This window comes from Devosia naphthalenivorans (assembly GCF_003056355.1).
Classification (GTDB): Bacteria; Pseudomonadota; Alphaproteobacteria; order Rhizobiales; family Devosiaceae; genus Devosia; species Devosia naphthalenivorans.
This window is the reverse complement of the sequence record NZ_PYVW01000013.1, coordinates 57672-113183: the sequence shown is the minus strand read 5'-3', so window position 1 is coordinate 113183 and position 55512 is coordinate 57672. Positions and strand designations below refer to the sequence as shown.

61 protein-coding genes (2 of these 61 running past the window's edge) are annotated in these 55512 nt (G+C 62.2%); 29 read left to right on the top strand and 32 right to left on the bottom strand.

Annotated features, from left to right (window positions below):
* From C8264_RS15730 to C8264_RS15710, 5 genes are all read right to left on the bottom strand, one after another.
* Positions 1–997 carry the 5' portion of a helix-turn-helix transcriptional regulator gene (locus C8264_RS15730; protein WP_162783689.1) on the bottom strand. 152 nt of this gene lie to the left of the window's left edge, so only the first 997 of its 1149 coding nucleotides appear in the window; it begins with the start codon at positions 995–997; its stop codon lies beyond the left edge, outside the window.
* 1144 nt (positions 998–2141) lie between these two features.
* The gene (gene ggt / locus C8264_RS15725; RefSeq protein WP_108461961.1) at positions 2142–3875 is read right to left on the bottom strand and encodes a gamma-glutamyltransferase; all 1734 of its coding nucleotides are present in this window, start codon (positions 3873–3875) and stop codon (positions 2142–2144) included.
* A 183-nt stretch (positions 3876–4058) separates the two neighbouring features.
* On the bottom strand, positions 4059–5714 hold the full coding sequence (locus C8264_RS15720) for a metal-dependent hydrolase family protein (protein WP_108461921.1): 1656 nt from the start codon (positions 5712–5714) through the stop codon (positions 4059–4061).
* A gap of 159 nt (positions 5715–5873) precedes the next feature.
* Positions 5874–6353: an SRPBCC family protein gene (locus C8264_RS15715; protein ID WP_108461920.1), complete on the bottom strand. Its 480-nt coding sequence runs from the start codon at positions 6351–6353 to the stop codon at positions 5874–5876.
* Entirely contained in the window at positions 6350–6724 is a 375-nt protein-coding gene (locus tag C8264_RS15710) for an ArsR/SmtB family transcription factor (protein WP_108461919.1), read from the bottom strand. Before C8264_RS15710 ends, C8264_RS15715 begins: the two co-directional genes overlap by 4 nt.
* A gap of 166 nt (positions 6725–6890) precedes the next feature.
* Between C8264_RS15710 and C8264_RS15705 the strand changes: the two genes are divergently transcribed.
* Genes C8264_RS15705 through C8264_RS22400 form a run of 3 tightly spaced genes read left to right on the top strand, consistent with a single transcriptional unit; the run spans position 6891 to position 8757 of the window.
* A complete protein-coding gene (locus C8264_RS15705; RefSeq protein ID WP_108461918.1) occupies positions 6891–7556 on the top strand; it encodes a helix-turn-helix domain-containing protein in 666 nt (221 codons plus the stop codon).
* A gap of 47 nt (positions 7557–7603) precedes the next feature.
* Entirely contained in the window at positions 7604–8470 is an 867-nt protein-coding gene (locus C8264_RS15700; RefSeq protein WP_205245699.1) for an epoxide hydrolase family protein, read from the top strand.
* A complete protein-coding gene (locus C8264_RS22400; protein ID WP_205245698.1) occupies positions 8416–8757 on the top strand; it encodes a hypothetical protein in 342 nt (113 codons plus the stop codon). Before C8264_RS15700 ends, C8264_RS22400 begins: the two co-directional genes overlap by 55 nt.
* 95 nt (positions 8758–8852) lie before the next feature.
* On the opposite strand, the gene C8264_RS15695 is transcribed toward C8264_RS22400, so the two are convergent.
* Positions 8853–9962, bottom strand: coding sequence for a hypothetical protein (locus C8264_RS15695; RefSeq protein ID WP_108461917.1), 1110 nt, complete (start codon positions 9960–9962; stop codon positions 8853–8855).
* A gap of 297 nt (positions 9963–10259) precedes the next feature.
* Between C8264_RS15695 and C8264_RS15690 the strand changes: the two genes are divergently transcribed.
* The 5 genes from C8264_RS15690 to C8264_RS15670 are packed head-to-tail and all read left to right on the top strand — an operon-like array spanning position 10260 to position 14332.
* A complete protein-coding gene (locus C8264_RS15690; protein ID WP_108461916.1) occupies positions 10260–11324 on the top strand; it encodes a LacI family DNA-binding transcriptional regulator in 1065 nt (354 codons plus the stop codon).
* Between the two features lie 44 nt (positions 11325–11368).
* Positions 11369–12040, top strand: coding sequence for an amino acid ABC transporter permease (locus C8264_RS15685; protein ID WP_108461915.1), 672 nt, complete (start codon positions 11369–11371; stop codon positions 12038–12040).
* A 9-nt stretch (positions 12041–12049) separates the two neighbouring features.
* Positions 12050–12706 carry an amino acid ABC transporter permease gene (locus C8264_RS15680; protein ID WP_108461914.1) on the top strand — a complete coding sequence of 219 codons (657 nt, stop codon included), beginning with the start codon at positions 12050–12052 and terminating at the stop codon, positions 12704–12706.
* A 34-nt stretch (positions 12707–12740) separates the two neighbouring features.
* Entirely contained in the window at positions 12741–13541 is an 801-nt protein-coding gene (locus tag C8264_RS15675; RefSeq protein WP_108461913.1) for a transporter substrate-binding domain-containing protein, read from the top strand.
* A gap of 32 nt (positions 13542–13573) precedes the next feature.
* Positions 13574–14332 (top strand): amino acid ABC transporter ATP-binding protein, encoded by a 759-nt coding sequence (locus C8264_RS15670; RefSeq protein ID WP_108461912.1) that lies wholly within the window; start codon positions 13574–13576, stop codon positions 14330–14332.
* A gap of 49 nt (positions 14333–14381) precedes the next feature.
* Here the strand turns inward: C8264_RS15670 and C8264_RS15665 are convergent, their stop codons facing one another.
* Positions 14382–14849 carry a hypothetical protein gene (locus C8264_RS15665; RefSeq protein WP_108461911.1) on the bottom strand — a complete coding sequence of 156 codons (468 nt, stop codon included), beginning with the start codon at positions 14847–14849 and terminating at the stop codon, positions 14382–14384.
* A gap of 150 nt (positions 14850–14999) precedes the next feature.
* On the opposite strand from C8264_RS15665, the gene C8264_RS22395 reads away from it, so the two are divergent.
* Together C8264_RS22395 and rsgA are read left to right on the top strand one after the other, a co-directional pair.
* Entirely contained in the window at positions 15000–15149 is a 150-nt protein-coding gene (locus tag C8264_RS22395) for a hypothetical protein (protein WP_205245697.1), read from the top strand.
* Positions 15150–15208: 59 nt separating this feature from the next.
* The gene (gene rsgA / locus C8264_RS15660) at positions 15209–16186 is read left to right on the top strand and encodes a ribosome small subunit-dependent GTPase A (protein ID WP_108461910.1); all 978 of its coding nucleotides are present in this window, start codon (positions 15209–15211) and stop codon (positions 16184–16186) included.
* A 166-nt stretch (positions 16187–16352) separates the two neighbouring features.
* On the opposite strand, the gene C8264_RS15655 is transcribed toward rsgA, so the two are convergent.
* The 4 genes from C8264_RS15655 to C8264_RS15640 all read right to left on the bottom strand — a co-directional run bounded on the left by C8264_RS15655 (position 16353) and on the right by C8264_RS15640 (position 18819).
* Positions 16353–16577 (bottom strand): hypothetical protein, encoded by a 225-nt coding sequence (locus C8264_RS15655; RefSeq protein WP_108461909.1) that lies wholly within the window; start codon positions 16575–16577, stop codon positions 16353–16355.
* 82 nt (positions 16578–16659) lie between these two features.
* A complete protein-coding gene (locus C8264_RS15650; protein WP_108461908.1) occupies positions 16660–17547 on the bottom strand; it encodes a hypothetical protein in 888 nt (295 codons plus the stop codon).
* On the bottom strand, positions 17544–18452 hold the full coding sequence (locus C8264_RS15645; protein ID WP_108461907.1) for an ABC transporter ATP-binding protein: 909 nt from the start codon (positions 18450–18452) through the stop codon (positions 17544–17546). The genes C8264_RS15650 and C8264_RS15645 overlap by 4 nt, the downstream gene beginning before the upstream one ends.
* Positions 18445–18819, bottom strand: coding sequence for a GntR family transcriptional regulator (locus tag C8264_RS15640; protein WP_108461906.1), 375 nt, complete (start codon positions 18817–18819; stop codon positions 18445–18447). The genes C8264_RS15645 and C8264_RS15640 overlap by 8 nt, the downstream gene beginning before the upstream one ends.
* A 122-nt stretch (positions 18820–18941) precedes the next feature.
* On the opposite strand from C8264_RS15640, the gene C8264_RS15635 reads away from it, so the two are divergent.
* Entirely contained in the window at positions 18942–19697 is a 756-nt protein-coding gene (locus C8264_RS15635; RefSeq protein ID WP_108461905.1) for a copper homeostasis protein CutC, read from the top strand.
* Positions 19698–19749: 52 nt separating this feature from the next.
* Positions 19750–20535, top strand: coding sequence for a siderophore ferric iron reductase (locus C8264_RS15630; protein WP_108461904.1), 786 nt, complete (start codon positions 19750–19752; stop codon positions 20533–20535).
* A gap of 438 nt (positions 20536–20973) precedes the next feature.
* On the opposite strand, the gene C8264_RS15625 is transcribed toward C8264_RS15630, so the two are convergent.
* Positions 20974–21513, bottom strand: coding sequence for an SH3 domain-containing protein (locus C8264_RS15625; protein WP_162783688.1), 540 nt, complete (start codon positions 21511–21513; stop codon positions 20974–20976).
* 140 nt (positions 21514–21653) lie between these two features.
* Between C8264_RS15625 and C8264_RS15620 the strand changes: the two genes are divergently transcribed.
* The 4 genes from C8264_RS15620 to truB all read left to right on the top strand — a co-directional run bounded on the left by C8264_RS15620 (position 21654) and on the right by truB (position 24814).
* Positions 21654–22679, top strand: a complete 1026-nt coding sequence (locus C8264_RS15620) for a 2-hydroxyacid dehydrogenase (protein ID WP_425430685.1) — start codon at positions 21654–21656, stop codon at positions 22677–22679.
* A gap of 125 nt (positions 22680–22804) precedes the next feature.
* Positions 22805–23470, top strand: coding sequence for a hypothetical protein (locus tag C8264_RS15615; protein WP_162783687.1), 666 nt, complete (start codon positions 22805–22807; stop codon positions 23468–23470).
* Positions 23471–23501: 31 nt separating this feature from the next.
* Positions 23502–23909, top strand: a complete 408-nt coding sequence (gene rbfA / locus C8264_RS15610) for a 30S ribosome-binding factor RbfA (RefSeq protein WP_108461901.1) — start codon at positions 23502–23504, stop codon at positions 23907–23909.
* Positions 23906–24814, top strand: coding sequence for a tRNA pseudouridine(55) synthase TruB (gene truB / locus C8264_RS15605; protein WP_108461900.1), 909 nt, complete (start codon positions 23906–23908; stop codon positions 24812–24814). Before rbfA ends, truB begins: the two co-directional genes overlap by 4 nt.
* Before the next feature lie 171 nt (positions 24815–24985).
* Here truB and C8264_RS15600 read toward each other — a convergent pair whose 3' ends face one another.
* The 10 genes from C8264_RS15600 to aptA form a co-directional block, all read right to left on the bottom strand.
* Positions 24986–25879 (bottom strand): 6TM ABC transporter family protein, encoded by an 894-nt coding sequence (locus C8264_RS15600; RefSeq protein WP_108461899.1) that lies wholly within the window; start codon positions 25877–25879, stop codon positions 24986–24988.
* Positions 25880–25926: 47 nt separating this feature from the next.
* Positions 25927–26049: a hypothetical protein gene (locus tag C8264_RS22760; RefSeq protein ID WP_281261457.1), complete on the bottom strand. Its 123-nt coding sequence runs from the start codon at positions 26047–26049 to the stop codon at positions 25927–25929.
* 225 nt (positions 26050–26274) lie between these two features.
* Positions 26275–27270 (bottom strand): ABC transporter substrate-binding protein, encoded by a 996-nt coding sequence (locus C8264_RS15595; RefSeq protein ID WP_108461898.1) that lies wholly within the window; start codon positions 27268–27270, stop codon positions 26275–26277.
* 32 nt (positions 27271–27302) lie between these two features.
* The gene (locus C8264_RS15590; RefSeq protein ID WP_108461897.1) at positions 27303–28397 is read right to left on the bottom strand and encodes an ABC transporter permease; all 1095 of its coding nucleotides are present in this window, start codon (positions 28395–28397) and stop codon (positions 27303–27305) included.
* Entirely contained in the window at positions 28394–29290 is an 897-nt protein-coding gene (locus C8264_RS15585) for an ABC transporter permease (protein WP_108461896.1), read from the bottom strand. The genes C8264_RS15590 and C8264_RS15585 overlap by 4 nt, the downstream gene beginning before the upstream one ends.
* A gap of 208 nt (positions 29291–29498) precedes the next feature.
* Entirely contained in the window at positions 29499–30290 is a 792-nt protein-coding gene (locus C8264_RS15580) for an ABC transporter ATP-binding protein (RefSeq protein WP_205245696.1), read from the bottom strand.
* Entirely contained in the window at positions 30290–31744 is a 1455-nt protein-coding gene (gene hydA, locus C8264_RS15575; RefSeq protein ID WP_108461894.1) for a dihydropyrimidinase, read from the bottom strand. Before hydA ends, C8264_RS15580 begins: the two co-directional genes overlap by 1 nt.
* Positions 31745–31912: 168 nt before the next feature.
* A complete protein-coding gene (locus tag C8264_RS15570) occupies positions 31913–33163 on the bottom strand; it encodes a Zn-dependent hydrolase (protein ID WP_108461893.1) in 1251 nt (416 codons plus the stop codon).
* A gap of 153 nt (positions 33164–33316) precedes the next feature.
* Positions 33317–34810: a CoA-acylating methylmalonate-semialdehyde dehydrogenase gene (locus tag C8264_RS15565; protein WP_108461892.1), complete on the bottom strand. Its 1494-nt coding sequence runs from the start codon at positions 34808–34810 to the stop codon at positions 33317–33319.
* 63 nt (positions 34811–34873) lie between these two features.
* Positions 34874–36181, bottom strand: a complete 1308-nt coding sequence (gene aptA, locus C8264_RS15560; RefSeq protein ID WP_108461959.1) for an omega-aminotransferase AptA — start codon at positions 36179–36181, stop codon at positions 34874–34876.
* Between the two features lie 147 nt (positions 36182–36328).
* Here aptA and C8264_RS15555 point away from each other — a divergent pair, with 147 nt between their 5' ends.
* The 7 genes from C8264_RS15555 (at position 36329) to C8264_RS15525 (ending at position 42845) form a co-directional block, all read left to right on the top strand.
* On the top strand, positions 36329–37054 hold the full coding sequence (locus C8264_RS15555; RefSeq protein WP_108461891.1) for a TetR family transcriptional regulator C-terminal domain-containing protein: 726 nt from the start codon (positions 36329–36331) through the stop codon (positions 37052–37054).
* A 635-nt stretch (positions 37055–37689) separates the two neighbouring features.
* Positions 37690–38043 carry a septal ring lytic transglycosylase RlpA family protein gene (locus tag C8264_RS15550; protein WP_108461890.1) on the top strand — a complete coding sequence of 118 codons (354 nt, stop codon included), beginning with the start codon at positions 37690–37692 and terminating at the stop codon, positions 38041–38043.
* Positions 38044–38167: 124 nt separating this feature from the next.
* Positions 38168–38722, top strand: coding sequence for a hypothetical protein (locus C8264_RS15545; protein WP_108461889.1), 555 nt, complete (start codon positions 38168–38170; stop codon positions 38720–38722).
* Positions 38723–38847: 125 nt separating this feature from the next.
* Positions 38848–40023, top strand: coding sequence for an MFS transporter (locus tag C8264_RS15540; RefSeq protein WP_108461888.1), 1176 nt, complete (start codon positions 38848–38850; stop codon positions 40021–40023).
* Positions 40020–41210, top strand: a complete 1191-nt coding sequence (locus C8264_RS15535) for an MFS transporter (RefSeq protein WP_108461887.1) — start codon at positions 40020–40022, stop codon at positions 41208–41210. The genes C8264_RS15540 and C8264_RS15535 overlap by 4 nt, the downstream gene beginning before the upstream one ends.
* Entirely contained in the window at positions 41203–41664 is a 462-nt protein-coding gene (locus C8264_RS15530) for an MmcB family DNA repair protein (protein WP_108461886.1), read from the top strand. The genes C8264_RS15535 and C8264_RS15530 overlap by 8 nt, the downstream gene beginning before the upstream one ends.
* Positions 41665–41672: 8 nt before the next feature.
* The gene (locus tag C8264_RS15525) at positions 41673–42845 is read left to right on the top strand and encodes an MFS transporter (RefSeq protein WP_108461885.1); all 1173 of its coding nucleotides are present in this window, start codon (positions 41673–41675) and stop codon (positions 42843–42845) included.
* A gap of 120 nt (positions 42846–42965) precedes the next feature.
* Here C8264_RS15525 and infC read toward each other — a convergent pair whose 3' ends face one another.
* Positions 42966–43502, bottom strand: a complete 537-nt coding sequence (gene infC / locus C8264_RS15520; protein WP_205245700.1) for a translation initiation factor IF-3 — start codon at positions 43500–43502, stop codon at positions 42966–42968.
* Between the two features lie 110 nt (positions 43503–43612).
* Between infC and C8264_RS15515 the strand changes: the two genes are divergently transcribed.
* Positions 43613–44386 (top strand): alpha/beta hydrolase, encoded by a 774-nt coding sequence (locus C8264_RS15515; protein WP_108461884.1) that lies wholly within the window; start codon positions 43613–43615, stop codon positions 44384–44386.
* Here C8264_RS15515 and C8264_RS15510 read toward each other — a convergent pair.
* The 3 genes from C8264_RS15510 to fabA all read right to left on the bottom strand — a co-directional run bounded on the left by C8264_RS15510 (position 44383) and on the right by fabA (position 47216).
* Complete coding sequence (locus C8264_RS15510) at positions 44383–45120, bottom strand: M48 family metallopeptidase (RefSeq protein ID WP_162783686.1); 738 nt, start codon at positions 45118–45120, stop codon at positions 44383–44385. The two genes, C8264_RS15515 and C8264_RS15510, sit on opposite strands and share 4 nt — an antisense overlap.
* A gap of 271 nt (positions 45121–45391) precedes the next feature.
* Complete coding sequence (gene fabB, locus C8264_RS15505; protein ID WP_108461882.1) at positions 45392–46618, bottom strand: beta-ketoacyl-ACP synthase I; 1227 nt, start codon at positions 46616–46618, stop codon at positions 45392–45394.
* Between the two features lie 64 nt (positions 46619–46682).
* Positions 46683–47216, bottom strand: coding sequence for a 3-hydroxyacyl-[acyl-carrier-protein] dehydratase FabA (fabA, locus tag C8264_RS15500; protein ID WP_108461881.1), 534 nt, complete (start codon positions 47214–47216; stop codon positions 46683–46685).
* A 184-nt stretch (positions 47217–47400) separates the two neighbouring features.
* Here fabA and irrA point away from each other — a divergent pair, with 184 nt between their 5' ends.
* The 4 genes from irrA (at position 47401) to C8264_RS15480 (ending at position 50309) form a co-directional block, all read left to right on the top strand.
* Positions 47401–47844 carry an iron response transcriptional regulator IrrA gene (gene irrA, locus C8264_RS15495; protein WP_108461880.1) on the top strand — a complete coding sequence of 148 codons (444 nt, stop codon included), beginning with the start codon at positions 47401–47403 and terminating at the stop codon, positions 47842–47844.
* Positions 47845–47953: 109 nt separating this feature from the next.
* Positions 47954–48790, top strand: a complete 837-nt coding sequence (locus C8264_RS15490) for an arylamine N-acetyltransferase family protein (protein ID WP_108461879.1) — start codon at positions 47954–47956, stop codon at positions 48788–48790.
* Positions 48791–49387 carry a YdeI/OmpD-associated family protein gene (locus C8264_RS15485; protein WP_108461878.1) on the top strand — a complete coding sequence of 199 codons (597 nt, stop codon included), beginning with the start codon at positions 48791–48793 and terminating at the stop codon, positions 49385–49387.
* Positions 49388–49421: 34 nt separating this feature from the next.
* Complete coding sequence (locus C8264_RS15480; protein WP_108461877.1) at positions 49422–50309, top strand: ribokinase; 888 nt, start codon at positions 49422–49424, stop codon at positions 50307–50309.
* A 29-nt stretch (positions 50310–50338) separates the two neighbouring features.
* On the opposite strand, the gene C8264_RS15475 is transcribed toward C8264_RS15480, so the two are convergent.
* Entirely contained in the window at positions 50339–50890 is a 552-nt protein-coding gene (locus C8264_RS15475; protein ID WP_108461876.1) for an ActR/PrrA/RegA family redox response regulator transcription factor, read from the bottom strand.
* Between the two features lie 67 nt (positions 50891–50957).
* A complete protein-coding gene (locus tag C8264_RS15470; protein ID WP_108461875.1) occupies positions 50958–52271 on the bottom strand; it encodes an ActS/PrrB/RegB family redox-sensitive histidine kinase in 1314 nt (437 codons plus the stop codon).
* 145 nt (positions 52272–52416) lie between these two features.
* On the opposite strand from C8264_RS15470, the gene C8264_RS15465 reads away from it, so the two are divergent.
* Positions 52417–52887: a DUF2852 domain-containing protein gene (locus tag C8264_RS15465; RefSeq protein WP_108461874.1), complete on the top strand. Its 471-nt coding sequence runs from the start codon at positions 52417–52419 to the stop codon at positions 52885–52887.
* A 337-nt stretch (positions 52888–53224) separates the two neighbouring features.
* On the opposite strand, the gene C8264_RS15460 is transcribed toward C8264_RS15465, so the two are convergent.
* The 4 genes from C8264_RS15460 to ubiB all read right to left on the bottom strand — a co-directional run.
* Positions 53225–53938 carry a HesA/MoeB/ThiF family protein gene (locus C8264_RS15460; RefSeq protein WP_108461873.1) on the bottom strand — a complete coding sequence of 238 codons (714 nt, stop codon included), beginning with the start codon at positions 53936–53938 and terminating at the stop codon, positions 53225–53227.
* The gene (dut, locus tag C8264_RS15455; RefSeq protein WP_108461872.1) at positions 53939–54406 is read right to left on the bottom strand and encodes a dUTP diphosphatase; all 468 of its coding nucleotides are present in this window, start codon (positions 54404–54406) and stop codon (positions 53939–53941) included.
* Positions 54403–55011, bottom strand: coding sequence for a hypothetical protein (locus tag C8264_RS15450; RefSeq protein WP_108461871.1), 609 nt, complete (start codon positions 55009–55011; stop codon positions 54403–54405). The genes dut and C8264_RS15450 overlap by 4 nt, the downstream gene beginning before the upstream one ends.
* A gap of 66 nt (positions 55012–55077) precedes the next feature.
* Positions 55078–55512: the 3' portion of a 2-polyprenylphenol 6-hydroxylase gene (gene ubiB, locus C8264_RS15445; RefSeq protein ID WP_245893259.1), read on the bottom strand. It continues 1122 nt past the right edge of the window; 435 of the gene's 1557 nt are visible here — the last part of the coding sequence; its start codon lies off the right edge, out of view; its stop codon occupies positions 55078–55080.

Sequence of the window (55512 nt, the reverse complement as noted above, 5' to 3'; positions counted from 1 at the left end):
CGCCCTGGTCGACGATCTCTGCCAGTACGCGTGCCTCTGCTGGGGTGAAGCTGTAGAGCTTTGTGGCTGCCGAAATCGCGGATGCAACATCAATGCTCGTTTTCCGCAGGAAGAGAGCGGCAACGGCGGCCGTGTTCAGACCAACCTGCCGCCGTGCGCCAGATGTCAGGGGAAGAAAATACGCCGAATATGGTTCGCCGCTTTTGCCCAGAATGGAAAGAGAGAGCCGTTCAGAGTTGCCTTCGAACGATCCATTGAGAGCGGACGCGAGCGCCTGCCGAAGCGCATTTTGGGAATGCTGGTCAACTGGCACCAAGTGCTTCCCGATAAGGCAAAGCGGATCGTCGGCGGCGAGAATTTCACGACCACTCTGATTTGAATGGACCAAGCCACCTGCGGCATCCAGGAAGAATACGCTGGTGGACAGCGCATCCATAGCCTCAACAAATGCGCCGGCGCGAAGATCGTGCTGATCAAGCAGTTTGCTGATCAGCAAGGCGCGACGGAAGTGCGGGAGAATGAGGCTCATGCGCCAGAAACAGCTTTTGTTCGCCAGACCTTGTTCCTCCCGACGAATGCAGGTGAGAGCGGCCGCTCCCGAGGCGGACTTGTCGAGCGTAGCGCCAATGAAATCCACGAAACCTTGCGGCTTCCCCCATTCGCGGTAATAGGCCGATGCCAGGACTTCAGGCCACGATGTCAAGCGTGAACCAACAATCACGTCGCCGATTTTGGAGCGAAAAACCCAGCGGTTGAGCGGGTCCAGGTGAAAATAATGGCTCTGATAACTTTCCCAATAGCCTGGACCATAGCCCCAGTTCACACTGAGGCCAAAGGTGCCAAGCAGGTCAGAACTAAGCACTGCTCCAGCAGAGCAGTTCATAAACTGACAAGCCTGCTGCAGCGCATCTATCCATTGTGCTCGCTCGATGGAGGCATCGTAGACTGTTTCAAGGAGGGCCGAGAGTTCTTCAGCATCGGCGCTGGACAGCGGCATCGGAGCCTCTGCCTCGCTCACACCAGAGCGCGGGGTGCCTCTACCTAAAGCTTTCGTCGCCACGGTCCTGACGAGCATAGGCGTTCCCTTCGGTGAGCATTCTCCGAGTATGTACGGACTTGAACAAAGCCCCTGCGCTTCGCGCCGGGCGCTGCATTATTTGCTGGTCCGTAATTCCCGGCGCAGATGATCCACAGCATCTGGAACCGCGTAACGAGACGGAGTAGCCGCAGCGGCCGGAGCTTCGCAGTCGCTTGAAGCACTACACTCTGCCACTCCGTCTCCCGGCGCAATGACAGCGTTTGATGGTATGTCACCCAAGAGGCCTGCTGTTTACCCAGAGGTAGGTTATGAAGCATCAAGACGGAGGTTTTGGCCTCCGGTGGGGGTATTAAGAACCGCAGGGGTCCAGCGAAGGTTCCGGTCGCCGAAATTCATAACCTATGATCGACAAGCGTCGAACAATCCAACGGCAACCGCTCGATCAGCGGCCGTTGCATGTGCGGTCATTTCCGTAAGGCATGGGTTTGAGACGGTGGTGAGATTGTCGCACCAAAGTGTCGACGGCCACTCGGCGTTCGCGCGTCGTCGTTGAACGGGACCGAACATATCGTGTGACATAGGCCGTGCTTATTCGTGCACCTCGGCCATTCATCTCACCGCAGTCCGTGCAGAATCCTCCCTGTGCACCCACTGCCGATCCGTCTACTGCGCCCTCGGTAGACGTGAAGGCGGAGGACGGTACCGAAGCGTCCTCCGCCGCGTTCGTTTTCCACCAAGGCTGGCCCGAGCTGCGGTTCGGGTATTTTCGTTCAAGAACAGCATGCTCTCGTCGAGCCAGGACGAGCGCGTCCCACTGGTGCGGGAAGCGCACAAGTCCGCAGCTTGTTCGGTTTGACACTGTTCTCGGTGACGCACGTCCAGCCAAAATGTCGGCAGCGGTCGTGGCAATAAGCCATGCCGCTGTTCCCCCGGAGAACTTTTGGCCGCAAATCACGGAGCCTGATTTGAACACCGCACTGTCACGGCGCACTTGGCTTCACCCTTGCCCTTGGTTCAGCGCAACCCATCGCTGGGCATTGATGGCGGCTCTGGCCCAGAACTGTTTGGGGCGGAGCACGTTTCGTACACCACCCCCGACCAACTAGTCGCCCATCGCGACGCCCTCGCGCCGCTTGTCAGCAGCACCGATCAAGCCATTCTCGGTGATCTGAATCACATGCAGGCCGGAATTGAGGTTGGCAACAGTTACTTCGTGGCCCAGTGCGATGAGGCCATCCGACATTTCCTGGGCACCCTCACCCTCTTCCACGCGCGTGCCGCCGTTGAGATTGGTCACATGCGGCAGGTCGATGGCGTCCTGGGGATCCATATCCCAGTCGAGCATGGCGATGATCGAGAGCGCGGTATAGTCGATGATATTGGCGCCGCCCGGGCTTCCGGTGAGCAGAACCGGGGCTCCGTCATCAAGCACGAAGGTGGGCGCCATAGACGAGCGCGGGCGCTTGCCGGGCTCTACCCGGTTAGCCACCGGCGCGCCCTCGGCTTCGGGCGTGAAGGAGAAGTCGGTCAGCTCATTGTTGAGCAGGAAGCCACGTGTCATCACCCGGTTGCCAAAGCCGCTCTCAATGGTCGTCGTGGCCGAGATCATGTCGCCCGCGCTGTCGACGATGACGAAGTGTGAAGTGCCATGCTTGGGCCGATCGGTGTCTGGGGAGAGCCGCATGGCTTCGTCCCAAGGCGGCGTGCCCGCTTCGGCAACACCCATATCCGCATCGGGGTTGATCAGCTTGGAACGTTCCAGCAGATAGCCCTCGTCAAGCAAGCCTTGAGGCATGTCCACGAAATCGCTGTCAGCCATGTAAAGTCCGCGATCGGCAAAGGCCAGGCGGGAGGCCTGCGTGAACAGGTGGCGCGCTTCAACGCCGTCCCCCATCTCCCCCAGGTCGAACGGTTCGAGCAGATTGAGAATTTGTCCCACTGTGAGGGCACCTGAACTGGGTGGCCCCATGCCGCAGACCTCAAAACCACGGTAGTCCGTGCAGACCGGGTCGCGCATTGCCACCTCATAGGCGGCGAAATCCTCCATGGTCAGCATCCCCGGATTGATGTTGGTCTGAAGCGCCGCGACAATATCCTGGGCAATTTCACCGGTGTAGAAGGGGGCAGATCCTTCCTTGGCAAAGAGGCGGAGGGTTTCGGCATAGTCGGGATTCTTGAGCAGGGTGCCCTGGCCAATCGGCTCGCCATTGGGCAGAAAGTACTCGGCGGCTTCGACAAACCTGTCGAGCCCCTCGGTGTCGGCGACAGCGTCAGCCATGCGCTGGGAAACTTCGAACCCCTCTTCGGCCGCCTCGATGGCTGGCTGCAGCAGGGTAGCCCAGTCGGTGGTGCCATGGTCGGCATGAAGTTTCTCGAGCAGCTTGGGCGTACCCGGAACACCCGCCGAGCGCCCGCCGATCACCGCCTCAATGAAGTCCACCGGCTCCCCGTTCTCGTCGAGAAAATAGGCGCCGTCGGCCGCCATTGGGGCTTTCTCCCGCGCGTCGTATGTGGTGAGTTCGCCACTCTCCTTGTCGAAGTAGAGAAGGAAAGCGCCACCGCCCAGACCGGAGCTTTGTGGCTCAACCAGACCCAGCATCACCTGAACCGCGACCGCAGCATCCGCTGCGCTGCCGCCAGCGGCGAGCACGTCATAGCCAGCTTGCGTCGCCAGGGGATGGGCTGAAGTCACCATGAACTTTTGAGCCGTGACTGACTGTTTCTCATTGATCGCAGTAGTGTCTTCGGGCTGGTGCGGCGGGCTCTGGGCCAATGCCGCTGTCGGCAACGCGACGCATACCGCCAGTGCCGCCATCATAGAGTTGAGCAATCTCATGGTTCCCTCCATTGATCGGTTCCATGCTCGCCGGAATAGCTGGCCAAGTAAAGCCGCGGTCTTGGGACGAGGTTTCCCATTGCCGGAACTGCACGAGGCGGCAATTTGCTGGTGCACCCGCCCTGATGGGACGATCGCTTTCGTCCCGGCTCGTCGATCTTGACCGATGAGGGCGCAACCCGCTCAGGCGTCGGTGCATGCGGACGGGACGGCTCGGCCAAGGCCCCATGACAGGCGCCCTTGTACGATCGTCAGCGTCATCCTGCCATTCGAGTAGGTTGTTCCTTCCGGTCCCATGGAAGGCAGATGGACCTCGGCCGCGTCGTTGACGGATACAGAGGCGCTGTCACCCAGGAGACGAACCGCCAGGCGTGTGCCGTCCTCGCATATGTAGTTGCTGATGGGGTAGGGATTACCCACGCCGATCGACGCGCCGGATGCGGCATGGGTGACGCCCGTAGCGAGGGTGTTCTTGTAGATATGGCCGTCCTTCATGATGACGACGAAATTGTCTGGATCGGCAACGAGGTCGATGTTTTCAAGCGGGTTGCCATCAACAAGCAACAGGTCGGCGAAGGCGCCTTTCTCGATGATGCCGATAGCGCCGGGATAGGGATTGCGCCGCCCGGTGAGCTGGAGCAGTTCGCCATTGGTGGCCGTTGCCATCTTGAGGATTTCCGCCGGGGTGAACCAGCGCTGCAGCAGCGTGAGCATGAGCCCTTGGGTCTGCGCCATCTGCGACGAGAACAGAATGTCGGTGCCAAAGGCGGTCTTGATCCCGTATTTCTTGGTGAAGCCGTAGAGACTGTCGGTTCCGGTGATGACCTCGCGCAACCGCTCAAGATTGGCCTCGGGCAGCGAGACGGCCTGCCCGAAGCTCTCATCGAACGGCTGCGTGCTGAGCCAAATGCCCTTGTCGGCCATCATCTGCGCGGTTTCGTCGTCTATTAGATGGCCGTGCTCGATCACCTTCACTCCAGCCTCTATGGAGCGCTGCATGGCGGCCGGCGTATAGGCGTGAACGGCGACGTATGTACCCCAGTTCTCGGCCGCTTCGACGGCTGCGCGAAGTTCCTCGAAGGTGAAGGTAGACACGTCGAGCGGACTATGCGGGGAGGCAACGCCGCCGCCTGCGGTAAGCTTGATATGCACGGCGCCGAGCATCAATTGCTCCCGTGCCCGCATCCGCACCTCATCGGGACTATCGGCAATCATCGCCATGCCCAACTCTTCCACGCGGGTCAAATCGCCGACCTCGCGCGGCAGTTCGTGCAACGAGCGGAAGTCGCCATGGCCACTCGTGACGCTGATAATGGCCCCTGAAGGATAGATACGCGGGCCAATGACGAGGCCCTCATCGATTGCGCGCTTCAGCGAGAAAGCCGCGCCCCCCATGTCGCGCACGGTGGTGAAACCGCGCAGCAGCGCAGCCTCGGCCTCGTTGACAGCGATGATGGTGCTGTAGCCCAAATCGTTGTTGAGGCCCTCCTCTGGCGTGGTGCCAACCATTGTCGTGTGCCAGTGAGCATCGATCAGCCCCGGCATCAGCGTGCGGCCGGCTCCATCGATGACTTCTGCACCATCGGCCTCGATAGGCTCGAGCGAGATCGTGTCGATCACATTGCCACGCACCAGCACATTGCTGGCGGGTGACAGCGTATCGCCAAGGCCGTCGAATATGTGGACGTCCTTGTATAAGGTCAGCTCTTCGTCCTGTGCGATGGCAGGAAATGTCACCGCGGTGCAAGCCAGCATGAGAACGAAGGTTCGGGTGAAGCGGAGCGGCGAGGCAGTAGGATGAACAGCTCTTGCGACCAGCTCGTGAGGACCAAACGGCATTGCACAGGCCTCCAAATGGTGAAAATTTCAGGTCTTGGCTGAAATTATGCCACCGCCCAGCCGGGGAGCCATGTGCCTCACGTCCCATCTCTGGTCGTGCAGTCTCTTTCTTGCCGGCATCAAATGCCGCCGAGCGGCCGCAACTCTAGCAGCAGCTCACTATGCGCCGCTAAGATAGTATGCCCTCTGCGCAGGGTAGTAGTCCTCGAATGAAGGCAAAGGTTTGCCTTCCCGTGAGGCGACGAGCATGTCGAGATAGTATTCCCAGCCTGGTCCCACATCGCCTGCAAGCTTCAGATCAGACAGGTGTTGTGCGAAGCGCAGCGTGGTCGTGTCGTCCCCCTGGGTCAATGTCAGCTCGATGCGCCAGACGCCGCTTTCGTCCTTCATGACAAGGATGAGGCGGCGCGGCGCCTCACATTCTTCTATGGTAACATTGGTCCAGGGCTGACCCTTTTCGTGCACCAGTTGGATCCGCACCACATTGCCCGGGCGTGCGTCCCCCTCCCACGGACCAAACCACCTCGCGGTACTCTCGGAGTTCGTGATGCTGGTCCAAACGTCATCAATGGGCGCATTGAACTTGCGGGTGAGGATCAGCTCGTTGCCAACAATGTGGCCGGTAGGTTCGGGGTTCATTTGCTTTCCTTGCTGCTGCCGCTGCTGCGGTGAGGAGCTGCCTCGGCGGCCTGTCGCCGGCGCTTCACACGATGAACTTCAGTTTCGAGTGCCATGAGCCGGTGTTCCCAGGGTCCCGGTGCGCGCAAATCGGCGAGAAATGCCTCGAGTTCAGCGAGGGGGCCCAGCATCAGCTGGTACACGCGCTCGCGGCCGATCAATTCGTCGCTGACTAGCCCCGCTTCACGCAATACCCGCAGGTGGCGACTGACCGCCGGCCGGCTCACCGAGAATTCTTGAGCGAGGCGACCTGCGTTCACGGGCTGATCGCGCAACATCCTCAGGATATCACGGCGAATGGGGTCTGCTAATGCATGCGCTACCGCGTCCATGCAGAATCCGTAACAATGTCGTTACATTTTGTAAACGCGGTTGCTGTTCCCCTCGTCCCCAGCGGGGGTGCAAAGCCGCCCATGCTCCGCACCACGGAAGCGGCGACAAGCTTGCCCAAATCGCCAAATCTGCCAGACTGCCCACAAACGAACCCGGCGGGACGGCATGCAGAACGTCACGAAGTTGGAAGGCTGGTCGTCCCCGGTCGTGGCGTCGGTGACCCGTACCATTTTCACTGAGGACGGCAGCGTACAATTCCGGCCGGACGGCTGCTGGGACTTCGCCATCCTCAAGTCCGCCTGCGGTACCTTGGTGCTGCGGACCGGGCTCACCACCAAGGCGGTGACGCATCAGGCCGCCGCCGGCGACGAGATCCTTTCCATTGCCTTCAAAGCCAGCAGCTACATGCCCTTGATGCCCGGCGAGGAGATGCGTGACCAGGGCGTGGTCCTGCCCGGTCTCGGCGGGGACCGCTTCTGGCTTGGGACCGACGTGCTGGAGATCCCCTCATTCGATAATGTCGATGGCTTCGTCGCCAAGCTGCTGCGCAACAGCATCGTGGGGGACAATCGCCTCGTCGCTTCCATCGTCTCGGGTCACCCGATGGCAATGTCGGAGCGAACCCTGCAGCGGCATTTTCTGAAGACGACCGGCGTCACCTACAAGACCTTCACCCAGATCGAGCGGGCGCAGAAGGCGATGACGCTGCTGCAGCAGGGCCGGCCCGCTGCCGACGTGGCCTTTGCGCTGGGCTATGCCGATCAGCCGCACATGATCCGGTCATTGAAGGCGATCATGGGCCAGACGCCTGGGCAGGTCACACCGGGCTAAACTGTCGGAAATCTTCAATCCCACCGTCCGCCTGCTGGCTAGAAAGGGTGCACTTAAACCCAGCAAGGACGCTGCAAACGACCGCCATCACTTCGTTCAAGATCACCATTCCCCAAGCCAGGCTGACCGACCTGCAGCAGCGCCTGGCCAATACCATCCTCCCCAACGAGATTCCGGGCGCCGGCTGGAGCTACGGCCCGGCTGGTGAGTTCGTCGGCCGCATGATCGAGCGCCTCAAGAACGGCTTTGACTGGCGGGCCCAGGAAGCCGCAATCAACCGGCACCCGCAGTTCATCACCGATATAGACGGCCAGACCATTCATTTCCTGCACGTCAAGGCAAGCAACCCAAATGCGACGCCGCTCCTCCTGCTGCACGGCTGGCCGGGCTCCTTCGTCGAATTCCTCGACGTCATTGCGCCACTCTCGGCCGCTGGCTTCAATCTCGTCATCCCCTCCCTCCCAGGCTTCGGCTTCTCGGGTCCAACGCGCGAGGCCGGCTGGAACGATGGTCGTATCGCCAGCGCATTGCTTGAGCTGATGTCGCGTCTCGGCTACCAGCGCTTCGGCGTGCAGGGCGGTGACGCCGGCGCCGTGATCGCGCCAGCTATCGCCTGCGCCGCGCCCGACCGGGTCATCGGTGTCCACGTCAATGCGGCCACCATGGGCTTCATTCCCATGGGTCCGATTGATCCGGACGAGATTGCAACTTTCACGGACGCCGAAAAGACCCGGCTGCAGCGCTGCAGCAGTTTATGGCCGAACGCCTCGGCTTCAACGCGCTACAATCGAGCCGGCCGCAGACCGTGGCCTACGGCATCGCCGACTCACCTTCTGGCCTCATTGCCTGGCTGGGCGACATGTTTGCCGGCTTTGGCGACAGCCCCAACGCCATTGACCAGGACAAGTTTCTGACCAACGTCCTGGTCTACTGGTTCAGCGGTACTGCGGCGTCGTCCATCCGCCTCTACTACGAGAACGCCCACGATCCGGAGGCCTGGTCGCCCAAGCCGAATTCCGGCGTTCCCACCGGGGTTGCCGTCTTCTTCCGCGACGAGGTCGCCATCCGCCGCTTTGGCGAGGCCGGCAACACCATCGTCCGCTGGACCGAACTGGAGAGTGGCGGCCACTTCGCGGCGATGGAAGTGCCCCAGGTTTGGGCAGCAGAAGTCGCGGCCTTCTTTTCCAGCCTCAAGCACTAGGAACCAAGCACTGGGAACCAAGGGTGGTGGCCCGCGCGGCGTTCCCCGCAGCGCCCCATCTCGACTGGCAGAACAAGGCGATCTGGCCCGAAGGACTACCGTCCCATCAAGGCCATGAAGCCGGTGCTGTCGCCGCCTGCTTCGGCGAACATCTGGGTGAGCTTGCTGGTGCTGGTGTAGCTGTCCACGGCGGCTTGGTAGAATTGATCGCTCCAACCGACAGCCTGGCGTTCTTCGACACTCATGGAGCCGAAGATGGACATGATGTTCTGGCTGAAAGCGGTGGGATCGCTGGACTTTGCAGCACTCTGGAAACCGGCCAGGAGCGCGGCGCCGCTTTTGCCGCGCAGGGCAGCGTTGGCGGCACTGATCTCCTCGGTCTTGAAGATGCCGCTGGTGTCGAGCACGATGGCGGACAGGACGCGGCTTTCGAATCTGGACATGTCGATATAGGTGCCGACAGTGGTGGCCTTGTTGAAGGTCGGCGCCTTGCCAGTGGCGCTGGCCTCGGCATATAGCGCGTCCAGGGTCTTGCGGGCGGTGGCGGCAACATCGACGATGGGCTGCGGCTGGACCTGCTCGCCGGCTTCGACCACCGCCAGATAAAGCGCTACGGGATCGTGTTCGCCGGCATCGGGCAGCGTCTTCGGGTCGGTCAGCAATTGTTTCTGCGCATCGGTGACCGCAGCGCGGCCCTCGATCCAGTCGGCCCCGGCTTTCTCCTCGGAACCGAGACTGTCCAGATATTCGGCAGCGGCCTTGTAGAGCGCAGAATAGTTGCCGGTGACCTTGGCCAGGGCGGCGGGGCCGGAAAGCGCGGCCTCGAAGCGGCGCTGCATTTCCAGCCCGGCGGCGTCCTGCTCGTCGGGATTGAAACCATCGTTGCTGGCCATGGCGAAAAGCTCACGATGGTCGAGGCTCGACAGGTCGAGCGCCAGCTTGCCGTCCTGGAGGGGGCTGGTGCGATCGGCGTCCTTGAGCAGGAGCATCAGCTTGCTGTGCGTATCGGCAAGGACGGTCGCGAAATCTTTGTTGGCAAGCGCGGCAACCGCGGCGTCGGAGAGCGTAACCGAGGTGGCGCCCTGATCTGTAGCCACGGCAGCCGAGGACGTTGCCCTGGATGAAGGGGAGCCAGTTGCCGCGCCCGCAGAACTGGCCGCCTTGTAGTAGGTGCTGGTGGAATAGGCAGTACTGACGGAAACCATCGGACGCTCCTGCGATTGGTCACAGATCGCGATGCAAGCGGCATGCCGACAAAAAATGCTTGATAATCAACACCCCTCGATGCTGCGCAGGCTCCATACCGGCAGAATTTGCCGAGCAGGCGGGCAACGAGGTGAACTTCGCCGCGATGTGGCTACCCGGCGGCGGTGAGCAGACCGACGGCTCTTTAGCCGGGGTCGTGCAATCGTTGCAGGAGTGATGACACAAGGCCATGCGCTGCCGCTGTTGACATTGGCTGCCCCTTGGATCGATCTATTGCGACTGGCTGAGTGAGGACAATGAGCGAGAAAGCGGTGCGGCGGGCGCGGCCAACACTGATGGATGTCGCCAAAAAGGCCGGGGTATCACGGGCGACGGCTTCGCTCGTGGTGCGCAAGAGCCCGCTGGTGAGCGAGGATACCCGCGCCGCCGTTCAGGCTGCCATGGCCGACATCGGCTATGTCTACAATGTTGGCGCGGCAAGGATGCGGGCGGCGCGCAGCAGAACAATCGGGTTGATCATCCCCAACCTTTCCAACACCTTTTTCGGCGAACTGCTGGCAGGCATCGATGAGGTGATCGACGCGGCTGGACTGGCGACGTTTATCGCACATTCCGGGGAATCGCCGGCCAAGCAGGACGGGTTCGTTAATCGCATGCGCGAACATGGGGTGGACGGGCTGATCATCTGCCCCGCGGCAGGCACGGAGCCGGGCTTCATGGCGCAGCTGAAGGATTGGGGCATGCCCGTCGGCGAAGTTCTGCGCACAGTCGCCAGGGGGAATGTCGACTATACCGGCATGGATCAAAGCGGGGGAATGGACAGCGCGGTGAGCCGGCTGGTGGAACTGGGACATACCCATCTTGGCTTTGTGTCCGGCAGTCTCGATCATTCCGCACGCGATGAAAGACTTGGTGCCTTCCGCTCGGCCGTCCTCAGGCATAACCACGTTCGAACCACGGAAAAAATCATCGACCTTACTCATGCCGAGGCGATCATGCTGGCCCAGCGGGTCGCTGCCGACCCTTCGGCTCCTACTGCCTGGATCTGCCACAACGACGTGGTCGCCCTGGGCATGCACAAGGGCTTTTGCGATGCCGGGCTGTTGCCGGGTCGCGACGTGTCGTTGATCGGCTATGACAATGTCGCAGAAGCCGATCTGGTGCGGCCCGGATTGGCATCGGTTGCCACTGAGCCATCGGAGATCGGAGCGCTCGCCGCACGGCAATTGTTGCGTCGGATCGACAATTCGGAAGCGCCGCCGGAACGGATAACCGTTCCCAGCCATCTTGTTGAACGAGGATCGATGGGCCCTGCTCCATTGGTCGCCGAAGGGTTGACTCGGGAGCTCGCTCGCATTTAGATCGATCTAATTGATGGGCAAAGAATTGTGGAGGATGCGGAAACATGGGCTACAACTTCAATTTCGCGCCCGTGTTCAACAATTTCGACCAGTTGCTCTATGGGGCGCTCATCACCATTCAGCTCAGCTTCGGGGCTATCCTGATCGGCCTGTTGATTGCCGTTCCCTGTGCCGCCGCCAAGACAGCTGGACCAAAGCCGCTGCGCTGGCTGGTGAACCTCTATATCGAGGTGATCCGCAACACGCCCTTCCTGATCCAGATCTTCTTTATCTATTTCTCGCTTCCGGCACTCGGCGTCCGGTTTGATCCGAATACGGCCGCCTTGGTGGCGCTGTCGGTCAATGTGGGCGCCTATGCGACCGAGATCGTGCGGGCGGGGATCGAGTCCATCAATCGGGGGCAGATCGAAGCGGGCAAGGCGCTTGGCCTCAAGGGCCATCAGATCTTCCGCTACGTCGTCATCAAGCCGGCCTTGCGCACCATCTATCCCGCGCTCACCAGCCAATTCATCTACCTGATGCTGAATTCTTCCGTGGTTTCGGCGATCTCGGCTACCGATCTGGCAGCGGCTGGCAACAACATCCAGTCGGCAACGTTTGCGGCATTCGAGGTTTATCTGGTGATCACCGTGATTTATTTCGTTCTGTCACTCGGCTTTTCCGGCCTATTTTCAGCAATCGGGCGGAAAGCGTTCAGCTATCCGCTGGCGCGATAGGACCAGCCGATGTTCCGCAGCTTTGGCCCCAATGAAGTGCTGTATATCGTCAGCGCCGTGCAGTGGACGCTGCTTCTTTCAGCCATCGCCTTTGCCGGCGGGGCCGTCGGGGGCATGGCAATAGCATTGGCGCGCGTTTCAACGACAAAGCCGCTGCGCTACGCGGCGCTCGCCTTTATCCGTGTGTTCCAGGGCACGCCGCTGCTGATGCAGCTGTTCCTGGTTTATTTCGGCCTGTCGATCATGGGGGTGGGAATCAACCTCTGGGTTGCGGCGGCGGCAGCGCTGACGCTCCACGCCAGCGCCTATCTCGGCGAAATCTGGCGTGGCTGCATAGAAGCGGTGCCCTCGGGCCAGAGCGAAGCGAGCTATGCGCTGGGGCTCAAATATCGCGACCGCATGCGCTACGTGGTGTTGCCCCAGGCCGCCAAGATTTCGGTGGCCCCGACGGTGGGTTTCCTCGTGCAACTGATCAAGGCGACATCGCTCACCTCGATCATCGGCTTTGTGGAACTGACCCGGGCGGGGCAGATCATCAACAACGCGACCTTCCAGCCGCTCACCGTGTTTTCGCTGGTGGCGGCTGTCTACTTCATCCTGTGCTGGCCACTTTCCATGTGGGCCCGGCATCTGGAAGGCCGGTTTGCCGTGGCAACCACGCGTTGACGGCAAGAATTTTAACCAGGGAGAGAGTGTAAAAATGAAACTGAACAAAAAGCTGATCGCACTGGCTGGCGCTGCAGCGCTAGCCGCCGGGATGGTGGCAGGGCCCGCCGCTGCACAGAGCGTTGAGGAAATTCAGCAGCGCGGCACCGTCAATGTGGGCCTTCTGGTTGATTTCCCGCCCTTCGGCATTCTTGACCAGAGCGGAAATCCCGACGGCTATGATGCCGACGTGGCACGGCTTCTGGCGGAGGATCTGGGGGTCGAGCTCAACCTCGTGCCGGTGACCGGCCCGAACCGCATTCCCTACCTGCTGTCCAACCAGGTTGATATTCTCGTTGCATCCCTTGGCATCACCCCCGAGCGTGACGAGCAGGTGGATTTCTCCGAGCCTTATGCAGGCATCGAGATCTTTGTTTTCGGTGACACCAATCTCGAAGTAACCGGGCCCGAGGGCCTGTCGGGGCAGAACATCGCGGTGGCGCGGGCTTCGACTCAGGATACGGCGATCACCGAAATCGCCCCCTCCGACGCCAATATCCAGCGCTTTGACGATGATGCTTCGGCTGTGCAGGCGCTGCTTTCGGGCCAGACCCCGCTGATGGGTGCGTCCAACGTGGTGATCGCCCAGATCAACACCATGGCGCCAGATCGCTTCGATACCAAGTTCTCGCTGCGCCAGCAGAGCCAGGGCATTGCCGTGCGTCCAGGAAGCGATGAACTGCTTGGCTACATCAACGAGTTCCTCGGCCGGGTCAAAGCCGATGGCAAGCTCAATGCACTACACGAAGAATGGGTTGGCGGACCGCTGCCCGAATTCGTGGCGGCAACCGAATAGTCTAACTAAACCGATCTGAGGGCCGAAACGCCATGTCCAACGCTGTACCCGAAAATACCGATGCCGCGGTCGTCATGCGCGATGTCGATAAATGGTATGACAGCTATCATGCCCTCACTTCGATCAACCTTACGGTCGCGCGCGGCGAGAAGATCGTCGTGTGCGGCCCATCGGGGTCGGGGAAATCCACCCTTATCCGCTGCATCAACCAGTTGGAAACCATTCGCTCCGGAACCATCACCGTCGACGGCATCGAGCTGACAGCCGGTGGCGACAACGTGGACAAAATTCGCCGCGAGGTCGGCATGGTGTTCCAGCAGTTCAACCTCTTCCCGCACATGACCGTGCTGGAAAATTGCATGCTCGCTCCGATCAAGGTGCGCGGCGTCAGCAAGGCGGAGGCCGAACAAACGGCACGGCGCTATCTTGAACGCGTGCGCATCCCGGAACAGGCCGAAAAATATCCCGCCCAGCTTTCGGGCGGCCAGCAGCAGCGGGTGGCGATTGCCCGGGCGCTATGCATGAACCCCAAGATCATGCTGTTCGACGAGCCGACATCGGCGCTCGATCCGGAGATGGTCAACGAAGTGCTCGACACCATGATCGATCTTGCCCGTGAAGGCATGACCATGCTTGTCGTCACTCATGAGATGGGCTTTGCCCGCAAGGTCGCCGATCGGGTGATCTTTATGGACAAGGGCGAGATCGTGGAGATCGGCGAGCCCGAGAGTTTCTTCTCCAACCCCCAAAACGAGCGGACCAAGACGTTTCTGGGCCAGATCGCCCATTGATGAAGGCAGCCCGCAAGTAGCCGAGCTGCGGCACCGCCTTCTAATCCCCCTACGTCAGCCGAGACCGCCATGTTTTCGGCAACGCTATCCCGAATCCTTCCAGCCGTGTGCGGGCAGCCTGCACAACTGCGTCGTCAAACCGGTTTGCGTACTCGAGGATCACGTACTCGCCGGTGAACTCCGCCATGCCGGTCTCGATCACTGCGACAAAGCCTGGCGTCACTGCCTTGTCCATCGCCAGCGCTGCCAAAGTGGCAAGGGCGCCCTTGGTCTCAATCTGTTTGCGTGTCTTTGTGGCCCGCTGAGCCCGCCCATGCTTGATCCTGAGTGTTTCTTCATGGGCTGTCACCACCTGCCACAGGCGCTGTGTCAGCGGGTCGGTGTGGCCTGCTCCACCCAGTTCAAAGATGCGGCGCATGCATAGTCTTGCCAGGCCTTCCTCACCTCGGGCCAGGGCATTCTGCATCAGTATCTTGATCCGCTTTGGATCGTTCATTGTAGAAGGGTCGGCTGCCATGATTACTCCGCTAATCAGCGAGCAGTAGCACGAGAGACGGCATTCGAGCTCAAGAAAGACCAGGTGTGGAACGCGAATTCAATCCAGGTGATCCTTGCGTTTGTACGCGCAAAGGATCAGGAACATCGGTTCAAGATGAAATGAGGAACCATGGCCCGTACCCCCAACTACAATTTTGAGCGCCAAGAACGCGAGCGGCTCAAGAAGCTGAAGAATGCTGAACGGGCACAAGCCAAGCTCAAGCCGGCTGTTGAGGAAAGCGAGGCTCCCGTGCCCGACAAGACCCCAGAGCAAGATTAAATGCCCTGCCAGGTCAAAGCGCACGCCGTTCCCGTGCTCTCCTGTTGTCGGATGGGTTCATGACTGCCCAACCGGCACAAGACGGATCTGGGTTTCTGCGGCGACTTGGCTGGGCACCTTTTTTCCAGCATCAGCTTGCCGCAGAAGAATCCGAGCTCTTGCCATTACGGATCGATGCGGTTCATCGCAGGCGGCTGACCGCCCTGTCAGAGACCGGCCAGATCGATGTCGAACTGCCTGTACATACCGACACCGGCGATTACGCCGTCGGTGACTGGGTGCTTGCCGAGCCGTCCACGCACTTGATGCGCCGCCGACTGGACCGGAGAACGCTGTTGCAGCGCAGTGCCGAAGGCAAAAAGCCAACCCAGCTTGTGGCTGCCAATGTCGACACGCTCCTGATCGTCGCATCCTGCAACGCGGACTTCAACCTCGCGCGGTTGGAGCGGTATCTTGCTTTCGCCAATGAGGCTGGAACCGAACCAGTGATCGTGTTGACCAAAGCCGATGTCGCTGAAGACGCAACGGCATTGGAACAGCAAGCCTCGGCGCTTCAGCGTGGATTAGCCGTTGTCACGCTCGATGCTCGCTCCGAAGAAGCGGCAACCAAGCTTCATGCCTGGTGCGGCCTGGGATCAACAGTGGCGCTCGTTGGCTCATCGGGCGTCGGCAAATCCACTCTTGTGAACACACTGGTGGGCCTCGGGCGGCGTCAGCCCCAACAAACCGGCAGCGTACGCCAGGGCGATTCCAAAGGTCGCCATACCACCACCTCGCGATCCCTTCATGCCATGGCCGCCGGTGGGTGGGTCATCGATACGCCCGGCGTCCGAAGCCTGCACCTTCGGGACGTGGGCCAGGGGCTGGACACCCTCTTTGCCGAGATCACGGAACTCGCCCCAGCATGCAAGTTCCGCGATTGCAGTCATGATCATGAACCAGGATGCGCGGTCCTCGCTGCAGTGGCTGCTGGCAAGCTCGATCCAAAGCGTCTGGCGCGCTGGAGAAAGTTGCAAACCGAAAGCCGCGGCAAGTAGCGCCTGATCCGGAGCGGGGACGACAAGGGGGAATCGGCGCTGCCTGGCGCGGCGTGGCTGCTTCCCACGGCCATGTATGGCGAGACCGTGCCCATCTGGCTGATGTCACGCCGAACCACGGGACGCCACGGTGGCCAATACCTGAGGGCGGGTGCGCCGCACTATTTTAGCGGGTCGGGCCATCCCATGGGCTGTTCACATCGAGCGTCTCGGCGTCGGGCGCGACATAGCCTTGGCCGGTCAGCCAATCACGCAGGATGCGGTTGATGGCGTCGTTCCGGCTCAGCGTGCCGGCTTCGGGATGCACGTGATCGGCAATGAAATTGTCGAGGCCGGTGATGAGGTCCTCGTCGAGATCGGGAATGGGGCTGAGATCTGGGTGTGGTTGCATGTGCGCGCCTGTGATTGAGGGTTGCACACACAACAGCGGGGGGCGGGCACGGTTCCACTCCGCCCCCCGAGGCGCATGGCCGCTAGTTGTCGTTGACGCGGCGGCGATACTCGCTGGCAACCCAGATCACGACGACGGCAAAAACCGCCCCGATGCCGACCTGCACCCAGTCGATGCCGGCGATCAGGTCGAGGGCAAAGGTCCAGCCGTTGAACGGCTCGGCCGAGGTGAGCCAGGCTTCGGCATAGGGCGTGTCGGGGAGCGCGAGACGGTTTTCGAGGAACCGCCAGGTGTGCGTGGCGAAGGGATGAAAGCCCCCCAGCGTCACCCATTCGAGCGTCGAGGCGATGGCCGGCAGCAGCGCGGCGATGGGAATAGCCCACCGGCCCACGACGGTGGCGATGGCGCCCACCAGCGCGATAAACGGCATGTACCAGAGCAGGCCGCAGACCACGACGGCAAGGATCGCCAGCGCCACCTGCCCATAGATGACGGCGATCTGGCCCAGAAACCCGACGCTGCCGGTGCCATTGATCATCGTCGTGGCAAAGGCCACGCCGAACAGTAGCACGCCGCTGAGCAGCGCCACGCCATAGACCACCCCGGGCAGGATGGTCATCGCGGCGGCGAGTTTGGAGAGCAGCACCTTGAAGTCCGATACTGGCATGGACTTCCAGAACAGCATGGCATTGTTGCGCTTGTCGGCGGCAAACCCATCGGCCGAGTAAAAGAACAGCGTCGAGATCAGGTAAAGCGACCAGCCCGTACCAAACGCCAGGAATCCCACCTCATAGACCCGCAGGGGCGCAACGGTGAACATGGCGCCCGAAAACCGCGCATCGACGCGCCCGACGGTGAAGGCCAGGATCGTGGCACCGAACAATACCGCGACCAGGATCAATGGCCCAACGAGAAACGCGCCGCGATGTTCAATGAACTCGCGATGGACCATGGCAGCAAATGCCCTCATCGCGCAGCCTCCGGATTGGCGGTGGGCCGCTGCATCAGGGCCACGAACAGGTCCGACAGGGTCGGCGTCGAAAGCTTGCCGAGCGGCTCAAGCACAGCGCGATCCACCCCATCGAAGATCATCACGGTCTGCCCGAAACGGGTTTCCTCGTAAACGGGATTGTGCGCCCATGCGGCCGTCTGGTGTTCGGGCTCGTTGACCACCAGCTGCACGAATTTGTCGTTCACCGTCTCCATCTGCATATGGAGGATCAAATCGCCATCGCGGATGAACATGATGTCGCTCAGCATGAACTCGATCTCATCCACCTGATGGGTGGTGATGAGCAGCGTGCGCTCCTCGGTCATGTAGTCTTCCAGCAGCCGCCGGTAGAAGCGCTTGCGATAGGTAATGTCGAGCCCCAGCGTCGGCTCGTCCAGCACCAATAGCTTGGCGTCGATCGCCATCACCACGGCCAGGTGCAACTGCGCCACCATGCCCTTGGACAGGTGCTTGATCTTCATTTCGGGCTTGATATCGGTGCCCTGCAGGAACTCGCGGGCCTTCTCCTGGCTGAAATTGGGGTGGATATTGCTAAGCAGCGCAAACAGCTCACGCACCCGCAAAAACCGCGGCAGGCTGGCCACGTCGGAGATGAAGGCGACGTTTTCCATCAGCTTGGCGCGCTTGGCGAAGGGGTCTTCGCCCAAAACGCGAATGGTGCCTTCGCAGGAGGTCAGCCCCAGCATGGCATTGAGTGTGGTGGTCTTGCCGGCGCCATTGTGCCCGATCAGCCCATAGATGCGGCCGGGCGGTATGTCGAAATCCAGCCCATGCAGGATTTCCTTGCGGCCGAACTTCTTGCGCAGGCCGCGGGCAGAAACGATGGGCGCGACATCAGGCGAAAGGGGAGAAAGCTCAGTCATGGTTCGGCTCCTGGCGCGGCTTGGTGGCGGCGAGCAAATCGGAAAGGTCGAGATCGAGGGCCTTGATCTGGGTCGCGATGCGCGGCCAGTCCTGTTGCAGAAACTTGTCGCGTTCATGCGCCAGCAGTTCTGCCCGCGCGCCGGCTTTGACGAACATCCCCAATCCCCTGCGTTTTTCCACCACGCCGATATCGACCAGGGCTTCGAAGGCCTTGGTGACCGTCAGCGGATTGACCGAAAGTTCCCCGGCAATCTGGCGCACCGAGGGCAGGGCCTCGCCTTCCGCCACTTGGCCGCGCAGGATCATTTCGGCCAGCCGCTGCCGGATCTGTACGAAGATCGGCTGGCTGGTGTGAAAGTCATCCATGTGTAATGCCTGTGTAGTGTGCTATAGATGTAGCACACTAATACGCCGTGTCAAGCGCGATTGCCGATTGACATTGCCAGCTCAATTGCTCTCCTTGCGCTAATACCAATTGGAGACCACTCATGCCGCGCCACCCATTCAAGATCGAGATCTGCGTTGAAGGCATTGATGGCCTTGTGGCGGCCCAGGCGGGTGGTGCCGATCGGGTGGAATTGTGCGCCAGCCTGCTCGAAGGCGGGTTGACGCCCAGCCTTGGCGTCGTGCGTGAGGCGCTGCGTGTCGCGACCATTCCGTTCCACGTCATCATCCGCCCACGCGGCGGGGATTTCCTTTATTCCGAGCTCGAATTTGCTTCCATGCTGGAAGACATCAAGGCACTGCGCGAGCTGAACGTTCCCGGCGTGGTGATCGGTTGCCTGACGGCCGACGGCAAGATCGACGAAGCGCGCACCAAGGCGCTGGTGGATGCGGCGCGGCCCATGAAGGTGACCTGCCACCGCGCCTTTGACATGACGGACGATTATCGCGAGGCGCTGGAAACCCTGATCCGCGCCGGTGTCGATCGCGTGCTGACCAGCGGGCAGCGCGATACCGCGCAGGAAGGCATCGATATTCTCAAGGACACAGCCATGCTGGCCGATGGCCGCATCGTGGTGATGGCCTGCGGTGGCCTCGATGAAAGCAATATCGCGGCAATCCGCACCGCAACTGGCGTCAATGAAATGCACTTTGCCGCGCTCAAGACGGTCAAGAGCGGCATGGGCTTCCGCAATCCCCACGTTGGCATGGGCGGCACTGCTCTGGAGCGGGAATATGAAATCACCCTGACCGACACCGAGGCAGTGCGCCGCACCATCGCCGCCGCCAAGGCTGCATGACAGCGCCACCGCTTGCAGGTTAGGGTGCGGGCACCTGTTCCGGACCCTTTCCTTGACCAAACGAAATTTTCTTTTCGGCGCCGACGACGCCAGCAGCGCCACCACGAGGCTGATCGCCACGGCAGCCCAGGCTACCGGATTCATGAAGGGCGAGCCCGGCGGAGCGCGTGAGGGCTGGTACCAGCCGGGGGCGGACAATAGCGCAGTGCTTGGGGCGCTGCGCGATACGCTTGCCGCCAGCTACCCTGCGGCTGGCCCGGCGTTCTGGGCCGTCCGGCTGTGGACCAATCTGCTGTGGCAGCCGGCCTATCTGGCGGTGACCGGCGTGCATCTGCACGGGGCCGTGCCGGATTTGGGCGGGCTGAGCCAGCAGCGGCGAGGTCTATACATAGACGGTTTCCGTCTGGCTGTGCGCCCGATGTGGAGCGGTTCAATTGAGGCGATGATCGAACACGCGGCAGGCCAGTTGAGGGCTGTCAGCGAGATCATGCTGGACGAGGTCAACGCACTCGAGAAGCTCCGCCCCCTTCCGGCGAGGCGGCTTCTGGCCGATCGCATGCTGGGTCTCATGGTCTGGCTGGGGCACAGGCGCCGCGACTTGAGCCCCGAGCAGATCGAGACGTTCGCCGGAGCGTGGATGCAGGCGCTTGGGCTGACGGGGCAGGGAACGCTGGAGCGGGTGGAGGCTAAGGGGCGGCAGCTCTTGATCGTCAAGCGCAAGGGATGTTGCCTCGATTATCTGATCGATCCGGACCGCCTCTGCGCGACCTGTCCGAAGCAGGACAATGCGGTGCGGGTGGCGCGGCAGACGGCCAATGCCTTGGCGGAGATGGGATAGGATTGTTGCCGTGGGCTGGGGAAGCTGAGGCATTGCACCCTCACCCTTAACTCCTCAGGGGAGCGTTCACGCCGAGCGCTTGCCAGCGGCGCGATATAATCAAAAACGCCGTGCTGCCCTCGGGCTTGACCCGAGGGCCACTCCGGGAGCCCTCGCCGGAGCGGTTGTGCTTGAGGGACGTGGCCCTCGGGTCAAGCCCGAGGGAAACACGGTAGGCGGGGATAAATCTGATGCATACGGCCAAAGTGAACACTCCCCCTGTGGGGAGGCTAGGGTGAGGGGTGCAGCTCTCGGGGCTTAAGCAAACACCATCAGCATCCACCGCTCGTCACCCTCGGGCTCGACCCGAGGGCACTTCACTCATCCATCATAAGACATAAGTGCGGAACCCTTGGGTCAAGCCCAAGGGTGACGATCGAGTTTGGCCTCACACCCAACTCACTCAAAAACCTCTTTCGGATATACGCCCCAGAGTTCTTCCTGGTGCAGATAGCCCGAATAGCTGGTGCCGCGGCCGTTCTGGTCCTGGTGGATGGCGGTGACGTCGCACCAGGTGCCGTCGCATTCCTTGATCACCACCTTGAAGCCCGCTCCCAGCCGTGCCCGCACGCCGCTTTCGTCCGAGCGGTTGGAGCGCAGGGCGATCTCGCCATTGGCCATGATCGGGGTGGCGTAGCCGGCACGCGCGCCTGAGAGGAGGTTCTGGTGCACCCAGCCTTCGGCGCCATCGACGTCCCGAATCTTGCGCCAGGTATCGAACTCCTGGACGATTTCCACTGGAATGCCGGATTTGAGATAGGTCCAGGACACATCGTATTTGGTGCCGGGTCCCACGCGCACATTGATGGGTTCGGACCGGGTCGTGGCAAAGCGCGGCAGGGGAAGGCCGCTTGGATTTTCCTGCGCAAGGCTGGGGATTGCCAGCAGCAGCATGGCCAGCGGAAGCCAGAAGATTCGGCGGATGAAAGCTTGGATCAATGGGCTGGAGCCATATCGCATGGTCTCGTCAAACATGACTTTGCAGAAGAAAAGGAATTGCCCTATCACTACGCCATGATCCTTAATGGTCGCTGAAGGGCTTGGTTTTCCACACCCGCGCGACGCTGCCCCGGGAACTGATGCGCAGCCAAAAAGCCAAGATCCTCGTCACAAGGCGCCTGCCCGATACCATCGAGGCACGCATGGGCACCCTGTTCGAAACCGACGTCAACGACGCCGACGTGACCCTGACGGCCGACGACATCGTCGCCGGGCTCGAAGGCAAGGACGTGCTGGTCAGCTCCATCACCGACAAGATCGATGCCGCCCTTATCGCGCGCCTGCCCAAATCGGTGCGGCTGATCGCCCAGTTCGGCAATGGCGTCGACAATATCGACGTGGAAGCAGCCAGGGCGGCCGGTTTGACCGTCACCAATACCCCAAGCGTTCTGACCGAAGACACCGCCGACATGGCCATGGTGCTGATGCTGGCATTGCCGCGGCGCCTGGTCGAAGGCACCCAGATGCTGGTGCGGGACCGGCAATGGGCCGGCTGGTCACCGACCTCCATGCTGGGCCATCGCCTGCGCGGCAAGGCGCTGGGCATTGTCGGCATGGGCCGCATCGGCACGGCGGTGGCGCAACGCGCCCGGGCTTTCGGGCTCAATATCCATTATTTTTCCCGCAATCGCCGGCCCCCGGCCATCGAAGAGCCGCTCGAAGCGACCTATTGGCCCGATTTCGACGCCATGCTCGAAGCTGTCGACATCGCGTCGCTCCACACCCCGCTGACCCGCGAGACTTATCATCTGCTGTCGGCGGACCGCATGCGGCGCATGAAGCGCGGCAGCTTCGTGGTCAATGTCAGCCGGCCGGAACTGCTGGACGAACCCGGATTGCTCGACGCCATCGAAGATGGGCATCTCAGCGGCGCGGCGCTTGATGTTTTCGAGCACCGGAGCGGCATCGATCCGCGCCTGCTTGCGCTCGCCGAAGCCAACCGGGTGGTGCTGACGGCCCATATGGCCTCGGCAACGCTGGAGGCGCGGGTGGAAATGGGAGAGACGGTGATCGTCAATATTCGCGCCTTCATGGATGGCCATCAGCCACCGCACCGCGTGCTGCCGGAGGGATCGCACAAGACGCCATTGGCACCGCGCCCTTAGTGTTGCCACAAATACGCACCGGCGAGTTCATCGGTGACGCCATGGGGTGCAACGCTTGCTAGACCCCTCCTTGCCACCTAATCGTTCCGCAGATTGCAGCCGATTGCGAGATGGAAATGCCGGCCATGGGCGTGCTCAGAATTGTATCGATGGCGGCGGCCCTCATGGGGCTAGCCAGCCCGGCCCTTGCCCAATTGCGCAGCGAACCACCGCTGAGCGACGAACAGGGCGGTCTTCTGCTCGAGACTCAAGGCTATGAGCTTTGGCTGCCCGCGCCCCACTGGCTCGATACGCCAGGGAGCCAGTCGGACGACATCATGGCCATGGTGGACGCAACATTCCGCGCGGCAGAAGGCGAAGCGCTGCTCGAGATCTATCCTCAGGGCGAAGGCGAGGCGCTGTGGACCTCGCTCTATGGCGTCCGCCTCAGCACCGATTCCAGTTTCGATCTCACCAGCTATCGCGATGCGGTCATCAGCGGTTTTGCCCGCAATTGCGATCCCCAGCGCGCCGGTTTCTTTCAGCTTGGCGCCGACGAGGGCGGCGATCTGGCGCCGCTGGGCTATGTCTGCGGCGCCTTCGATCCGCGCCTGCGCACCTATGAAGGGCTAGGCGAAGTCATGGTCATGAGCTTCCGCAAGGACGGCGATGCGGTGGCGCTGATCTTCCAGCAATGGCGCGGCAAATCGTTCGATCCAGCCGATCCATCCTCCTGGCCGGTGGAAACCAGCGTCGTTGAGGCCACGGCCCAGCAGCTTCGGGCCGAGCCGCGCTTAACACGCGCGGATTGACGGGAACGCCCGGAGAGCCTAATTCCGGGCAATGAGCAAAGACAACAAGCCATCCGGCCCTTCGCAGCGGAGCCTGCGCGTGGGCGAACTGGTGCGCCACGCGCTCGCCGCCATATTCCAGCGCGGCGACGTGGAAGACGACGCCCTGCACGGCGCGGTCATCACCGTTCCCGAAGTGCGCATGAGCCCCGATCTCAAGATCGCCAACGCCTATATCATGCCGCTGGGCGGCGAGCATGCCGAGGAAATCGTTGCGGCGCTGAACCGGCACCGCAAATTCATCCGCGGCCGCGTCGCGCCCCAGATCAACATGAAATATGCGCCCGAAATGCGCTTCCATGTCGACGATACCTTCGAGGAAGCCAGCCGCATCGATTCGCTGTTGCGCTCCGAAAAAGTGCAGCGCGACCTCGACGAAGACGGTGGCGACGAGCATTGAGCGCCCAGCCCAAGCGGGTCAAGCGCCCGATTTCCGGCTGGGTCGTGCTCGACAAGCCTTTCAACATGACTTCCACCCAGGCCGTCGGCAAAATCCGCTGGCTGTTCAGCGCTGCCAAGGCTGGGCACGCCGGAACGCTCGACCCACTGGCGACCGGCATCCTGCCGATTGCCCTTGGAGAAGCGACCAAGGCCGTGCCCCAGGTGCAGGACGGCACCAAGATCTACCGCTTCGCGATAAAATGGGGCGAGGCGACGACCACCGACGATGCCGAGGGCGAAGTGATCTTCACCTCCGAGGTCCGGCCGGAACGTGCGGCTCTCGAAGCCATCCTGCCGCAGTTCACCGGCACCATTTTGCAGCGGCCGCCGATCTTTTCCGCCCTCAAGATCGATGGCGAACGCGCCTATGATCTGGCACGGGCCGGCGAAGCGGTGGAACTGCAGCCGCGTGAAATCGACGTGGACGCCATAAGGCTGATCGATCACGGCGCCGAACAGTCGACACTCGAAGTCACCTGCGGCAAGGGCACCTATGTGCGCTCCCTAGCGCGGGACATCGCCGAGGCACTGGGCACGCGGGGCCATGTATCACTGCTGCACCGGGCAGCGGTCGGGCCGTTCCATGATGAAGATGCGGTGACCATCGAACAGTTGGAGGCGCTGGACTGCGCCGAACGCGATGCGTTGCTCAAGCCGGTTTGGTCCGGCTTCACCGACCTGCCCGAAATTCGGCTCGATCCGCACCAGGCCAGCGCCGTGCGGCACGGCAATGCGGTGCTGCTGACCGGGGCCGGTGCGCCTGCTTCGGTCGATGAATGCTGGGCCAGTTACAAGGGCGAGGTGCTGGCAACCGGCTCGGTCGCGTTCGGGCAGTTCCAACCCCGACGCGTTTTCAATCTTTAGCTGGGCAAGCTCGCAGCAAAAACGAAGCAGAATAAAAGAAAAAGCGGGGCATGAACCCCGCTTTCTCGCTTCCTAATTCAGGAAGAGCACGATGATGATGATCAGCCAGATCGGCACGCCCAGAAGCCAAAGTCCGATACCACGAAGCATGGATGTATCCTTTCTTGCCCTCTAGAAGCGGCGGAAAACGCCGGGATGTACGGTGTTATCGTCGCGATGATTGCCGCCCTTCTGGGCCGCCCAGAACGCTCCGATGGCCGACACCAGCAGCGACGCGGCGAGCAGGAAAGCCCCGATAATCGCCGTATTCCGGGCAATCCGAGCCGCATCCGCCGCCTGCTGGCGAGCAGCTTCGATGCCGGCAATCGCCTGGTCGACACGGGCCTGCGCCTCTTCAGGTGGCACGCCGGCATTGGCTGCGACCACATTGGCCAGATAGGCGCGGTCGGCTTCGGGCACCGTACCATCGCCAAGCGCCGCCTGGGCAAAGATGCGGCCGGCTTCGTCACGAGCTGCAGCGGCGTCCGTGGGCTGGTTGGAGCGGAACATGGTGTCAACGAAATAAGCATTAGGATCCAGCGAATCCGCGGCCCCTTCGGAAACATTGGAAGCGGCATTGGTGATGGTCGAGGCTGCCGAACCCACCGTGTTGGCCGCTGCACCGATGCCATTGACGGCAATCAGCGTACCCAGAATCGCAGCACCCGCCCAGACGAGCAGCCCGTGAGCCCCGTCGCGCAGATCGCTTTCGTCTTCATTGGCGTCGAAATAGCGGCGGCGCAGGCGCCCGGTCAGATAGCCACCAGCCATGAAACTGGAAACCTGGACCCAGAGGAACCAGGTGGCAGCCGCAATGCCGACAAAGATCGGATTGGGTCCATCGCCATAGCCGAAATCGAGGAAGTTGAGGCCGACGGCCGAACCGAAGCTGATCAGCACCAGGCTGATGGCGGAGGCCAACACGATGCCGGCGATGATCGCGGGCCAGTCCACATAGGAGGATTGGTCGCGGTCGTGAAGGGAAGTCTTGGCAATTGCAACGCCCGCGGGCGCATCAATGGTCATGGAAAGCAGCTCCTGTTGTCGGAAAATATTCGAGAACGGGCGCGCTGTTATGCGAGGCCGATGAACGACAGGATGGCCATGACGATGACGATGAGGCCGACGATATAGATGATTGAATTCATTTCGATTGCCTTCTGAGTTGACGCATGTGGCATATCAACAGCAAGCAATCTGAATCGTTCCGCGGGCCTGCGCAAAAGATGGGCAGAATGTGGCAAGGTCCGCTTGGTCTGGTCCCACCCACCGTGCTGCCCTCGGACTTGATCCGAGGGCCTTTGCCCGCTTGTGCCGCGGTGAGAGTGACCCCCGGATCAAGTCCGGGGGAAGCAGTGGTGGGGAGGCGAGACAGGCGGGCTACTCCAACGCCAGAAGTCGCGTCGTCACTTGGTGGCGCCCTAAAGTCCGTCCGTCACCACATGGGTGAAGGCACCCTCGGGAGCCTTGGTGATGGCTGGATTGTCTTCCGAGACAGCCGAGAGCAGGGTGTCCACGGTCTGCTGGTAATCAGCCTCGTCCAGGGCGCCGGTCGAGCCTTCGGTAAGCTTGTTGGCTTCCGTCACCTGGTAGAGCTGGTCTTCCACGGTCATCGAGCCGGTCATGTCGTTGTCAACAACGATCTGGGCGGCTTCTTCGGGATTCTCGCGGGAATATTCCCAACCCTTCATCGAAGCGCGGACGAACTTGGTCATCTTTTCAACGAATGCCGGGTCCTCGAGGTTTTCCTCAAGCACATAAAGCCCGTCCTCGAGCATGCCCACGCCTTCGTCGCGATAGTTGAACACGGTCAACTCTTCAGGCGAGATACCGGCGTTCAGCACCTGACCGTATTCATTGTAAGTCATGGTGGAGATGCAAGCCGCCTGCTTCTGAATCAGCGGATCGACGTTGAAGGCCTGCTTGAGCACTTCGACGCCTTCGGCACCGCCATTGGTGGAATAGCCGAGCTTGGCCATCCAGGCGTAGAACGGATATTCGTTGCCGAAGAACCAGACGCCCAGTGTCTTGCCCGGGAAATCGGCGGTGGTTTCGACGCCCGCTTCCTTGAGGCAGGTCAGCAGCAGGCCCGATTGCTTGAAGGGCTGGGCGATGTTGACCAGCGGCACGCCGCGCTCGCGGGCGGCAAGGCCTGCGGCCATCCAGGTGGTGATCACATCGGCGCCACCGCCTGCGATTACCTGCTCGGGGGCGATATCGGGCCCGCCTGGCTTGATTTCGACTTCGAGGCCCTCTTCCTCGTAAAAGCCCTTGGCCTGGGCCACGTAGTAGCCGGCAAACTGCCCCTGGGTGACCCATTTGAGCTGCAGCGTCACCGAATTGTCCTGCGCCCAAGCCCCAGCCACTGCACCAAACGTCATTGCGCCTGCGAGCGCGCCGATCAGAAGTTTACTCATTCCCTTTGTTCCCTGCTTGTAGAGGCATCGCCCTATGCACCACGCACGGACGGATGCCAGAAGGTGACCGCCCGTTCGATCAGAACGATCACCCCGTAGAAGACCGAACCCGCGACGGCCGCCACCGCGATTTCGGCCCATACCATGTCGACATTCATCCGGCCGACTTCGGTAGAAATCCGGAAGCCCATCCCCACAATGGGCGTTCCGAAGAATTCCGCTACGATTGCGCCAATCAAGGCCAGAGTCGAGTTGATCTTGAGAGCGTTGAAGATGAAGGGGCCCGCAGCTGGTAGCCGTAGCTTCATAAGCGTTTGCCAGTAGCCGGCAGCATAGGTGCGCATCAGGTCGCGCTCGATGGCCGAGGAGGCGTTTAGCCCGGCTACCGTGTTCACCAGCATGGGGAAAAATGTCATAATGATCACGACGGCCGCCTTGGAGGGCCAGTCGAAGCCGAACCACATGACCATGATGGGAGCGACACCCACGATGGGCAGCGCGGAAACGAAATTGCCCAACGGCAACAGCCCCGATTTCAGGAAGGGCGAGCGGTCGATCAGGATGGCGACGACAAAGCCGAGGCCGCAGCCGAGCACGTAGCCGATCAGAACTGCCTTGAGGAAAGTCTGCTGGAAATCGGCAAAAAGGGTAGGCACCGATGCGGTGATCCGCGCCCAGATCATTGAGGGCGGCGGCAGGATCACCTGGGGCACGTTGCCCGCGCGTGTCGCCACCTCCCAGATCACCAGAATGCTGAGGCCGAAGACCACGGGGATCAGCAGGCCGAGGCCACCATTGTCGGAGAGGCGAGGCGCCAGCGTCTTGCTCAGGCGTTCCACGAACAGCCAGCCGAACAGCCAGGCGGCAACCAGCGCCATCCAGAAGTAGGGCGGGGTGGGCGTGAAGACACCGATGCTGATGAGAACGGCTGCGGCGCCCAGCAGCGCCAGAATGCCGTCGATCCATAGCCCGAGCGGCAGGATGAACCGGATGAGGGAGAGCACACCAAGGGCGAGGAAGGTCTTGAGCAGCAAGCCAGTCTCGAACGGCGTCACGAGGCTCAGGGCCAAGGCCGCCGCACAGACGCCGCCCGTTACCAAGGAAAGGAAATATTGCAACTGGCTCATGCGGGGCGGGCTCCCATGGCGCGGTTGACGAGGCGCTCCACGATACCCACCGCGATCACCAGCAGGGCGGCAAGGATCGACGCGGCAAACAGGGCCGCCCAGATCTGGATGGTTTGCGAATAATAGGAGCCTGCAAGCAGGCGAGCGCCAAGACCGGCCACCGCGCCGGTGGGCAATTCACCGACGATCGCCCCGACAAGGCTTGCAGCCACGCCAACCTTGAGCGAGGCGAACAGATAGGGCATGGCGGCTGGCCAGCGCAGTTTCCAGAAGGTCTGGTTGGCCGAGGCGGAATAGGTGTGCATGAGGTCGAGCTGAATCGCCTCGGGCGAGCGCAAGCCTTTGACCATGCCGACAGCGACCGGGAAGAAGCTGAGATAGGCCGAGATGATCGCCTTGCTCATCAGCCGCGCCGGATCGGTCGGAATGCCCATGGTACCGGTGAAGATATTGAAGCCGATCACCACAATCAGCGGCGCCAGCGCCAGGATGGGAATGGTCTGGCTCGCCACGATCCAGGGCATCAGCGAGCGGTTCATCGCCTCGTTGTGGACGATCATCACGGCGAGCGCGATGCCGAGGAGCGAGCCCATCACAAAGCCCAATGCGGTGGCCGAAAAGGTGACCCAGGCGTGGAAGATGAGACTGCGCGGCTTGTTTGGAGCGACCAGCGCAGTGGAATTCCAGAGCTCGCCAAACACCTGATGGGCGGTGGGGAGAACGGGCTTTTCCTGGTTCCAGGTGTCGATGATGAACTGGGTGGCGGGGACATTGGTGATGTCGGCGCGGCGATAGACATCATTCTGCCATTGGGCATTCATGCCGATGGCAGCGGCGTACCAGACGAGGACGATGGCGAGGAGGACGATGATAATGGGGAGGGTGCGTTTCATGGCCGGCACTCGCGCCGTGCATTCGTGCCGCGATGTTGCAAAGGACACCGGCGGATACCTCCCCCTTGACGGGGGAGGCTAGGAGAGGGTGCGAGAGCCCGGATATCAGGGCCAATCAACCCCCGCCCTTGAACCTTCCCCGCAAGGGGGAGTGTGTCGACTGAAGCATCAGCGCCAAAAACGAGCATAGGTGACGCTCGCCCGCCCATCACACATGCTCCTCATAAGAGTGCCCGGCGCGCAACCCGTCACGGACACGCACAGCTATGGCAAGGAACTCGGGCGTTTCACGAATATCGAGCGGACGCTCGCGCGGCAGATCGCTTTCGATCACGTCGGTGACCCGGCCGGGGCGGGGAGACATCACCACGATCTTGGTGGACAGATACACCGCCTCGGGAATCGAGTGTGTGACGAAGCAGATGGTCTTCTGCGTGGCCGCCCAAAGTTTGAGCAGTTCGGAATTGAGATGGTCGCGCACGATTTCATCCAGCGCGCCGAATGGCTCGTCCATCAGCAGGAGGTCCGCGTCGAACGCCAGCGCCCGGGCGATGGAGGCGCGCTGCTGCATGCCGCCGGAGAGTTGCCATGGGTATTTCTTTTCAAACCCCGACAGGTTCACCAAGTCCATGGTGCGCTTGATTCGCTCGGCTTGCTGGCTGCCGGAATAGCCCATGATCTCAAGCGGCAGAGCGACGTTCTTTTCGATGGTGCGCCAGGGATAAAGCGCCGGGGCTTGGAACACATAGCCATAGGCCCGCTCGCGCCGGGCGTTTTCGGGCGTTTGCCCGTTGATGCGGAGCGTGCCGGAGGTCGGTTGCTCAAGGTCGGCAATGGTGCGCAGGAACGTGGTTTTGCCGCAGCCCGACGGGCCGATAAAGGAAACGAACTCGCCCTTATCGATGGTGAGGCTGACGTCGCTGAGCGCGACGACATCCCCATCATTGGTCTTGAAGGTCAGCCCCAGATTCTGGGCCGAAACAACTGCATTCGGACCCATCAAACCCCCGACGCCGGAATGCCGGAGCGCTCGATTTTGCGCGGCGAGACAATCTCTTTCCATTGGCTGAGCGCCCGGTTGACCGGGTTCTTGGGCTCGCGGCCAACGAACTTGCCATGGCCCGGTTCCGCCTTGACCTCGCTCTCGGTGACCGACACCTTGCCGCGCGACAGTACGAACCGGGGCAATCCCTTGACCTCGAAACCTTCAAAGACGTTGTAGTCGATAACCGATTGCTGGCCTTGCGCTGAGATGGTCTTGGACCGCGCCGGGTCCCAAACGATCAGATCGGCATCGGCGCCCACCAGCACGGCGCCTTTCTTGGGGTAAAGCCCCAGGATCTTGGCGATATTGGTGGAGGTGACCGCCACGAATTCGTTCATGGTCAGCCGGCCGGTGTTGACGCCCGCAGTCCACAGCACCGGCAGACGATCCTCAAGCCCGCCCGTGCCGTTCGGGATTTTGCTGAAATCGCCGATCCCCGTGCGCTTCTGCTTTGTGGTGAAGGCGCAGTGGTCGGTGGCGACGCAGGACAGCGAGCCCGATTGGAGGCCCGCCCAGAGCGAATCCTGATGCGCCTTGTTGCGGAATGGAGGCGACATGACGCGGCGGGCAGCATGGTCCCAATCGGCGTTGAAATACTCGCTTTCATCCAGCGTCAGATGCTGGATCAGCGGCTCGCCATAAACCCTCATGCCCTTTTGCCGGGCGCGGCGGATGGCTTCATGTGCTTGCTCCGACGAGACGTGGACCACATAGAGCGGCACCCCGGCCATGTCGGCGATCATGATGGCGCGGTTGGTGGCTTCGCCCTCGACTTCCGGTGGGCGGGAATAGGCGTGGCCCTCCGGACCATTATTGCCCTCGGCGAGGAGCTTTGCCGTCATCGCGGCAACCACGTCGCCGTTTTCGGCATGAACCAGGGGCAGGGCGCCCAGGTCGGCGCAGCGCTGGAATGACGAGAACATCTCGTCGTCATTGACCATCAGCGAGCCCTTATAGGCCATGAAATGCTTGAACGAGGTGATGCCGCGATCGACCACCTCGGCCATCTCGTTGAAAACTTGCTCGCCCCACCAAGTGACGGCCATGTGGAACGAGTAATCGGCGGAGGCCTTGCCCGATTTGTTGTCCCACATCTGGAGCGCTTCGAGCAGGCTCTGGTTGGGATTGGGCAGGCAGAAATCGACGACCATCGTGGTGCCGCCGGCTAGTCCCGCCCGCGTGCCGCTTTCGAAGTCATCGGCCGAATAGGTGCCCATGAAGGGCATTTCGAGGTGAGTGTGCGGATCGATGCCGCCGGGCATGACATAGCAGCCGGCGGCATCAAGGGTTTCGTCGCCAGAGAGGTTCTGCCCGATCTCGACGATGGTATCGCCTTCGATCTTGACGTCGGCCTTGTAGGTCAGGTCCGCCGTGACGACGGTGCCATTCTTGATGACCTTGCTGCCCATTTTTTGCTCACTCCCTTAGCTACGATTTGCGTCTGGTCCCAGTGGCGGGCTTTGCGCCGGCTGCCTGCAAGATTATCTTGCAAGTTCAATGCCAAGCGCTGCTCCGGCCGTGAAACGCGGCGCCCTCCCCGGTCGCCGGCCTCCTGGGTTGGCCCCTTCGGGCCCGAATTACTCCACGATCTCCGCCGTTTCGAGCACGGCGTGGAACAGCACATCCGCTCCGGCAGCGGCCCATTCCTTTGAGATTTCTTCGGCCTCGTTGTGGCTCAAACCGTCCACGCACGGGCACATGACCATGGTGGATGGCGCTACGCGGTTCATCCAGCAGGCGTCGTGTCCGGCGCCCGAAATGATGTCCATATGCGAATAGCCCAGTTTCTCGGCAGCGGAGCGAACGCGTTGCACCAGGGTCGGATCGAACGCCACGGGATCGAAATGGCCGACCGCTTCCATGGCAAAGCCGACTTCGAGTTTGCTGCAGATTTCTTGCGCCTTGCTCTCGATCTGCTCTCGCATTGCGTCGAGCTTGCTCAGCTCTGGCGAGCGAATATCGACGGTGAACACCACCGTGCCCGGCAAGACATTGCGCGAATTGGGCGAGAACTTCATCTGCCCCACGCCACCAACAGCGCCGGGCTGGTGATCCATGGCGACCGATTGGACCATCTCGATGATGCGGGCGGCGGCAAGGCCGGCATTGACGCGCATGTTCATCGGCGTCGAGCCGGTATGAGCCTCCTTGCCGGTGAGGGTGAACTCGAGCCACCATAGGCCCTGCCCATGAGTGACGACGCCGATCTGCTTGCCTTCGGCTTCAAGGATCGGGCCCTGCTCGATGTGGTATTCGAAATAGGCGTGCATCTTGCGGGCGCCCACTTCCTCCTCGCCGCGCCAGCCGATGCGAGCTAGTTCGTCCCCATAGGTGAGGCCGGCCTGGTCCTTGCGGTTATAGGCATAATCCTGGGTGTGGATGCCAGCGAAGACGCCGGACGCCAGCATGGCGGGCGCAAAGCGGGCGCCTTCCTCGTTGGCCCAGTTGGTGACGACGATCGGATGCTTGGTCTTGATGCCCAGATCATCGAGCGAGCGCACCACTTCGAGGCCCGCCAGCACGCCCAGCACGCCGTCATACTTGCCGCCGGTCGGCTGGGTATCGAGATGGGAGCCGACATAGACCGGCAGCGCATCGGGGTCGGTGCCCGGGCGGGTCATGAACATGGTGCCCATCTGGTCGACGCCCATGGAAAGGCCGGCCTCGTCGCACCAGCGCTTGAATAGATGACGGCCTTCGCCGTCCTCGTCGGTCAGCGTCTGGCGGTTATTGCCCCCGGCGATGCCGGGACCGATCTGGGCCATCTCCATGATGCTATCCCAGAGCCGATCGCCGTTGATCCGAAGGTTTTCTCCTGGGGCAGACATGGGGCTACTCGCTGATTTGATCGGCGTTGAGCCGATAACTACGTTGCTTGGTGGTCGCACTGCGCGAGCCGCTGGCCCCTCGCCCCTCGCCCCTCCCGGGAGAGGGGTGGGGTGAGGGGTTCAGATTGTTTGTGCCCGCTCACCGTCATCTGCCTACTTCACACTCGGGAAGCTGAATTCCGCGCCGCCCTTGATACCGGCGGGCCAGCGGGTGGTGACGGTCTTCAGCCTTGTGTAGAAGTGCACGCCTTCGGGGCCGTAGATGGCGTGGTCGCCGAATAGCGAGCGCTTCCAGCCGCCGAAGGAGTGGTAGGCGACTGGCACAGGGATCGGCACGTTGATGCCGACCATGCCCACTTCGATCTTGTCGGCGAATTCGCGGGCGGCATCGCCGTCGCGGGTGAAGATGGCGGTGCCGTTGGCGTATTCGTGCCCGTTGATGAGGTTCACGGCCTCGTCATAGGTGTCGGCGCGAACCACCGAGAGCACGGGGCCGAAGATTTCTTCCTTGTAGATGGTCATGTCGGGCGTGACGTTGTCGAACAGCGTGCCGCCAACATAATAGCCGCCTTCATAGCCCTGCAGCTTGAAGCCGCGGCCGTCGACGACCAGTTCGGCACCCTGTTCGACGCCTGAATCGATATAGCCCAGGATCTTGTCGCGGTGCATCTTGGTAACGACCGGACCCATTTCGGCGTCCTTGTCGGTCGCGGGGCCGATTTTGAGCGATTCGACGCGCGGCTTGAGCTTGGCGACGAGAGCGTCGCCGGTTTCCTTGCCCACGGGCACGGCGACCGAAACGGCCATGCAGCGCTCGCCGGCGGAGCCGTAGCCCGCGCCCATCAGGGCGTCGGCAACCTGGTCGAGATCGGCGTCGGGCAGGATCACCATATGGTTCTTGGCGCCGCCAAGGGCCTGGACGCGCTTACCGGCTGCCGTGCCGCGCTGGTAGACGTATTCGGCAATCGGGGTGGAGCCAACGAAGCTGACCGCCTTGATGTCGGGGTGGTCGAGGATGCCGTCGACCATTTCCTTGTCGCCGTGGAGGACGTTGAGAATGCCCTCTGGAAGCCCGGCTTCCATGAACAGGTTCCAGGCCAGCATCGAGGCGGATGGGTCGCGCTCGGATGGTTTGAGGATGAAGGCGTTGCCGCAGGCGATGGCCGCCGGATACATCCACATCGGCACCATGGCTGGGAAATTGAACGGGGTGATACCGGCGACGACGCCCAGCGGTTGCCGGTCGGAATAGGTATCGATGCCCGGACCGGCATTGCGGCTGAACTCGCCCTTGAGCAATTGCGGAATGCCGCAGGCAAAATCCACGCAGTCGATGCCGCGCGCCACTTCTCCCAGCGCGTCGTCATGCACCTTGCCGTGCTCGCGCGAGATTTCGCGGGCCAGGTCTTCGGCATATTGATCGAGCAGCGCCTTGAACTTGAACATGACGCGTGCGCGTTTCATGGGCGGGGTATTGCCCCAGGCGATTTGCGCCTGTTTGGCGGAGGCCACAGCATCGTTGAGCTCGCCCAGCGTCGACAGCGGCAGTTCCGCCGACACTTCGCCGGTGGCCGGATTGAATACCGGGACACGGCGGCCGGCAGAAACATAGCGCTTGCCAGCGACAGCGTTTTCAATGGTCAGCATGTGGTCTCCCCTTTCGTGGGAACAGAAATTCTATTTTCGAATGTATAGAACCTTTGTTCCATTTTACTCAAGCGTCTTGAGGATGTTCGACAACGTGCCGACGATCTGGTCGATGTGGCTTTTTTCCACGATCAGGGGCGGAGAAAGCGCGATGATGTCGCCCGTGGTGCGGATCAGCAGGCCCTGCTCATAGGCCTGGAGGAACGCCGAGAAGGCGCGTTTGGTGGGTTGGCCGGCGATGGGTTCCAGCTCGATTGCGCCCACCAGCCCGATATTGCGGATATCGATCACATGCGGCAGGCCCTTGAGCGAGTGCAGGGCATCCTCGAAATAGGGCGCCAGTTCCGCGCCACGGGTCAGCAGGCCCTCGTCCTTGTAGGTTTCGAGCGTTGCGAGGGCTGCGGCAGAAGCCACCGGATTGCCGGAATAGGTATAGCCGTGGAAGAACTCGATGATGTGTTCCGGCCCGCCCATGAAGGCATCGTGGATTTCGGCCGAGACCAGCACGGCGCCCATCGGAATGACACCATTGCTCAGCCCCTTGGCCGTGACCATGATGTCGGGCGTGACGCCGAAATAGTCGGCCGCGAATGGCGTGCCCAGGCGACCATAGCCGGTGATGACTTCGTCGAAGATCAGCAGGATGCCGTGCTTTTTGGTGATCTCGCGCAGGCGCTTGAGATAGCCCACGGGCGGGATCAGCACGCCGGTCGAGCCGGCCACGGGTTCGACGATGACGGCCGCGATGGTGGAGGCGTCGTGCAGGGTCACGATGCGCTCCAACTCATCGGCCAGATCCGCGCCATGCTGCGGCTCGCCGCGCGTAAAGGCGTTCTTGCCGATGATATGGGTGTGCGGCATGTGGTCGACGCCGGTCAGCAAGGTGCCGAACATCTTGCGGTTGGTGACGATGCCGCCCACCGAAATGCCGCCAAAATTGACGCCGTGATAGCCGCGTTCGCGGCCGATCAGGCGGGAACGCGCGCCGTCGCCTTTGACCCGGTGATAGGCCAGCGCCACCTTGAGCGCGGTTTCGACCGATTCCGAACCCGAATTGGTGAACAGCACGTGGTCGAGCCCCTTGGGGGCGATATCGACCAACCGATTGGCCAGCTCGAACGCCTTGGGATGTCCCATCTGGAAGGCCGGCGCATAATCGAGTTCAGCGGCCTGTTTGGCGATGGCTTCGACGATTTTCGGCCGGGCATGGCCGGCATTGACGCACCACAGGCCCGCCGTGCCGTCGAGAACCTGGCGGCCATCTGCCGTCGTATAATGCATGTCCTTGGCGGCGACGAACATGCGGGGGGATTTCTTGAACTGTCGGTTGGCCGTGAACGGCATCCAGAATGCGCTCAGATCATTCGGCATCACGGCGTCGGAATTGGACACTAAACCCTCGCTCCCATCGATTCTGCACTGGCTTGTTCTTTTGGCTCTTGACGCCGGACTGGTTAGTCCAGAATTTTGACCAGTTGGAAAAATGTTAGCACTCCCAAACTTTCTAGCAAGGCGAAAATGCCGCCGACCAAAGTGAAAAGTGCCGAGATCGATACCAGTCCTAAGCGGCAGCCTCGAAGCGGGGGCAAGCCCAAGGGCGACGCGACGGGCAAGCCCCGTCCGCTGACCCGTATCCAGCGCGAAAAACAGGACATCATCCTGGAAGCAGCGCTCGAGGTGTTTTCCCTGCATGGCTTCCGCGGCGCCACGATCGACCAGATCGCCGAGGTTGCGGGCATGAGCAAACCGAACCTGCTGTATTATTTCCCGCGCAAAGAAGAGATCCACCGCCGGCTGATCTCGCAATTGCTGGTGACCTGGCTGGCCCCATTGCAGGAAATGGACGCCAATGGCGATCCCTTCCCCGAGATTCGCTCCTACATCAGGCGCAAGCTCGAAATGGCGCGCGACTTCCCGCGCGAAAGCCGGCTGTTCGCCAACGAGATGCTGCAGGGTGCGCCGCGCATCATCGAAATGATCGAGGTGGATCTCAAGAACCTCGTGGATGAGAAAGCGCGCGTGCTGCTGGCCTGGATGGATCAGGGCAAGATTGCGCGTAGGGACCCCTACCATCTGATCTTTTCAATCTGGGCCACCACCCAGCATTACGCCGATTTCGATGTGCAGGTGCGCGCGGTGCTGGGCCCCGCCCGGGGCGGTGAAGGACGCTTCGAGGACGCGGCGCACTACCTCGAACAGTTGTTTCTTTACGGGCTGACGCCACGGCCGAATTTGAAATCCTGAACAACAAGTAAACGGAATCTGCCGTGCCGCAGCTTGGGCACAAAACCCGATGGTGGAGGTGCGATGTTTCCCACTCGCCGGGCGGCACCTCCCCCTTGACGGGGGAGGCTGGGAGGGGGTGTTGAGGCCCGGACTATCTGGGCCAACCAACCCCCACCCTTGATCCCTCCCCGCAAGGGGGAGGGTGTCGACTGAAACAGCGGCGCAATATGCCCAAGTAAACACTTCCCGAATGACTGCCAGGCTGCTGCCTGACGTCCCGCCACATTTGCCACAATTGTGTCTTGATCTGCCCGGAACGATGTTTTCCACAGGCCAGATCAGGCCGCCAAGACCTGCCGAACTGCAGAAACGCGCACTTGGGGTGGAACTGTTGCCGCTCCGACACAATGAAGAACATGAATCCGCCGGGAAGTAATCGCATCGGCCGCAGGAGAGGGTTTCTCCCCTTTGTGTGGATTTATTTTCCCCAAGTAAGCCCGTCTGTTCAGCAATACGGCTAAATTGTTGCGGGATTCGCTGTGTTCTGGGTGCAACAATTCGTCTGCCCCGGCCAGATGTGGTCAGTGCAGGCACATTGTAGCCGGCAGCCATCATTAAGCCTCTGCTTACCTTAATTCATGTGAGTCAGAAGTTTGATCAGAAAAGCCGCTTCCATCGCCGCCCTTGCTGCAGCTCTCCTGTCGTTTTCCACTGCAGCCTATGCCCAGTGCGGCGGCGCCTCGTGGTACGGTCCGGGCTTCAACGGGAAGAAAGCTGCCTCCGGCGAAATCTTCAACGAAAACGCCATGACCGCCGCTCATCGCTCGCTACCTTTCGGCACAAAGCTTCTGGTGACTGACCAGAACACCGGCCGCCAGATCAAGGTAACGATCAATGATCGGGGTCCGTTCCACGGCAAGCGTATCATCGATTTGAGCAAGGCCGCCGCCAGTGAACTGGGCTTCCGCAATCGCGGTACAACTTCGGTTTGCATCAGCCAGCTCTAGTTCTGGATCGAATATTAAGTAGTAAAACGGACCGCCAACTATCTGGCGGTCCGTTTTTTGTTGTTAGCGCCGCTTTAGGATTATCCGCTTAGCTTGCACGAGTGGAATTCAAGAGGGCGGGGCCGTGAAAGCCAGTGCCTATATTGTCGGACCCTCGGATGGGTCCGGCGCAGCATTGATCAATCTGGCACGGTGTCTCGATTTTGCGAGCGTGACGCCCTATGGCGGCATTGCTGAGGCCGAAGCGCAGTCCGCGATAACGCCGGTGTGCTTTTTCCTCTTTGCGGCGGTCGAGGATGTTGGGCGGCTGCAGCCCATTGCCGACGCGATCCGCTTCTGCCCCAATCGCCGGGTGCGCTTTTCGCCGCTGGTCTACTTCGCCGATAATCCCTCTATCGAGACGATCACCCGGTGCATTGCGATGGGGTTCGATGATGTCATCACCATGCCCTTCACTACGGCGCGTATCACCGACCGCATCAACCGCCAGATCGGACAAAGCCTGATCTACTATGAAACCGCCGGTTATTTTGGGCCCGACCGCCGGGATCGCGTCACGGCGCCGAGCCGGGCCGCCGAAAGCCGGCTGGGCGGGCAGTTTCGGCGGCTCGAAATCGTGCGCAGCCTGTCCACCGGAATCAACGTGCTGCGCGACGATCTCCACATGCTGCCTGGCTGACAGGTCCTACGCTGACACTTTAATGCAACGTTGCAGAAGAGTTCGGAAATCGTTTTCGACTGCTATTCCGGAAGTGCGGCTTTTCGCATAACGTCGCGCGACTGATTTCGCGAGTAGTTTCAGCCATGAGATTCGGCATCGACCTGCCGCCCCAGATCAAGGTGTTCGGGGCGTTCTTCATTTATTCGTTCACCATGGGCAGTCTCTACCCGCGCTTGCCGGCCATCCAGAGCGCCATGGGGGTCGGTGAGGGCGCGCTGGGGCTGGCGCTGATCGGCGCGGCCTTCGGAACGCTGATCTCGCTGACCTTCGCCGGGCCGATCATCGAGCGCATCGGCTATCGCCGCACGCTGCTGACCGCCATTCCGCTGCTGTCGGTGTTTTATGCCATCTCGGTCTGGGCGCAGGGTCCACTGGCCTTCTTCCTGCTGCTCGTGCCGGTCGGCATCACCATTGGCTGCATCGAGATCATCATCAACCTCGAAGCCGACCGGGTGGAACACGCCATCGGCCGGCGCATCATGAACCGCGCCCACGCGTTCTGGAGTTTTGGCTTCTTTACCGCGGGGCTTGTGGGCTCTTTCATTGCCCAGACCGGCCTGTCGCCCGAGGCGCATCTGGCCATCATGGTTCCGGTGGTCACCGTGGTCTCGCTCATCCTGCTGGGCCGGTTCGAGCCTGCCGAGCACCGTGCCGGCGGCAGCACCGAAGCGGCGCCGCGCTTTGCCCGCCCGACATCTGCGATCCTGGTGCTGGTCAGCGTGTGCCTCTCCGCCATGATTCTCGAAGGCGCCGGCATCGACTGGTCGGCCATCTATATGCGCAACGAGTTCCAAGCGGCGCCGTTCTGGGCCGGCTTTGCCGTGGCGCTGGGTGCTGGCGCGCAGGCCGTGACGCGCTTTTTCGCCGATAGCTTCGTCGAGCGCTGGAGCCCCGTCGTGGTGGCGCGCACCCTGCTCACCATTTCGGGCATCGGCGCGCTGATGGTGTTCTTTACGCCGGTGTGGTGGCTGGCTTATGTGGGCTTGGCCCTGATCGGGGTGGGCACCAGCGCATTGTTCCCGCTCGCCATGTCGGCGGCGGCGCAGCGCACCGATCGTCCGGCGGCCATCAACGTTGCCGCGCTGGCGCAGATTTCCTTTGTGTCCTTCCTGCTCGGGCCGCCCCTATTGGGCTATATCGCCGAGCATTTCGGCATCCGCTGGGCCTTCGGTGTCGGCATTCCGCTGGTCGTCCTGGGCCTAGTGACCGCCAACGCACTGGGCACAAATCGCGTCTCCAAGGTTGTACCAGCCGAATGACTATCGCTCCACAACACCGCCTCTATGCTTGCTTCTTCCTGTTCGCCGTGACCACCGGTGCGCTGATGGCGCGGCTGCCCGATATCCAGACCCATCTCGGCGTGACCGAGAGCCAGCTTGGCCTCACCATGATCGGCATGGCCATCGGCTCGCTGATATCGCTGACCTTCGGGGCTGCGGTGATCGAGCGCGTCGGCGTTCGCACCACGGCCTTCTTTACCGTGATGGGTCCGGCGCTGCTGTTTGCGCTGGTGCCATGGCTGGGCACTGCGCCCGCCGTGTTTGGCGTGCTGCTGGTCACCGGCCTGCTTTCGGGCGCGCTCGAGATCAATCTCAACGTCGAGATCGACCGGCTCGAAATGCACACCGGCGGGCGCTTCATGAACCGCGCCCATGGTTTCTGGAGCGTGGGCTTTTTCGTGACGGCGCTGGCGGGCGCCGGCATCCGGCAGTCGGGCCTGTCGGTGGAGGCACATCTGGGCCTGATCGCCGCCATTGTCGTGCTTGTCGGCGGCTACATGATTTCGGGCATCGTGCCCGCCCCCGCACCGCAGCGCACTCACGGTGAAAACACCCACCGCATCGCCTTCCCGCATCTGGGCCTGCTGCCGCTGTGCCTGATCGGCTTTGCGGCGTTCCTGGTGGAGGGCGCGGGGATCGACTGGTCCGCGATCTATATGCGCGACGTCTTTGCCGTGCAGCCCTTCGTGGGGGGCATGGGGCTGACGCTGTTCGCCTTCTTCATGGCCGTGATGCGCCTGACCGCCGATCCCGTGGTCGCGCGCTATGGTCCGCGCAACGTCGCCATGGTGCTGCTGACGCTCGCCACCATCGGCGCGCTGATGGTGGGCTTTGCACCTGCACCGGCCTTGGCTCTGGCAGGCTTTGCGCTGATGGGCATCGGTTGTTCGGCGGTCTATCCGCTGGCCGTTTCGGCGGCAGCGCAACGCACCGACCGTCCGGCCGCGGTAAACGTCGCGGCGCTGGGGCAGGTGAGCTTCGTGGTGTTCTTTCTCGCGCCGCCGCTCCTGGGGTTCGTTGCCGAATATCTGGGCATTCGCAATTCCTATCTAATCTGCGTGCCGCTGCTGCTGGCGGGGCTTTGGGCATCGAGTTTTGCCCTTGGCACCCGCAAGGCCCTGCCGCCGGTGGGCCTGCCGCCAGAGCCGCTTTCGCCCCATGCCTGACCTGCCGCCCATCGTCGATCTGCGCCAGTCTGCCACCGCGCTGCGCGTGCAGCGCGGTGTGATGCGGCTGCTGCGCGAAGGCTACGACATGGCCTGCTATGCCGAAGTGCCGCTCGCCAATGGGCGGCGCGCCGATGTGCTGGCGGTGGGGCCGAAGGGCGAAATCTGGATCGTCGAGATCAAATCGAGCCTCATCGATTTTCAGGTCGATCGAAAATGGCCGGAATACCGGGAGTTTTCCGACCGCTTCTTTTTCGCCAAGCCGCCTGAACTCGAGGCCGCCATCTTCCCCGAGAGCGAAGGCCTGATCGTTGCCGATGGACATGACGGCGCCATACTGCGTCCCAGCCCCGATACGCCGCTGGCACCCGCCCGGCGCAAGGCGCTGATGCTCAAGCTCGCGCGTTTGGGCGCCGACCGCATCCACGCCCTGATGGACCCCGGCCCCAAGTGAGCGGAACCATGATCGGCAAGGTCCCGGCGCATTGGCGCATCATGGCGCTGTTTTTCGTACACGCGCTGGCCGCCGGCGCCATTCACACGCGCATCCCCGACGTGCAACTGCAGATCGGTCTCAGCGAGGCCGAACTGGGCATCGTGCTCATGGGCCAGCCGCTCGGCGCGCTCACCATGTTCCTGTTTTCCAGCCGGCTGATCGAGGCGTTCGGTCCGCGCAAGATCATCCTGTGGCTGCTGCCCTTGATGACGATCAGCGCAGCGCTGGTTACCGTGATGCTGCATCCCGTGGCGATGTTTGTGCTGCTTGCCATCAACGGTGTCGGCTTTTCAGTCACCAATATCGCGATCAATGTGGAAGCGGACCGGGTTGAAGCCAGCACCGGCCTGCGGGTGATGAACACCTGCCACGGCGCCTGGAGCATCGGGTTTCTCCTGACATCACTGTTGGGGGCCGCCCTGCGCGGGCTCCATGTGCCGCCGGCCATTCACCTCTGGGCGCTGTCGCCCCTGCTGATTGCCCTTTTGCTGGTCGTGGTCCTGCCCATGCCATCGGCGGCTGAGCGGGCCTTTTCGGGCAAGGCCAGACGCAAACTTGCCTGGCCGACCCTTGCGACCCTGGGCCTTGTGGCGTTCGGGCTCGGTGCGGGCCTGGTGGAAGGCGCCTCGCGCGCCTGGTCGATCATCCTGTTGCGCGACAGTTTCGACGCGCCCACCTGGATCGAGTCCATGGCGCTGCCGGCGCTGCTTGCCACCATGGCCATCGGGCGGCTGATGGCCGACCCGATCATCGAGCGCCACGGCCCGGTTAGGGTTGCGCGCTTGCTGACGACGCTGGCCATTGCAGGCCTCGTGCTCGTGGTGTTCGCGCCGCATTACCTGTTCGCCATTTTCGGCTTTGCCCTGGTCGGCGCCGGCATCTGCGTGCTGTATCCGCTGATGCTATCGGCCGCCGCTCGGCTGGGCGACCGCCCGGCCTCCGAGAACGTCGCCGCAACGACGCTGATCGTGCAGATGATCAATCTAGGCGCACCAGCCCTGATTGGCGCGGTCGCCGAGGGATTGGGCGTGCGCATGGCCTTTGCCATCCTGCTGCCCCTGCTGATGCTGACCTGGGCGATGGCGGGCCGGTTGGCGCCTTCCACCCCGCAGGGAGAGCTTGCTACTGCGACGCGGTAAGGCTTCTGGCCATGAATATCCACCTGACGGCGCATCGATCACGACTCGCCTTGCTCCCGTAGGCAAACAAAAGGGCAGGTCCTTGCGGGCCTGCCCTTGTTTATTGTCGAGCCTGTCGCCTTACTTGGGCGCCAGCACCATCACCATCTGCCGGCCTTCGGAACGTGGCTGGGATTCGACCTTGGCAATTGCCTCGGTTTGGTCCTTCACCTTGATCAGGAGCTGCATACCCAGTTCCTGGTGCGCCATTTCGCGGCCACGGAAGCGCATCGTCACCTTGACCCGGTCACCATCATCGAGGAACCGTTGCACGGCCTTCATCTTGGTGTCGTAGTCATGCGTGTCGATGTTCGGGCGCATCTGCACTTCCTTGACCTCGATCACCTTCTGCTTCTTGCGCGTCTCTGCAGCTTTTTTCTGCGCGGCGTATTTGAAGCGGCCGAGGTCGAGCATCTTGGCGACCGGCGGCTGGGCGTTGGGAGAGATCAGGACGAGGTCGAGACCCTGTTCCTGTGCTTCTGCGAGAGCCTCGCGGGTATTGACCACCCCACGGTTCTCGCCTTCGGCATCGATGAGCTGAACATCGGCGCTGGTAATATCTTCGTTCGAGAGCGGCCCATCTTTCTGGGGCGCGACTGGTCTCATGGGACGGCGAATGGCAGAGATCCTTGTGTTGTTCATCCAAATGGTGAAATCCGCCATAAAATCGTGTTAGCGGGACCATAAGTCAACTGGCAAGCGCCAGAAATTCCACACGAGGCCTCCTTATGACGCATGCCGAGCCACTCCACGCAACGATCAGTGTCGGCGAGGGTTCCGCCGCCCGCCCGATTGCCATCATGGAGCGCTCCGGCAATGGCCCCGGCCTGTTCTGGCTGGGAGGGTTTCGCTCCGACATGATGGGCAGCAAGGCCCTGGCGCTCGATGCGCTAGGCGCCGAGCAGGGCCTGGCGGTCACGCGGTTCGATTACTCGGGCCATGGCGTTTCGGGCGGAGACTTCAACCAGGGCACGATCAGCCGCTGGCTCGAGGAAGCCGAGGCGGTATTCGCGCGTACCAAAGGTCCACAGATCGTGGTTGGCTCATCCATGGGCGGCTGGATCGCATTGCTGCTGGCTCGGGCACTGCTGCGGCGCAATGAACGGCGCCTCAAGGGCATAGTGCTGATCGCGCCCGCGCCGGACATGACGCATGAACTCATGCTGCCCGATTTCACGCCCACCGAGCACGAGGCGCTCCAGAATAACGGCTATGTCGAGCAGCCCAGCCAGTATTCGGACGAGCCATACCGGATCAACCGCGCGCTGATCGAGGACGGCAAGCACCATCTGCTGTTCGGCAATGTCATCGAAACCGGCTGCCCCGTGACGATCCTGCAGGGCGGCAAGGACCCCGACGTGCCCCAGGCGCACGCCATTAAGCTGGTGACCCATATCCTGCATGATCCCGTCACGCTGACGCTGATCCCCGATGGCGACCACCGCCTCAGCCGCGACGAGGACCTGGTGCGCTTGCGCGCGGCCGTCCTGGCGCTGCTCTAGGCGCCGTGGGCCATCAGCTGGCGGCCATGGGCCTTGAGCCAGGCGCGGCCGCGGTCCATTTCGGGCAGGGTGCGGGCAACGGTCGCCCAGAAAGCCGCCGAATGGTTCATTTCAACCAGGTGCGCCACTTCATGGGCGGCCACGTAGTCGAGCACGAAGGGCGGCGCCAGGATCAGCCGCCAATTGTAGTTGATATTGCCCGTCGATGAGCACGAACCCCAGCGGCTTGCCTGGCTGCGCATCTTGATCGACTTGACGGTGACGCCGAGCCGGGCGGCATGGTAGGCCGTGCGCACGGCAAGATCGGCTTGCGCCTCGTCCTTGAACCAGTCGGTCAATCGCCGCGCCTGATGCGCCGGTTCGCCGGGCACGAACAACGCCGGAACGCCCTCGATCTCGCTGACCTCGACCCGCCCGCGCAGCTTGCCTGTCCCGATGATGCGGTGATCCACGCCCCGCAACGGCACCAATCCGCCGTTGCCGAAACGGCTGGCGTCCGGCGCCCGGCTGAGGCGCGCGGCCAGCCAGTTGCGGTGGCGAAGAAGAAACGCTTCGGCCTCGGCCCATTTGCCATGCGGCGGCAACGTCAGCACCGGCCCGCTCGAATGGGGCAGCGACAGCCGATAGCTGCGCGCCCGGGCATTGACCCGCACGATGATCGTGGTCGGCACGCCATCGATATCGATGAGTGTGCTGGTGGGAATCTTGGGTTTGGCGCGGAAGAACAGGTTCATGGGGGTCCGGGAATCACGCGTGACCATAATAGCTGGAAATCGGTGTCAGCGCCGCTACTTCGCGGCCGAATGCCAGCGCCGCAATTTCCAGCCTGCTCCTCCCCCTCGAAGGGGGGGTCACTCAACACGCCTGCCAGTAGCATGGGGCAATCAAGAACACCGTGCTGCCCTCGGGCTTGCCCGAGGGCCGTTCAGGGAGCCCTTACCGAAGCGGTTGTGCCTGCGGGACGTGGCCTCGGGTCAACCCCGAGGGTGACGATCCGGAATACCCTCAAGCGTCCGGATGCTTGAATACCAGCGCCGCGTTGGTGCCGCCGAAGCCGAACGAGTTCGACAGCACGATCCCCAGATCCACATCGTCACGCCGCTCTTGCAGGATCGGCATGTCGGCAAAGGCCGGGTCCAGGTTCTCGATATTGGCGCTTTGCGCGATAAAGCGGTGCTTCATCATCAGGATCGAATAGATCGATTCGTGCACGCCGGTTGCGCCCTGAGAGTGGCCGGTGAGCGACTTGGTGGCCGAGATGGGCGGGCATTTGTCTTCGTTGCCGAAAAGAGCCCGGATCGCCTCGATTTCCTTGAGGTCGCCGACCGGCGTCGAGGTAGCGTGGGGATTGATGTAGTCCACCTTGCCCCGAACGTTCTCGAGTGCCATGCGCATGCAGCGCTCGGCGCCTTCACCGGACGGAGCCACCATATCGAGGCCGTCCGAGGTCGCGCCATAGCCAACCAGTTCGGCCCAGATTTTCGCACCGCGCGCCTTGGCGTGCTCGTATTCCTCGAGCACCAGAACGCCGGCACCGCCCGAAATCACGAAGCCGTCACGCGCCGCGTCATAGCAGCGGCTCGCCTTTTCCGGGGTCTCGTTATAGTCCGAGCTCATGGCGCCCATGGCGTCGAACAGGTTCGACAGGGTCCAGTCCAAATCCTCGTGGCCGCCGGCAAAAACGATGTCCTGCTTGCCCAGCATGATCTGTTCCATTCCATTGCCGATGCAATGCTTGGACGTCGCGCAGGCGGCGGTGATGGTGTAGTTGACGCCCTTGATGCCAAAGGCGGTGGCCAGCGTTGCCGAAGCCGTCGAACCCATTGCCTTGGGCACGGCCAGCGGCCCGATGCGCTTGGGGCTGGTGTTCTTGCGGGTCGTGTCGGCGGCCTCGACGATGGTGCGGGTCGAAGCGCCACCGGAGCCCATGACGATACCGGTGCGCGGATTGCTGATGTCGGAGGCTTCAAGGCCTGCATCGGCAATGGCCTGCTGCATGGCCATATAGTTCCAGGCGGCGCCCTTGCCCATGAAGCGGGTAACGCGCCGATCGAGCATCTCGAACGGGTCGATGCGTGGGTCGCCCTTGACCTGGCTGCGGAAACCTAAATCCGCATAATCCTGGGCGAACACGATGCCGGGCTTGGCCGTGCGCAGGCTTGTCGTGACTTCATCCAGCGAATTGCCGATGGAAGAAATAACACCCATGCCGGTGACGACAACTCGTCTCATCTAGACCTCATGTGATCGGACGTCATTCAGTTCGACGCCTCATCTTGTTCGTGTCTCGCCGGGATCAGCTAGCGATTTTCTGGTCATTGAGCTGGGCGTCGGTGAACAGGCCGACTCGCAGATCCTTGGCCTCGTAGATCACCTTGCCGTCGGCCTTCACCCAGCCATCGGCAATGCCCAGCGTCAGGCGCGAGCGCATGACGCGCTTTATGTCGATACCATACTCGACCAATACAACGTCGTTGGTGACCTGGCCGGTAAACTTAATTTCACCGCCCAACGCGCGACCCTTGCCGGGTTGGCCGATCCAGCCCAGGAAAAAGCCGGTCATCTGCCAGACGGCGTCGAGGCCGAGGCAGCCCGGCATCACCGGATCGCCAATGAAATGGCACTTGAAGAACCAGAGGTCCGGATTGACGTCCAGCTCGGCCCGAACCTGGCCGCGGCCAAAGGCGCCGCCTGTCTCGTCGATATGGGTAATCCGGTCGAACATCAGCATGGGCGGCGCAGGAAGGCGAGCATCGCCCTGCCCCGGCAGCTCGCCGCGGCCATGGGCCAGCAATTCTTCATACCCAAATGCGTGTTTCCGCTCGGCCATGCCAAACATCCCGGTTAACCCTAGTGTTTCGTCTCGTATAGAGGCATGGGAAGGGGGTCAAGTCGAGCCCGGCGGCACACCGGCGCAGACCGGCTTTAGATGCGGCATGCGTGCGGCTTGTGTGATTTTTACGCCATAGTTATAAGATGGGCTGTAATTCCGGCCCTTTCTTATCAAGGACCCAATGATAGACCGTTCCCAGACCACCAGAGCACTGCCTTCGCGAAAGCCTTGCCTTACCGCAGTACTGCGTATGGCAGGCCTGCGCCCGACCCGGCAGCGCGTGGCGCTGGCCGAGCTGCTGTTCGGCGGACCGCACCGGCATGTCAGCGCTGAGCAATTGCACGGCGAAGCGGGTGACGCCAACGTCAATGTCTCGCTGGCCACCATCTACAATACGCTGCACCAGTTCCATGAAGCGGGGCTGCTGCGCGAAGTGGCCGTGGATGCCTCCCGCTCGTATTTCGACACCGACACTTCGGATCACCACCACTTCTATGTCGAAGACGAGCAGCGGATGATCGACATCCCCGCCTCTTCGGTGGAGTTCGCGGCGCTGCCCGACGCACCCAGCGGCATGAAAGTGAGCCATGTCGACGTGGTGATCCGCGTCCGCAAAGCCGTTTAGACACGGTCCTGGGGCGAGCATCACTAGCGAGTTCCGCCCTGCACCACGTGACAGGCGGGCGGCCATCGCCCATATTGCGGGCAATACGAAACAGCGTCAAAGGCTGCCTATGAGCCAAAAGGTCAATCTGAAAGCCTATTTCGAGCGAATCGGCTTTGTCGGCTCGATTGCCCCGACCTTGGCGACCCTCGAGACGATCCACGCGCTGCATCCGGCGGCCATTCCGTTCGAGAATCTCGATCCCCTGATGGGGCTTCCGGTCAAGCTCGACCATGCAAGCCTTGAAAAGAAGCTGCTGTCCGAACGGCGTGGCGGCTATTGCTTCGAGCACAATCTGCTGCTGATGGCGATGTTGCGAGACCTGGACTACAACGTGCGAGGCCTCGCGGCGCGCGTATTGTGGAACAATCCGGCGGGGGCGGAGGGACAGCCCACGCACATGCTGCTTGCGGTCGATATCAGCGGCACCACCTATATTGCCGATCCGGGCTTTGGCGGCATGACGCTGACGGCGCCACTCAAGCTCAAGGCGGATGTGGAGCAGACCACCCCGCACGAGACCTATCGCCTGCTCAATGAAGAAACGAACTGGGTTCTGGAAGCCAGGATCGGCGAAGAGTGGAAGCCGCTCTATATGTTCGATCTGACCGAGCGGACCCTGGCCGATTACGAGGCGGCGAACATCGCCGTTTCAACTGATCCGGCATCGCATTTCACCAGGACTTTGAACGTTGCGCTGTCGCCTCCGGGCGAGCGCCTTAGCCTACACAATAACCGCTTCACCCGTTTTGCGCAGGGGGAGGAGCCGGAGCGGCGAATGCTGAGCAGCGTGGACGAAATACGCTCGGTCCTGAGCGAAACCTTCGGCATCCAACTGCCGTCGACCGACCTGCTGGATCAGCGGCTAGAAGCCATTCTCACCGATGCTGGAGTTTCAGAGACCTAGATGGCGCCGGTGATTGTCGACCCATCCCGAGTGCATGAATTTGCGGGCAAGGACGGTTTTTACGCCTGGCTGGCCGACCATCACGCTTCGGAACCAGAAATCTGGATCCGCATCTTCAAGAAGGCCTCGGGCAAGCCGACGATATCGCCGGTCGAGGCGATCGACGCCGCCCTGTGCTGGGGCTGGATCGATGCCATCCGCAAGAGCTGGGACGAAGAATCGTTCGTGCAGCGCTATGTGCCGCGCGGCCGCAAGAGCGTGTGGAGCCAGATCAATCGCGACAATGTCGAGCGGCTGGTCGCAGAGGGGCGGATGACCGAACATGGACTCAAGCACGTGGAAGCCGCCAAGGCCGACGGCCGCTGGGCCGCAGCCTACAAGATGAACATGGAAGCGCCGGCCGAACTGCTGGCGGCCATCGAAGCGAGCCCGGCCGCCAAAGCAGTGTATGGCACGCTTAGCAGCCAGAACCGGTTCGCGCTGACCTTCCGGCTGGCGAGCCTGAAGACCCAAGGCGCGCGGGAAAAGAAGATCCGCACCTTCGTAGAGATGCTCGAGCGCGGGGAAACCATCTACCCGCAAAAGCCACCGAAATAGAAGCCGCGCTACAAGCGGCAGGAGAAGCTTCGCCATGATCACCGTTTTCGGCTCGACCAATCTCGATCAGGTCGGCACCGTCAGCCGCCTGCCCAAGCCGGGCGAGACGGTGGCGGGTGGCACGTTTTCCATGGCGGCCGGTGGCAAGGGCGCCAACCAGGCGCTGGCGGCGCGTCGCGCAGGGGCGCAGGTCCGGCACATTTCGGCGGTGGGCGCGGATGCCTTCGCCGATCTGGCGCTGGAACTGCTCAAGGCCGATGGGGTCGATCTTTCCGCCCTCAAAAAGGTGGATGAGCCGACCGGCATCGCGATGATCTTCGTCGATCAAGCAGGCGAGAACTGCATCGCGGTGCTGCCCGGTGCCAATGGCACGATGACGCCAAGGGATGCTGAGCAGGCTTTGGCTGGTGCCGACAGCGGCGTTTTGCTGCTGCAGCAGGAAGTCCCGCAGGATGCGACCGAACGGGCGCTGGACCTCGCCAAGACGCGCGGCATGATTTCCATTCTGAATACGGCGCCGTTCCTCGACACCACTAGCGCGATTGCCCCCAAGGCGTCGATCCTGATCTCCAACGAAACCGAGTTCGAACTGCTCAGCGGTCGCGGCATTGCGGAGTTGGACGACGCCATGCTGGAGTGGTCGGTTCGGCACGGGCAGACGGTGATCGTGACCCTTGGCAAGGATGGTGCCAAGGCAGCGCTCGACGGCCGGCTGATCGCGGTGCCGGCGCTCAAGGTCACGCCGGTGGATACGGTAGGCGCCGGCGACACTTTCTGCGGTTATCTGGCGGCTGGTCTCGATGCGGGGCTGGAGCTGGAAGCGGCCATGCAGCAGGCAGCACGCGCGGCAAGCCTGGCGTGTCTCAAGCCCGGCGCGCAACCGGCGATTCCCAACGCGGCGGAAGTTGCGGCGGCTGGATAACCCGAGGCGCTATAGCTCCAGAAAAGACCTCAGCGCGGAGCGCGCTTGGCCAGAATCCGCTGCAACGTCCGGCGGTGCATATTAAGGCGCCGCGCCGTTTCCGACACGTTGCGGTCGCACAACTCATAAACGCGCTGGATATGTTCCCACCGCACGCGATCGGCCGACATCGGATTTTCCGGCGGTTCGGGCTTGTCTTCCCCACTCGCCAGCAGCGCATTGATGACGTCATCGGCATCGGCGGGCTTACTCAGATAATCGATAGCGCCGAGCTTTACCGCCGTCACCGCCGTGGCGATGTTGCCGTAACCCGTCAGCACCACGGCCCGCGCATCGGGGCGCTTGGTGTGGAGCGCGGACACCACTTCAAGCCCATTGCCGTCTTCGAGGCGAAGATCGACCACGGCATAAGCTGGCGGCTTTTCCGCCACTGCGGCGAGCCCGGCGGCAACCGTGCCGGCGGTCCGCACATCGAACCCGCGACGGGCCATGGCGCGCTCGAGGCGCTGCAGGAAGGCCACGTCGTCATCCACCAAAAGCAGGCTGGGATCGTCGGCCAGAAGGTCTTCTATCGTGCTCATGGGCTAGATGTAGGGGTTCCCTGCGAAAAGGTCAAAAAAACGCAGCGTCAAAGTGACAGGTGCGACATCACAGCGCCTCCACCGCGCTGCGCGGCCAGACAATGCGCACGCGGGCATGGCCTTCGGCGGCGATATTCTCGAAGGCCAGGCGGCCGCCGGTTCGCTCCAGCAGCGTCTTGGCGATGAATACGCCCAGCCCCATGCCGCCGGGCTTGTTGGCGTCAGGTCCCTGCGGATCGCGCGGACGGCTGGTGAGATAGGGCTCGCCCAGCCGGGCAATGAGCTCGGGCGCAAAACCGGGCCCGTCATCGGTGATGGTGACCGAGACCGCATCATGGTCCCAGGTGGCCTCCACCTGCACCGCCTGGCGGGCGAAATCGGCGGCATTCTCGATCAGATTGCCCAGCCCATAGAGCATGCCCACGCTGCGGTCGAACACCGGTGGCGGGCCGGCGGTGTGTTCGGCCAGCAGTTCCAGGTGCTTGCCGCGCCCTTCATGGGGCCGCATTACTTCGGCCAGAAGGTCGGTCAACGGCACGGCGGCAAAGGGATCGCCGCCGTCATTGCCCAGATTGCGCAGCTTGGCGAGGATCTGCCGGCAGCGCGCGGCCTGCTCGATGATGAGTTCGACGTCATTGGCCAGGTCGCTGCCCGGCTCGGCGTCGGAGCGCATTTCCTTGGCCGCGAGGGCGATGGTGGACAGCGGCGTCCCCAGCTCGTGCGCGGCGGCGGCCGCCAGCCCATCGAGCGCCGAAAGTTGCTCCTTGTGCGACAGGGCCAGCTCGGTCGCGGCCAGCGCATCGGCGATCTGCCGGGAGTCGTGCGCTACCCGCATGGTGTAGGCGGAGATGAACACTACGCCACAAATGATCGAAACCCAGATGCCGATCACATAAATGCGGTTGAACACCAGCTGCTCGCCCGGCGTCCAGGGCAGGGGCAGGTGCCAGATCGACAATAGCGAGGCGACAATCACCGCCAGTAGCGCGATGGCAAAGGTCGCGCGGCGCGGCAGCGTGGTGGACGATACGGCAACCGGCGCCAGCAGCAGGATGGAAAACGGGTTGTGCAAGCCGCCCGTCAGCGCCAGCAGGCTGCCAAGCTGGCAGAGATCGAACGCAACCTGGGTCGCCGCGAAGCCCGAAGAAGGCCGGTGCCCCACGCCGAATTTGAGCAGAAGCCAGATATTGAGCGCGGCCGAAGCGGCGATCAGACCGAAACACGCCGCCAGCGGCACCGGGAATCCCAGCCCGAAGGCCACGAACAGCACGCCGATGGTCTGTCCGGCCACGGCCAGCCAGCGCAGCAGCACCAGCGTTTGCAGCCGCAGGGGCCGCCAGGTGGACGGCAAGGGGAGCCCATCGGCTTGGGTCAGGCTCATTTTTTGGCCCTCTTACGGCAAAAACAGGGCCCGCTATGGGAAGCACGAGGTTTCATTTCAAGAGCCAAAAAATCACAGGCACAGGATTGATCCCACCCCAGGGCGGGCCACGTTAAGCGCATCGTGACTGGGAGATTGAAACGACATGAACACAGCAATCATCAAACCTCAATGGTCGCCCCTCACCATCATCCTGATGGTTTTGGGCTTCATCGTCTTCTGGCCGCTCGGCCTTGCCGTCCTCGGTTATATCCTGTGGGGCGAAAAGTTCGGCGGTTCACCTGAAAAGGCGCAGGCCTATTGGAACAAGGGCTGCTCCTGGGTTGGCGCCAACAAGCCGCGCCAGTGGAACAACAACAGGAGCTATACCATGAACTCGTCCGGCAACGCCGCATTCGATGACTATCGTGCCGAACAGCTCAAGCGCCTCGAGGAAGAGCGCGCCCGTCTCGACGCCGAGATCGACGCTTTCCAAGAATACATGGCGAATTTGAACAAGGCCAAGGATCGCGAAGAGTTCGACCGCTTCATGAACGAACGCCGCGGTTCGCGCCAGGGCTACACCGACCAGTCCAATGGCGACACCAACAATGGCTGGAGCAACAATAACGGCTAAGCCCCAGCCCTGACCTCCTCCTGAAGCCAGTCGTTCCCAACGACTGAAACTGGCGCCCTCGCAAGAGGGCGTTTTTTTATGTGGGTGCGACGATGTCCCAGCCGACACTCCTCTCCGGACCTCCCATTCGAGGGGGATTGTTCACCTTGTTCGTATGGATCAGATTTATCCCACCCACCGTGCTTCCCTCGGGCTCGACCCGAGGGCCACGTCCCGCAGGCACACCGCTCCGGTAAGGGCTCCCCGAACGCCCCTCGGGTCATGCCCGAGGGTGACGATTGCGTCTGGGGTGTAGTCTCGGCTCCAAACCCGAAGCCATCCACCCCCGCACAATCCCCTAATACGAAAACTCGGAAAACTGCGCATCCTTGCCGTCATAGGTCAGCACCCGGCCGATCAGCGGCGTGCCGATGCCGGTGATGAGCTTGACCGCTTCCATCGCCATCAGCGTGCCGATAACGCCGGTGAGCGGGCCCAGAATGCCCGTTGCTTCGCAGGAGGGCAGGTCCGCGTCATCGGCCATGTCGGGGTAGAGGTCACCAAACTGCGGGCCGCCGGGGGCGAACACCGTTACCTGCCCGTCGAACATCGAAACGGCACCGGAAACCAGCGGAATGGCGTGGCGGGCAGCAGCGTCCGCCACCACGCGCCGGGTGGCGAGGTTATCCGTTCCATCCAGGACGAGCTGGTACCCGGCCATGATCGCATCGGCGTTGCCGGGCTCCAACTGTTCGGCATGCACCTGAACCGCTACGTGCGGATTAAGCGTGTGGACGAAGGCAGCAGCGCTCTCGGCCTTGCCTTGGTCGATCCTCGAATGGATCACCTGTCGCTGCAGGTTCGACAGCGACACCGTGTCGTGGTCGATCACACCAAGCGTACCAACGCCCGCGCCGGCTAGATAGGCAATCACTGGACTGCCCAGGCCTCCGGCACCAACCACCAGTACGCGGGCGGCCTTGAGCGCTTGTTGCCCGCTCCCGCCCATGCCCTTGAGCACGAGATGGCGAGCATAGCGGCGCGTTTCCTCGGTCGAGAGCGGGTCGGCCAATCAGCTGAGCCCCTTGCCGGTCGAGCCAAAGCCGCCTGCACCGCGAACCGTTTCGTCCAGCTCAGCCTTGACGGTGAAACGCGCGCTCAGGACCGGCGCCACCACCATCTGGGCAATGCGGTCGCCCCGCCGGATGGCAAATGGCGCCTCGCCCAGATTGATCAGGATAACCTGCACCTCGCCGCGATAATCGGCGTCGATGGTGCCGGGTGAATTCAGCACCGTCACCCCGTGGCGCGCGGCCAGCCCCGAGCGGGGCCGCACCTGCGCCTCAAAACCCTCGGGCAGCGCCATGGCGAAGCCGCAGGGGATCAGGGCGCGTTGTCCCGGCGCCAGAAGTTTTTCCTCGCCCAGCGGCAAGGCCGCGACCAGATCCATGCCGGCGGCACCTGCGCTTTGCTGGCTGGGCAAGGGCAGGCCTTCGCCATGCGCCAGCCAGACCAGCCCGATCTCGACCAATTCGCTCATCGCGCCACCCGCACCACGGCGTAGACTTCCTCGGGCAAATCAGCCGTGCCACGCAGCAGATCGAGAAACTGGATCTTCTGTTGGGCCGAGCGGCCATCGCTGGAAAGATCCATATTGGTGTCGGTGATTTCGAGCCCCGAGAACCGAACCGTCGCCCCGCGTCCGGCAAAAAACGCCTCGACCATTTTCCGAGTTTCGTCGTCCATCGCCTCGTCGGCGCCGATTTCCGCCTTCATCCGCGCGGTGCGCAGCGATACGCGCACCAGCCCCCGGCCGGCCGGCGTGAACTGCACGATTTCCTGCTTGGCGCCCAAGGTCAAATCGGCGAAGCGGCCTTCCTCGATGATGATGCAGGTCGCCGTTCCATCGCTGTTTTCGGTCAGCGCGCCGGTCGCGCAGAACTCTTCAGGCTCGCTCTGGCCCCTGGAGCCCTCGGCATTCATCTTGATCATGGCGTAGAAATCGGCGCCCATGACCTGGGTAATGGTTGCCCGGGCCGTGGTGGCGCTCAGCAGTTCCACGTCCACATCGGCATCGATGCACCCCGCCAGCGCTGCGCCGAGCAGCGTCGTGGCTGCCAGCTTGCCGAGGGCTTTGAGGAACATGAAAGATCTCCGGGGTGGTAAGTCGGGCAATCTATGGCCACCGCCGCCATGGAACAAGCCGAACGCTCATGACGCTATGGTGAGCAGCCGCCAGATGGCCACCAGCAGGGTCAGTCCGGCAAGTCCCATCAGTCCGAGCAACATGTTGCGCATGACGCCATCGTTCTGGCGGTGCTTGTTGGCGTGATAATCGGCCAGTGCCAGTTCCGCCTGGGCGATGATGACCGGCAGGCGTCCCGCAGCTTCCGCCGCAGCCTTGATATGATCGCCGATGTCCTGGATGCGACCCTGCGGGCCTTCTTCCTTGCGCAACCAATCGCCCACGACCGGCTCCGCGATGGTCCAGATATCGAGGTCGGGATCGAGCGACCGCGCCACGCCCTCGACCAGCACCATGGATTTTTGCAGGAGCACCAGTTCGGGCCGGGTCTGCATGGAAAACAGCTCGGTGATGGCGAACAACTGCCCCAGCACCTTGGCCATTGAAATATCGCTGGCGGT

Coding starts and splice junctions, on each gene's coding strand:
- C8264_RS15595 (WP_108461898.1), bottom strand. CDS start 27,270: ATGAGTAAACTTCTGATCGGCGCGCTCGCAGGCGCAATGACGTTTGGT.
- hydA (WP_108461894.1), bottom strand. CDS start 31,744: ATGGGCAGCAAGGTCATCAAGAATGGCACCGTCGTCACGGCGGACCTG.
- C8264_RS15615 (WP_162783687.1), top strand. CDS start 22,805: ATGGGCGTGCTCAGAATTGTATCGATGGCGGCGGCCCTCATGGGGCTA.
- C8264_RS15510 (WP_162783686.1), bottom strand. CDS start 45,120: ATGAACCTGTTCTTCCGCGCCAAACCCAAGATTCCCACCAGCACACTC.
- C8264_RS15705 (WP_108461918.1), top strand. CDS start 6,891: ATGCAGAACGTCACGAAGTTGGAAGGCTGGTCGTCCCCGGTCGTGGCG.
- C8264_RS15675 (WP_108461913.1), top strand. CDS start 12,741: ATGAAACTGAACAAAAAGCTGATCGCACTGGCTGGCGCTGCAGCGCTA.
- C8264_RS15685 (WP_108461915.1), top strand. CDS start 11,369: ATGGGCTACAACTTCAATTTCGCGCCCGTGTTCAACAATTTCGACCAG.
- C8264_RS15585 (WP_108461896.1), bottom strand. CDS start 29,290: ATGAAACGCACCCTCCCCATTATCATCGTCCTCCTCGCCATCGTCCTC.
- fabB (WP_108461882.1), bottom strand. CDS start 46,618: ATGAGACGAGTTGTCGTCACCGGCATGGGTGTTATTTCTTCCATCGGC.
- C8264_RS15690 (WP_108461916.1), top strand. CDS start 10,260: ATGAGCGAGAAAGCGGTGCGGCGGGCGCGGCCAACACTGATGGATGTC.
- C8264_RS15680 (WP_108461914.1), top strand. CDS start 12,050: ATGTTCCGCAGCTTTGGCCCCAATGAAGTGCTGTATATCGTCAGCGCC.
- C8264_RS15640 (WP_108461906.1), bottom strand. CDS start 18,819: ATGGATGACTTTCACACCAGCCAGCCGATCTTCGTACAGATCCGGCAG.
- C8264_RS15635 (WP_108461905.1), top strand. CDS start 18,942: ATGCCGCGCCACCCATTCAAGATCGAGATCTGCGTTGAAGGCATTGAT.
- dut (WP_108461872.1), bottom strand. CDS start 54,406: ATGAGCGAATTGGTCGAGATCGGGCTGGTCTGGCTGGCGCATGGCGAA.
- C8264_RS15645 (WP_108461907.1), bottom strand. CDS start 18,452: ATGACTGAGCTTTCTCCCCTTTCGCCTGATGTCGCGCCCATCGTTTCT.
- C8264_RS15695 (WP_108461917.1), bottom strand. CDS start 9,962: ATGGTTTCCGTCAGTACTGCCTATTCCACCAGCACCTACTACAAGGCG.
- C8264_RS15715 (WP_108461920.1), bottom strand. CDS start 6,353: ATGAACCCCGAACCTACCGGCCACATTGTTGGCAACGAGCTGATCCTC.
- rsgA (WP_108461910.1), top strand. CDS start 15,209: ATGACTGCCCAACCGGCACAAGACGGATCTGGGTTTCTGCGGCGACTT.
- C8264_RS15475 (WP_108461876.1), bottom strand. CDS start 50,890: ATGAGCACGATAGAAGACCTTCTGGCCGACGATCCCAGCCTGCTTTTG.
- C8264_RS15450 (WP_108461871.1), bottom strand. CDS start 55,011: ATGTTCCTCAAAGCCCTCGGCAAGCTGGCAGCCACGACGCTGCTCGGC.
- C8264_RS22395 (WP_205245697.1), top strand. CDS start 15,000: ATGGCCCGTACCCCCAACTACAATTTTGAGCGCCAAGAACGCGAGCGG.
- C8264_RS15565 (WP_108461892.1), bottom strand. CDS start 34,810: ATGCTGACCATTGAAAACGCTGTCGCTGGCAAGCGCTATGTTTCTGCC.
- C8264_RS15600 (WP_108461899.1), bottom strand. CDS start 25,879: ATGACCATTGATGCGCCCGCGGGCGTTGCAATTGCCAAGACTTCCCTT.
- C8264_RS15620 (WP_425430685.1), top strand. CDS start 21,654: ATGCGCAGCCAAAAAGCCAAGATCCTCGTCACAAGGCGCCTGCCCGAT.
- C8264_RS15485 (WP_108461878.1), top strand. CDS start 48,791: ATGGCGCCGGTGATTGTCGACCCATCCCGAGTGCATGAATTTGCGGGC.
- ggt (WP_108461961.1), bottom strand. CDS start 3,875: ATGAGATTGCTCAACTCTATGATGGCGGCACTGGCGGTATGCGTCGCG.
- C8264_RS15515 (WP_108461884.1), top strand. CDS start 43,613: ATGACGCATGCCGAGCCACTCCACGCAACGATCAGTGTCGGCGAGGGT.
- C8264_RS22400 (WP_205245698.1), top strand. CDS start 8,416: ATGTTTGCCGGCTTTGGCGACAGCCCCAACGCCATTGACCAGGACAAG.
- C8264_RS15525 (WP_108461885.1), top strand. CDS start 41,673: ATGATCGGCAAGGTCCCGGCGCATTGGCGCATCATGGCGCTGTTTTTC.
- irrA (WP_108461880.1), top strand. CDS start 47,401: ATGATAGACCGTTCCCAGACCACCAGAGCACTGCCTTCGCGAAAGCCT.
- C8264_RS15530 (WP_108461886.1), top strand. CDS start 41,203: ATGCCTGACCTGCCGCCCATCGTCGATCTGCGCCAGTCTGCCACCGCG.
- C8264_RS15655 (WP_108461909.1), bottom strand. CDS start 16,577: ATGCAACCACACCCAGATCTCAGCCCCATTCCCGATCTCGACGAGGAC.
- C8264_RS15570 (WP_108461893.1), bottom strand. CDS start 33,163: ATGTCTGCCCCAGGAGAAAACCTTCGGATCAACGGCGATCGGCTCTGG.
- aptA (WP_108461959.1), bottom strand. CDS start 36,181: ATGCCGAATGATCTGAGCGCATTCTGGATGCCGTTCACGGCCAACCGA.
- C8264_RS15555 (WP_108461891.1), top strand. CDS start 36,329: ATGCCGCCGACCAAAGTGAAAAGTGCCGAGATCGATACCAGTCCTAAG.
- rbfA (WP_108461901.1), top strand. CDS start 23,502: ATGAGCAAAGACAACAAGCCATCCGGCCCTTCGCAGCGGAGCCTGCGC.
- C8264_RS15720 (WP_108461921.1), bottom strand. CDS start 5,714: ATGCCGTTTGGTCCTCACGAGCTGGTCGCAAGAGCTGTTCATCCTACT.
- C8264_RS15470 (WP_108461875.1), bottom strand. CDS start 52,271: ATGAGCCTGACCCAAGCCGATGGGCTCCCCTTGCCGTCCACCTGGCGG.
- C8264_RS15650 (WP_108461908.1), bottom strand. CDS start 17,547: ATGAGGGCATTTGCTGCCATGGTCCATCGCGAGTTCATTGAACATCGC.
- C8264_RS15465 (WP_108461874.1), top strand. CDS start 52,417: ATGAACACAGCAATCATCAAACCTCAATGGTCGCCCCTCACCATCATC.
- C8264_RS15490 (WP_108461879.1), top strand. CDS start 47,954: ATGAGCCAAAAGGTCAATCTGAAAGCCTATTTCGAGCGAATCGGCTTT.
- C8264_RS15540 (WP_108461888.1), top strand. CDS start 38,848: ATGAGATTCGGCATCGACCTGCCGCCCCAGATCAAGGTGTTCGGGGCG.
- fabA (WP_108461881.1), bottom strand. CDS start 47,216: ATGGCCGAGCGGAAACACGCATTTGGGTATGAAGAATTGCTGGCCCAT.
- C8264_RS15580 (WP_205245696.1), bottom strand. CDS start 30,290: ATGGGTCCGAATGCAGTTGTTTCGGCCCAGAATCTGGGGCTGACCTTC.
- C8264_RS15670 (WP_108461912.1), top strand. CDS start 13,574: ATGTCCAACGCTGTACCCGAAAATACCGATGCCGCGGTCGTCATGCGC.
- C8264_RS15535 (WP_108461887.1), top strand. CDS start 40,020: ATGACTATCGCTCCACAACACCGCCTCTATGCTTGCTTCTTCCTGTTC.
- C8264_RS15710 (WP_108461919.1), bottom strand. CDS start 6,724: ATGGACGCGGTAGCGCATGCATTAGCAGACCCCATTCGCCGTGATATC.
- C8264_RS15665 (WP_108461911.1), bottom strand. CDS start 14,849: ATGGCAGCCGACCCTTCTACAATGAACGATCCAAAGCGGATCAAGATA.
- C8264_RS15590 (WP_108461897.1), bottom strand. CDS start 28,397: ATGAGCCAGTTGCAATATTTCCTTTCCTTGGTAACGGGCGGCGTCTGT.
- C8264_RS15480 (WP_108461877.1), top strand. CDS start 49,422: ATGATCACCGTTTTCGGCTCGACCAATCTCGATCAGGTCGGCACCGTC.